This is a genomic window from Symbiopectobacterium sp., assembly GCF_047692315.1.
Taxonomy (GTDB): Bacteria; Pseudomonadota; Gammaproteobacteria; order Enterobacterales; family Enterobacteriaceae; genus Symbiopectobacterium.
The window spans coordinates 113,803-171,473 of the sequence record NZ_JBLLJS010000028.1; the positions used below are offsets into that span (position 1 = coordinate 113,803).

Sequence of the window (57,671 nt, forward strand, 5' to 3'; positions counted from 1 at the left end):
GGAAAAACCAGCGCCTGTTTCTGACTATAACCAAGCAATACTATGGGGGGAAGCATCTTTAATGGCTTCATGGTGTGAAGAAAAAGCGAAAGAGTCAGACGACACCTGCCGTTAACGCTGAACAATCTGGGAGATAATTTCATTATTGATCTGTCGCCATTGATCTGTCGCCACTGCCCATCTTCATCAAGAGAACTGAGCAGGCCGGTATCTTTATCCAACGCCGGTTTGTTTTTTTGTCAGCAACATCTGCCCTTCTTTCGTGGCAATGACATAGTTGTTGCTACACCCGCTAAGAAACAAGGCAAGAAGGCACAGTGTGATGGCTTTGTGTCGAATCATCATCAGGTAATCCACTCGAATAATAAAAAAACGGGTGATGGTCCTCTTTAGAACCTAATCTCTATCAAAAAAGATGAATATACAAGATGAGTCTAGCAAAGCGTAAAAGAGAAGAATGTAGGAATAATGGAAATAATCAGTGATTCACCAAAGGGTACAGCGGGCAGCCTGCGCTACCCGCCGAGGGAGTTACTCTGTGCTTGTCGCTTTTTTGCTGCGCATCAGATTCAGCGCTTCAACCGACATTGAGAAGAACATGGCGAAATAGATATAGTCTTTAGGAACGTGGACATCGACACTTTCCAGAATCAACGTAAAGCCCACCAGAATCAGGAAAGAGAGTGCCAGCATTTTCACCGACGGATGGCGATCGACAAATTCACCGATAGCGCGGGCTGAAAACATCATCACACCTACGGCAATCACTACGGCGGCCATCATGATAAACAGATGGTCGGAAAGGCCGACGGCGGTGATGGCGGAGTCGAGGCTGAAGATGATGTCCAACAGCATAATCTGCGCAATAGCCCCGAAAAAAGAATGCACTTGGCTGGCATGCGCTTCAGAGCCGCCCTCAATGGTCTCGTGAACCTCACGACTGGATTTCCAGATCAGGAACAATCCGCCGAAAAACAGGATCAGATCGCGGACGGAAATTTCATTATCCATCAGCGTAAACAGCGGGTTGGTAAGGCGAATAACCCAGGCGATCGAGGTGAGCAGGCCAAGGCGCATCAGCATGGCGCCCAGAAGCCCGATACGGCGCGCTTTATTTTGCTGTGCTTTGGGTAACTTGGCGACAACCAGAGAAAGGAAGATGATGTTGTCGATACCTAGTACGATCTCCAAAATGGTCAATGTGCCGAGCGCCAACCATGCATTCGGATCAACAATCCAATTAAACATTATATCAATCACACCTAAATTAAATATAAACGTAGATTATACGCCTTGCTTTCGGTTTTCTGGCAAGAAAAAACAATACGCATTCTCTCTGGCGTTTAAAGATGGAAGTGACGGGCTAACAACGGGCCGGTAAAGGTTTTCTTCAAATAGAAACCGCGTGGCAAGGTCATGATGGGCTGGCCAAACTCGCCGATCGCTTGTGTCAGTGCCTTGCTGTTGGCCGCTTTCGGTCGTAATTGTAGTACCTCGCCGTGACGTGCGGTGATGCTCTCCACTTTGCCGAGCACAATCAGATCCATCAGTTCTTCCCAATCCCGACGCAGCAGCATCTCTTCTTCGGGAGAGGGGCTCCAGATAAGCGGTGTACCGATATGGCGTTCGCCGAGAGGGATCTCGCGCGATCCCTCCACCGGAATCCAAAGTACCCGCGCCAGTTTATGCCGCACATGGCTGCTTTCCCAGGTGACACCACTGTTGCCGGTCAGCGGAGCAACCGACACAAAGGTGGTTTCGAGCGGTCTGCCCCGTTCATCAATAGGAATGGTCTTTAGCTCCACGCCAATATCCGGAAAATCTTGTTCGGGTTTACTGCCCGCGCTGGCACCGAGAAAGCGCTCTAGCAGCACGCCGATCCACCCCTTGTCGCGTTTGAGGTTGGCGGGCAGTGGCAGGTTGGCCAGCGCAGCAAGCTCCGCCAGCGTATAACCCGCAAGCGCCTGAGCGCGCTCAAGCAGCGTATATTCATCGGCGGGCGGTGTCGAAATCGGGTTGGGCATATTCACCTATGAAAACAGATCGTCAGGTTGTCTAAAAAAATACAGCGTTCATCAGGTTTTTCAACAGGGTGCTACCGTGCAGAAAGAAAAACAATAATGGTATGATTCATAGCGTGTTTTTTTTATTTCTCCGGCCAATGCTTCACGTCGGTTTTATCGTTGTTCAGGGATAGACACCGAAAATAAACAGGATCTTACACCAGGTTATCCACAGATTTTTGGGATAACCGGGATAAGTCATCACTACTGGTTTGATTTACATCCTTGACGTCACGGTTTTTTGCGATTTTTGTTATTTTATTATGCGATTCCTACGTTGCTTCTGTGGATAAAACCATCGTGGAGCAATCTTTCACCAATCTGTCGGGCGTCTGTTTTCTCCGCAGTTTATTTGCAGTGAATATGTCGTGGGTTAAATCTGTATTTTTTTGAAAATAAAGGAATATTTTTCTATTTATCCGCAGCGGCTTTAACGAGAAAGAAAAGGTTTTCCGCATGCTTTCATTTGGTTCTGCACAGTGATACCCACAAAAATAGTGAATAAAAGCGCTATGGCTGCTGCATGCTGTTTATAACTATTCCCCTTTCTGTGGGTTAGCGGCAGGTTATTCGTGGAATCAATGCTGTTAAGCAGGAGTTTACCGGCTGACGGGAGTGTGAAACAATCAGGTCATCTTTGCATTGAAAGTTTTCGAGGTAGTCCGGTGATCGATGATGATGGCTACCGCCCTAACGTTGGTATTGTAATCTGCAATCGGCTTGGCGAAGTGCTATGGGCTCGCCGTTACGGCCAGCACTCCTGGCAGTTCCCGCAAGGGGGCATTAACCCGGGAGAAAGCCCTGAACAGGCAATGTATCGCGAACTGTTTGAAGAAGTGGGACTCAGGAAAAAGGATGTCCGTATTCTGGCTTCAACCCGTAGCTGGTTACGTTACAAATTACCAAAACGTTTAGTGCGTTGGGATACAAAACCGGTTTGTATCGGTCAAAAGCAGAAGTGGTTTCTGCTACAGTTAATGTGCAACGAATCTGATATCAATATGCAAAGCAGCGGCACGCCGGAGTTCGATGGTTGGCGCTGGGTGAGTTACTGGTATCCTGTGCGTCAGGTGGTGTCGTTTAAACGCGACGTTTACCGTCGGGTGATGAAGGAATTTATCAACCCGGTTATACAACTGCAAGAGAACGCCGCGGCCAGGGCGCCTTCGGCGCCTCGACGCAAAAGAGGATAAGTCGCGCTCATCATGCTCACGCGTTTGCGAGAAATCGTTGAGAAAGGCGGCGGCATCGCGCTTAAATGACGCGCTGGATCTGTTGGTCAATGAGACCTGCCAGGCGATGGATACGGAAGTTTGTTCTATCAATCTGGCCGCCGCATTTTATTCTGGTGGCCGATGAACTGACGGCGACGCTGTTAGCGGATGTACCGCAAGACCGGCTGGCGGGTGTGGTCGTGCACGACGGTGCCGCCAACTCTCATGCGGCGATCATGGTGCGAGCGATGGGAATCCCCACCCTGATGGGCGCGGATATTCAGCCCAAATTATTGCACCAGCGCACCCTGATCATTGATGGCTATCGGGGCGAACTGTTGGTGGATCCCGAGCCGACACTGTTGCAAGAATACCAGCGCCTGTTAAGCGAAGATAATGCGCTGACGCGTTTGGCCGAAGACGATATGGAACGGCCTGCGGTGCTGAAAAGCGGTGAGCGCATGCAGGTGACGCTCAATGCGGGGCTCAGCGCCGAACATGAGCAGCGTTTTATCAATCAGGTTGACGGTGTGGGGCTGTACCGTACCGAAGTACCTTTTATGCTCCAGAGCAGCTTTCCGTCTGAAGATGAACAGATGGCGCAGTATCAGGGCATGTTGCAGCTTTACCCCTCGCGTCCGGTCGTGTTACGCACGTTGGATATCGGGGCCGACAAACAGCTTCCCTATTTGCCGATCAGTGAAGAAAACCCGTGTTTGGGTTGGCGCGGTATCCGCGTTACGCTCGATCAGCCGGAGATCTTCTTGATCCAGGTGCGGGCGATGCTGCGCGCCAACGCTGAAACGGGCAACTTGCGCATTTTATTGCCGATGGTCAGCAGTCTGGAAGAGGTGGACGAAGCGTGTCGCCTTATCGCTCAGGCAGCCGCTGAGGTGCGTGAGCTGGTAGGGCATGTCTTGCCGGAACCGCGCATCGGCGTGATGATTGAAGTCCCGTCTATGTTGTTCTTGCTGCCGCACCTGGCTTCTCGTATCGATTTTGTCTCGGTGGGCACTAACGATCTTACCCAATATTTGCTGGCAGTGGATCGCAACAACCCGCATGTGGCATCGCTCTACGACAGCCTGCACCCTTCCATGTTGCAGGCGCTGGCAGGTATTGCACGCGAGTGCCAACGCCTTGATCTTGAAGTCTCCGTATGCGGTGAAATGGCGGCTAGGCCATGGGAGCACTGGTGTTGACTGGGCTGGGCTATCGCACCTTCAGCATGAATGGCCGTAGCGTGGCACGAGTGAAATACTTGCTGCGCCAGCTGGTGCTGGCTGATGTGCAAGAGCTTACTCAGCGCCTTTTAGTGGCGCGTAGCGCCAGCGAAGTGCGCCAGTGGATTGCACTTTTCCTCGAAGAGCGTGGCCTGGGCGGGCTGGCACGCGGTGGGTGCTGATAAAATGTGTCAAAGATAACATCTTGTTTACATAACTTTTCCTGACCTTGCACGCTACGGAGCGGTTGCTCTGTGCTATCATGCGCAACCGCAGCCCGCACTTAAGGCTTTAATGCCGTGATTGCGCTGGCACACAAGATTTCCCCTTTCTCGACTTCCCGTTCGGCGGGATAAACAACGTCGTGAGATAAAACAACAAACAAGCATGTGGTGATCGATGACAACGAGTTACTTGGCGTTTCCTCAGTTTGATCCAGTGATTTTCTCCCTTGGACCCGTGTCACTCCATTGGTATGGACTGATGTACCTGGTGGGCTTTGTCTTTGCCATGTGGTTGGCGGTGCGCCGGGCGAATAAACCGGGCAGCGGCTGGACCAAAGAAGAAGTGGAAAACCTGCTGTATCTGGGGTTCCTGGGGGTGTTCGTGGGTGGACGTCTGGGATATGTTCTGTTCTACGCCTTCCCGTCGTTCATCAGCAATCCGCTCTATCTGTTTAAAGTGTGGGATGGCGGCATGTCGTTCCACGGTGGCTTGGTTGGGGTGATTTGCGTCATGCTGTGGTTTGCGCGTCGCACCAAGCGCCATTTCTTCCAGGTGGCCGATTTTATCGCGCCGCTGATTCCTTTTGGCCTGGGCGCTGGGCGTTTAGGGAACTTTATCAACGGCGAGCTGTGGGGACGCGTTACTACCGATACCCCGTGGGCGATGCTGTTTCCCGGTGCGCGCAGCGAAGATTTGATGCTGGCGGTGACAAACCCGCAGTGGCAGACGATTTTTAACCAATACGGCATGTTGCCGCGCCATCCGTCGCAGCTTTATCAGATGGCGCTGGAAGGTATCGCGCTGTTTATCCTGTTAAATTTATTTATTCGCAAACCACGCCCGATGGGCAGCGTTTCCGGCCTGTTTTTGATTGGCTACGGCGTGTTCCGCATTATCACGGAATTTTTCCGTCAGCCTGATGCCCAGCTTGGCCTGTTTGGCAATTTCATCAGTATGGGGCAGGTTCTGTCGCTGCCGATGGTGTTTGCCGGTATCCTGATGATGGTCTGGGCCTATCGCCGTCAGGCGCAAAAACAGTAAATGCTTGCCGTGAGCCGCTTCCTTGCTGAAATCAGCGGGAAGTTGCACGGTAATTTTTTTAATCGTGTAGTGAGGGTGACATGAAACAGTATCTGGAATTGATGCAGAAAGTGCTTGATGAGGGAACGCCGAAAGGAGACAGAACCGGCACCGGAACCTTATCGATTTTCGGCCACCAGATGCGTTTCAATCTGCAAGAAGGCTTTCCGCTGGTTACCACCAAGCGCTGCCATTTGCGCTCGATCATTCACGAACTGCTGTGGTTCCTCAAGGGCGATACTAACGTCGGCTATCTGCACGACAACAAAGTCAGCATTTGGGATGAATGGGCTGATGAAAACGGCGATCTTGGGCCCGTGTACGGCAAACAGTGGCGTGCCTGGGGTGCGGCGGATGGTCGCCAGATTGACCAACTGCAAACCGTGCTGCAACAGTTAAAGCAGGACCCTAATTCACGCCGTATCATTGTTTCGGCGTGGAACGTGGGGGAGCTGGATCGTATGGCGCTGGCGCCGTGCCATGCGTTCTTCCAGTTCTACGTGGCAGATGGCAAGCTTTCCTGCCAGCTTTACCAGCGCTCGTGTGATGTGTTCCTGGGGTTGCCGTTCAACATTGCCAGTTATGCACTGTTGGTGCATATGATGGCGCAGCAGTGCGACCTTGAAGTCAGCGATTTTGTCTGGACGGGGGGTGACACTCATCTGTACAACAATCACATGGAACAGACGCATCTGCAACTGAGCCGCGAGCCGAAAGCACTGCCGAAATTGATCATTAAACGCCGTCCGGCATCGCTGTTTGACTACCAGTTTGATGATTTCGACATTGAAGGTTACGATCCACATCCGGCTATCAAGGCTCCGGTGGCGATTTAATCCGCGATTCTGTGCTTATGCTATCAAGGCTGCTTCGGCAGCCTTTTTTACACTCTTTTTCCACACGAAAATTTCCTCAACCCGCGCTGCATCTGCGTTGTAACGCTGATGCGCCGAGCCCGTTTGGCTGCGAGCAGACAGGCATTTCCGCTTTTTTCTTGCCAGGACACTGCCCGAATCTGGCTACACCGCCGTCATGGATAAAAGCGCCTCTGTTTATGCAGGTTTTAGCCTGCCGGAATTGCTCATCGCACTGACGCTCATTGCCTTGTTATCCGCAGGAGGAATACAGGGTTGGACCGCCTATCAACAGGCTGTGCGCCCTTGAACATCAAACACAGTTAGTGATGCTCTTTCTACAACGCGTACAGGCTAATGCCTATTGGTATAACGACACGCGGACGGTGAACGTCATTCAAGCGGGGGAGGTATGGTGCCTGCGCGAAGGGGCGGGGGCTTCGTTGAACTGTCATGAGGGTACTGGCGGGCGTCTATTGCCCTCGGCCCATGATGTACATATTGCTGCGATGACGCGCCCGGCAATCACCTTTCATGGGTTGCGCAACACGGCTTAGGCAGGGAATCTGGTGTTAGAGAACGGTGCTGGTCGCCTGCGAATCGTGATATCGATCTGGGGGAGGATACGGTTATGCAGCGATACGCAGCCGGTCTTGGGCATTCCGCGGTGTTAAGCCGTAGAGTCGGTGGGTTTAGCCTGACGGAGGTGCTGTTGGCTATGCTGATTGGCTGCGTGCTGGTTATTGCATCCATGCAGCTTTACCCTACGCTGCACAGGCATAGCCAGAATACACTACGCCATTTCTGGCTTGAGCAGCGTTTCCATCAGGCGTTGTTTGCGCTGGAGAAAGATTTGCGCCGTTCGGGGTTTTGCGCCAGTAGCTGTTACGGCAATGTCGTAACGTTAGGGCAATTCCCCGGAGAAGCTGCCAACAGTTGTGCCATTGTCGCCTATGATTTTAACCGACGCGGAGGGGCCCCGCAGAGCCGGGAAACGTTCGGGTATCAGTTGCGCGCTGGGGCATGGGAAACGCAAGTCAGCATTGCCGATTGTTCGGGGGGCGGATGGGAGCGGCGGCTTGATCCTCAGGAAGTGACCGTAACGCGTTTCGAAGTGATCGCATGGCGCAATGCTGCCGGGCCGACGCTCTATGAGGTGCATCTGGCGGGACACTGGTTTCGTCGCCCTGATATTGTGCGCCATACGGTGCGCTGGATTGCGGGGCATAACGTATGAAACGCTGGCGTCAGCAGGGCAACGGCGCGCTCGTGATGGTGATGCTGCTGGCCGCAGTGGGGTTGCTGTTAATGACGGGCATGCAACGGCAGTTGGACAGTGCGCTGTATCTTACCCACGATGAACGCCGTTATTGGCAAACGCTGGTGCTGGCCGAATCGTCGCTACAATGGGGCATCGGACAGGTGTGGCTTATGGGTAACCGTTCCGACGAACAGTGTCTCAGCTATGCATCAGAAGGGTTGCGAGTATGTTTGCGGCAAGTGCCTGGTGAGCACTATAAGTTACTGCGAGGTGAGGGGCATCTTCCCCGCTCACCGTCGGTGATGGTGCTTTATCAACGCGTCGTGCCAATTGAGCCTGAAGGCGAGACCAGCCGGTTGAAGCCAATCGCAGGGGGGCTGGCTGGATTTTTGCCCCGAAAGACAGGAGGCAATTTGTGGTGGTTAGCCTGCGGATATCTTGTTGGCCGTGTCGTCAAAGACAACGGCAACGAGGGTTTGGTTTGGTGGAAACCGCCATCGCCGCTCTGCTTTTTGCCATATCGGTGTTAGGATTGCTGCAATATCATCAGCGGTTGCAGCAGGCCTTTGTACATCAATGGCAGCAACGACAGGCGTGGCATCTGGCATATCAGCAGCTTGCCATTTATGCTGGCGGTCAAGGTGGTGGGGCATCAGCGCTGCTTGAGCGCAATCTTTCGCCAGGATGGCACTTACATTTGACCGAGCAGCGCCAGTCGGCATCGTATTGGCGCGTTTCCTCAACGGTGACAACGCCGCAGCACTATCAGGCTCGCTTGCACCGTTGGTTTTGTTTTACCAGTGCGAACCGGCAGGCCGTGCGCGAAGACAATTTACGGTAGTCTGGTTGTGCGGGCACCGAAACGGGAATCATCATGTTCAGGGTTTATCACTCAAACCAGTTAGATATTTTGAAAACGCTGATGGTGACGCTGATATCGCGCCAACCATTACAGGATCCGTTTCAGCCCGAAACCATCCTGGTGCAAAGCCCTGGCATGGCGCAATGGTTACAGATCGAACTCGCAACGCACTTTGGTATTGCGGCCAACCTTAATTTTCCGTTGCCGGGTGTCTTCTTATGGGAGATGTGTCGGCGCGTGTTGCCTGATATCCCGTCGGAAAACACCTTCAGTAAAGAGGCGATGACCTGGAAGTTGATGCACATTCTGCCTCAGCAGCAGGATAACCCGGCGTTTTTGCCGTTGAGCCACTACTTGCAGGATGACGCCGATAAACGCAAACGGCATCAGTTAGCAGGACGAGTAGCAGATCTGTTCGATCAATACCTGATTTATCGACCTGAATGGATAAAACAGTGGCAAGCGGGCGCGCTGGTGGAAGGGCTGGGTGAGGCGCAGATCTGGCAGGCTGAGCTGTGGCGTGCGCTTTTGCAATACAGCGCGCAACTGGAACAGAAAGAGTGGCACCACGCTCGCCTCTATCAGCGTTTTATTGAGACGCTGGAGCAGGCCAATACCTGCCCGGAAGGGTTGCCGTCGCGCGTGTTTATCTGTGGTATTTCAGCGCTGCCGCCGGTTTATTTGCATGCGTTACGCGCATTGGCAAAGCATATTGATGTGCATCTGCTGTTCACGAATCTGTGCCGAGATTACTGGAGCGATATTCAGGATCGCCATTTTCTGGCGAAGCTGAAAAGTCGTCAGCGTCGTTTGCACAATGCCAGTCACGGCTCGGAGCATCAATTCCGTCCGCTCTTTCGCGATCCCACCAATGTGGATGCGCTATTCAACGACGAGGGCGAACAGCGCATTGTGAATCCGCTACTGGCAAGTTGGGGAAAACTGGGGCGCGACCATCTCTATCAGTTGGCGCAGATCGACGAGGTGGATGATATAGAAGCCTTTGTCGAGCTTGATGGAACAACGCTGTTACAGCAAGTGCAGCGCGATATTCTGGCGCTTGACGACGGCAGCGTCATTGCCAACAGCGCACAAGCGCAGGCTAGCAGTGAACGTAAGCGTCTGCTTACCCCTAATGATGCATCTCTCACCTTTCACGCCTGTCACAGCCCGCAGCGTGAAGTCGAAGTGCTGCACGACCAACTGTTGGCGATGATGGCGGAAGATGAAACGCTCACGCCGCGTGATGTTATCGTCATGATGGCGGACATTGATAGTTATACCCCCTTTATTCAGGCGGTGTTTGGTAATGCGCCGACATCGCGCTATTTGCCTTTTGCCATCTCCGATCAGCGTGCACGTCATGCTCACCCGGTGCTCCCTGCTTTTCTCAGCTTGCTGGCGTTGCCGCACAGTCGTTTTACCGCTGAGCAGGTGCTTTCGTTGCTTGAAGTGCCCGCGCTTTCCGCCCGTTTTGGTATTGATGAAGAAGGGCTGCGCCGTTTACGGCTATGGGTGATGGAATCCGGCGTGCGCTGGGGGCTCGATGATGATAACGTGCGCGACCTTGATTTGCCCGTCACCGGCCAGCACACCTGGCGTTTTGGCTTGACGCGCATGCTGCTGGGCTACGCGATGAACAGCAACACCGGAGCCTGGCAGGGCGTCTTGCCCTACGATGAATCGAGCGGGTTGATTGCCCAACTGGTGGGGCAACTGGCGGAGTTGTTGGCGCAGTTAAGCCAATGGCGTCAGCGTTTGCGAGTAGCTCGCACGCCAGCACAATGGCTGCCGCTGTGTCGGCAACTGTTGGACGATCTCTTTGTTGCGGATAGCGACAGCGACGCTGCGCTATCCCTGATAGAGCAGCAGTGGCAGGCGATGCTGGGGGCGGCAGTTGCCAACGCGTTTGACGAAGCGATCCCGGTGGCGTTGTTGCGCGATGATTTGGCACAGCGCTTGAACCGGGAAAAACTGAGTCAGCGTTTTCTCGCCGGAGCCATCAACTTCTGTACGCTGATGCCTATGCGATCCATTCCCTTCAAAGTGGTCTGTCTGCTGGGGATGAACGACGGTGTTTACCCGCGAACGTTGCCGCGGCTGGGGTTTGACCTGATGGCGCAAAAGGTGCAGCGCGGTGACCGCAGCCGCCGTGATGATGACCGCTATTTGTTTCTGGAGGCGCTAATCTCAGCGCAACAGCGGCTTTATATCAGTTACATTGGCCGTGCCATTCAGGATAACACGCAGCGTTACCCCTCCGTGTTGGTGAGCGAGTTGATGGAGTATTTGACTCAAAGCTATTATTTGCCAGGGGATGATGCGCAGGATCTGGATACCAGCGCTGCGCGCGTCTGTGCGCATCTGTGTCGCGAACATACGCGTATGCCGTTTGACAAGGATAACTTCCTTGAGCACGCTCAGCCATGCAGCTTTGCCAGCGAATGGCTGGCTGCCGCCGGGCGCACCGGGCTGCCGCAGCCGCCGTTTGATACGCCGCTGGACCCTGTCACTTATCACGATATTACGCTGGATGCGTTGAAACGTTTTTATCGTCACCCTGTCAAAACCTTCTTTCAGGCGCGTCTGGGCGTGAACTTTGTCGTGCAGAACGACGAACTGCTCGATGAAGAACCGTTCGCTCTGGATAACCTCAGCCGTTATCAGTTGAATGCACAACTGCTCAATACCCTGATTGCGCAAAGGGATGCAGATGAACTGCTACACCGCGCCCGCGCTGCGGGTGAACTTCCCTATGGCGCTTTTGGCGAGTTGTATTGGCAAAAGCAGCGTCAGGAGATGCAGGCACTGGCCGATAGCGTCAGCGCGGAGCGTGATGCCGCCGGGATGACTAGCCTGGAACTGGACATGACGTTGGGCGATGTTCGCCTCAGCGGCTGGGTGACGCAGGTGCAGCGTGATGGGCTGTTGCGCTGGCGACCGGCCCGATTGGGCATGAAAGATGGCGTTGCCCTGTGGTTGGATCACCTGGCGTATTGTCTGGCGGGAGGATCGGGAGAAAGCCGCATGTATGGCCGTGAAGAAACGGTCTGGCGCTTTGCTGCGGTTTCGGTTGAGGAAGCACAACGCCAGATGTGGCATATGATTGAAGGGTATCAACAAGGAATGAATGCCCCGCTATTATTACTGCATCAGAGCGGCGGGGCCTGGCTACAAGCGTGCTACGATGCATCAAGCGGCACGCTGAACGATGCACCCGATGTGGTGCAGAAAGCGTTGAACAAGCTGCAACAAAGCTGGGCTGGCAACGTGATGTCACCCGGCGAAGGCGAGGATTTCTATTTGCAGCGTATCGTGTCGGAACTGGATGAAGCCCGCATTGAGGCGATTGTTACAGCGGCAAAAACCTGGCTGTTGCCGATCCTGCGCGCCAATCAGGCATAAGCGAACGGATGTGATGGCAGTGAATCAAGAACGACGAGATTGACGTGAGAGAAAGGACGGTAATGAAGAGAGAATGGCGTAAACAATTTGCCTGTTGTGTCGGCATAATGCTGTTGCTGCTGAGCGGTTTGTCCTCAGCGTGGGCGCAAACCGCAGGGTGGCACCCTTTAGAGCAGGTTATTCGCAAGGGAGAAAACGATCCGCGTAATTATCAGGCGATCACTTTGGATAACGGCATGACGGTATTGCTGGTGTCCGATCCTCAGGCGACCCGTTCGTTGGCATCGCTGGCGCTGCCTATCGGTTCACTCGACGATCCCAACAGCCAATTGGGGCTGGCCCACTATCTGGAACACATGGTACTGATGGGCTCCAAACGCTATCCGCAGGCGGATGCGTTGGCCGAATTCCTGAAAAAACACGGTGGTAGCCACAATGCAAGTACCGCTCCGTATCGTACTGCCTATTATCTGGAAGTCGAAAATGCGGCGTTACAGCCCGCGCTCGATCGTCTGGCGGATGCCATCGCCAAGCCGTTGCTCGATCCGATCAATGCGGATCGCGAACGCAATGCGGTCAATGCTGAACTGACCATGGCGCGCTCGCGCGACGGACACCGTATGGTGCAGGTGGGTGCGGAAACGCTAAACCTGGCGCACCCGGCATCGCGTTTTTCCGGCGGGAATCTGGAAACACTTAAGGACAAGCCCGGCAGCAAGTTGCATAACGAACTGTTGGCGTTCTATCAGCGTTACTACTCGGCTAACCTGATGAAAGGGGTGATCTACAGCAACCAGCCCTTGCCGGAATTGGCGAAAATGGCGGTAGAGACCTTCGGACGGATTGCCAATCGTCAGGCCAAAGTGCCTGCCATTACGGTGCCGTCAGTGACGGACGATCGGCGCGGCATCATGATTCATTATGTGCCGGCGCAGCCGCGCAAGCAATTGCGTATTGAGTTTCGCGGCGATGTCATGGAACAGACCGATCCTACCAGTCAGGCATTCCGCAGCCAAACAAACACCTATATCAGCTATTTGATTGGCAACTGCAGCCAAAACACCTTGTCAGACTGGCTGCAAAAGCAAGGGTTGATTGAATCACTGGGAGCCGGATCGGATCCTATTCTCGATCGTAACGGTGGGCTGTTTGCCATCTCTGCCACCCTGACCGACAAAGGGCTTGAGCAGTATGACGTTGTGATTGCTGCTATCTTCCACTATCTGCAACTGTTGCAACAGGAAGGGATCCAGCAGCGCTATTTTGATGAAATTTCCCGTGTGATGGCGCTCGATTTCCGCTATCAGTCTGTTAAACGCGACATGGGCTATATCGAATGGCTGGTGGATACCATGCTGCGCGTGCCGGTCGAACATACGCTGGATACCGCGTACCTGGCCGATCGCTTTGATCCAGATGCAATTAAGCAGCGTTTGGCCAGCATGACGCCAGAACGTGCGCGTATCTGGCTGATCAGCCCTGATGCACCCCATAACAAACAGGCTTATTTTGTCAATGCGCCGTATCAGGTGGATAAAATAGCCCCGATGCAGTTTACGCGCTGGCAAGCGCTTGGCGAGAAGATGGCGCTCACGTTGCCGACGCCAAACCCGTATATTCCGACAGATTTTTCTCTGATCAAACGCGGTGAAGCACAGAACTACCCGAAAATGATGCAGCAGCAGCCGGGGTTGCGTGTGCTCTACATGCCGAGCCGCTATTTTGCCGATGCACCGAAAGCTAACGTTACGGTACTACTGCGTAATCCGGTGGCGCAGGATACAGCACGTCATCAAGTGATGTTCCTGCTCAATGACTATCTGGCTGGTTTAGCGCTGGATGAGTTGAGTTATCAAGCCTCTGTTGGCGGTATTAGCTTCTCCACCCGAGGGAATGATGGGCTAACCATAAACGCCAATGGTTATACGCAACACTTGCCTAAACTCATGCTGGCGCTGGTTGAGGGGTATGCAACCTATACGGCAACGCCAGCACAGCTGGAGCAGGCAAAGTCCTGGTATATTCAGCAGTTGGAGTCAGCTGAAAATGCCAAAGCCTATGAACAAGCACTGGAACCGATTCAGGCGCTCTCCTCTCTACCCTATACTGAGCGGGAAGAGCGACGCGCTCTGCTTAAAGATATTACGCTGGACGATGTTATGGCCTTCCGTGATGCGCTGTTGCGTGATGCCGCACCGGAAATGCTGGCAGTAGGCAACCTTACCGAAAGTCAGGTAACGAAACTGGCGCAGGATATCAAAGCGCGTCTGGCCTGTTCGGGGCAAACCTGGTGGCGTAGCCCGAATGTCGAGGTGGCATGTACTCAGCTCGCCAACCTGCAACGTGCGGGGAGCAGCTCCGATTCTGCGCTGGCAGCGGTGTATATTCCGACCGGTTACGGTGAAGTGCAGGGCATGGCGTACAGCTCTTTGCTCAACCAGATCATTCAGCCCTGGTTTTACAACCAATTGAGAACCGAAGAGCAGTTAGGCTATGCGGTGTTCTCCTTCCCGACCATTGTTGGCCGCCAATTTGGTATCGGGTTCTTGCTGCAAAGCAACAGCCAACAGCCCGCTTACCTGTACCAGCGTTATCTGGATTTCTTCCAGAAAGCCAAGTCGCGTCTGCGTGCCATCAAAGCCGATGAGTTTGAGCAATACAAGCAGGCGTTGATTACCGAACTGAGCCAGCGCCCACAAACGCTGAGCGAAGAGGTTGGCCGGTTGCGTAACGATCTCGATCGCGAAAACTTTGCCTTCAACACCCGTGAAAAACTGATTGAGGCGCTTAAACCGCTGACGGTAGATCAACTGGCGCGCTTCTTTGAACAAGCGTTGGCGCCGCAAGGGCTGACCGTGATTTCGCAAATTTCGGGCAGCCACCACGGTAAAGCCGATTACGCGGCGCCGAAAGACTGGACGCTTTACCCCAATGCATCAACGCTGCAACAGACGCTGCCGGTGAAACAGCGCGCAGTCGAAAAACCGCGTAGCGGCGTGCTGTCAGCCGAAAAAGTCTCTGCGGTTGACAAGGCCTCTGTGGTAGGGAAGGTCGCTCCATGAGTCAGGATACGCCGCGTACCCTTGATGTACTTACGCTTCCCCTGTTTGGGGAGCGGTTGATAGAGGCCTCAGCCGGTACGGGAAAAACCTATACGCTGGCGGGGCTCTATCTGCGCCTGTTATTAGGGCTGGGAGGCGAGGCGGCGTATCCTAAACCACTGTTGGTGGAAGAGATCCTGGTGGTAACCTTTACGGAGGCGGCCACTGAAGAGCTACGCAAGCGAATTCGTTCCAATATTCATGCATTGCGCCTGGCTTGTCTGTGTGGCGAAAGTGAAAATGATCTTTTTACTGCACTGTTGGCGCAACTGCCGGATAAACAGTTGGCGGCACAGACATTGCTCGATGCTGAGCGACAAATGGATGAAGCAGCCATCTACACCATCCACGGTTTTTGTCAGCGCATGCTGGGCAGTCATGCCTTTGAATCGGGGGCGTTGTTCGATCAGGAACTGATCGAGGACGAACAGCTTCTCACCCGGCAAGCCTGCGCTGATTTTTGGCGGCGTTACTGTTATCCATTACCGTTCGATGTGGTGAGCGTCATTGGCCAACTCTGGAATGGGCCGGATGCGCTACAACGCGAGCTTGCTCCCTATTTACAGGGCGAAGCGCCACAACTGCATAATCCCCCTGCACCGGACGAGACGCTGTTACAGCGCCATCAGCAGATCCTGGCGCGTATTGATGATATCAAGCAGCAGTGGCGGCAGGTGGCAGCGCAGGTGGAGAAGTGCATTCTCGAATCGGATGTGGACAAGCGCAGCTACAGCAGCCGTTTTTTACCCGGCTGGGTTGAAAGCGTAAGCCTCTGGGCCGAAGCGGAAACCACTGACTATGCCTTGCCAAAAGCGCTGGAGCGGTTTGCACAATCCAGGTTAAACGAGAAAACCAAAAAGGGTGCACCGCCGGTGCTCCCGGTGTTTTCTGCCATTGAAACGCTGCTTTCAGCATCGCTGTCGCTGCGCGATATTGTTATCAATCGGGCGTTGCATGACATTCGCGCGACGGTGCGCAGCGAGAAAGTGCGCCGTGCCGCATTGGGATTTGACGATCTGCTGAGCCGTCTGGATGAGGCGCTGCGTCAGCCGCTAGGTGAGCAACTGGCGGCTGCAATACGTCAGCGTCATCCGGTGGCGATGATCGATGAATTTCAGGATACCGATCCACAACAGTACCGTATTTTCCGCGCCATCTACGGTGAGCAATCTGACAGCGGCATGTTGCTGATCGGTGACCCTAAACAGGCTATCTACGCTTTTCGCGGCGCGGATATTTTCACTTATATGCAGGCGCGTGCCGATGTCAAGGCGCACTACACGCTGGAAACCAACTGGCGCTCTTCCCATGACATGGTGAGCGGTGTCAATTGCCTGTTTCAGTGCGTCGAAAATCCGTTTATTTTTTCGGCGATTCCCTTTTTGCCGGTCAAGCCTGCGCCCGGCAAAAAGGGGCTGCGTTTCGAGATGGAAGGCGTGTTGCAGCCCGCACTACAATTTTGTCTGTCGGGAACGGCGGTGCTGGGGGCGGGGGAGTACCAACAACTGATGGCGCAGCAGTGCGCCATTCAAATTCGCGACTGGTTGCAAGCGGGTCAACGTCATGCCGCCTGGCTGGATAATGGCCGTACGCGCCGTCCGGTGCAGGCATCTGATGTTTGTATACTCGTGCGCAGCCGCCATGAAGCGGCGCTGGTGCGTGATGCGCTGCGCCGTCTTGCCATTCCTTCTGTCTATCTTTCCAATCGTGACAGTGTTTTCACCACGCCTGAAGCGCGTGAGGTGCTGTGGCTGTTGCAGGCAGTGTTGGCTCCCGAGCAGGAACGCACGTTACGCAGCGCATTGGCGACTTCATTGCTGGGGTTTAGCGCGCAACAGATTGATGCGTTAAACCAGAGTGAGGCAGAGTGGGATGCACAAGTTGATACCTTTGCCGAGTTTCGCCAGCTGTGGCAGCTGCGTGGGGTGTTGCCGATGCTGCGATCGCTCATGTCGCATTACCGTTTGGCGGAAAATCTGCTGGCTAGCCGCGAAGGCGAACGTCGGTTGACCGATTTTTTGCATCTGGGTGAGCTATTGCAGCACGCTGCGGCTACGCTTGAAAGCGAGCATGCGCTGGTACGCTGGCTGTCACAGCAGATTTTGCAGCCCAACCCGCAGGCGGAAAATCAGCAGTTGCGCTTAGAGAGCGATCGCCATCTGGTACAAATTGTCACTATCCATAAATCCAAAGGGCTGGAATATCCGCTGGTCTGGTTGCCGTTTATTTGCCATTTTCGCCCTCAGCCTGAGGGGGTCTACCATGACAGGCACACCTTTCAGGCGTTGCTCGACGTCAACAACGGGGAAGAAAGCCAACAACTGGCAGAAGAAGAGCGATTGGCGGAAGATCTACGGCTGCTGTACGTGGCGCTGACGCGTTCGATTTACCACTGTAGCGTCGGAGTGGCTCCTTTACAGCGAACCCGGCGCAAAAGTGAAACGACTGGCATGCATCTCAACGCGCTCGGCTATTTACTGCAACGTGGCAAGGAGGCGGGTGCCGATACGCTGGTCGCTGCACTGCATGCGCTAGAAAATGAAGGTGTTGCGGTGCATGAAGTGCGGGAGTGGGATGGTATTCCCTGGCAGGAAGCGGCGGGCAAGCCTGCTGTGCTGCGTGCCAGTGAGTGTGAGCGCCTGCTTACCGATAACTGGCGGGTGACCAGCTATTCAGGTTTACAGCAGCATGGCTCTCAACAACATCCTCTACAACTGGGTGCGGCAATGGCGCAAGAGCTGTTTCCACGACTGGACGTTGATGCCGCTTTGGACCCGCGCACCCCTGTATCTGAAGAGTGTGAGCAAGCGCTCACCCCCCACACTTTCCCCAAAGGCGCAGGGCCGGGAACTTTTCTGCATAGCCTGTTTGAAACATTGGATTTTACCCAACCTGTCAGCGTTGACTGGCTGGAAGAGAGGTTGGCAGAGCACGGCATGGCAAGTGAGTGGGCACCTACATTACAGGCGTGGTTCACAGCCCTGCTGCATGCACCGCTGAATGTGGATATGCCCGTGTCTGGTGCGCCGCTCACGTTGGCAAGCGTGCCCGAGCAACAGCGCATGGAGGAACTGGCGTTTTATCTGCCGATTGACGCCCCGCTACAGGCGCCAGCGCTGGATAACCTGGCGAAGCGCTACGATCCTCTGTCAGCAAACTGCCCGCCGCTCTCATTTCAACAGGTTCAGGGAATGCTGAAAGGCTTTATCGATCTGGTGTTTTGCTGGCAGGGGAGTTATTACCTACTGGATTATAAGTCTAACTGGCTGGGAGAAACGGCCAGTGCCTACACGCAGCCTGCCATGCAAGCGGCAATGATGGCGCACCGCTATGATTTGCAGTATCAGCTTTATACGCTGGCTCTGCATCGCTATCTACGCCATCGGGTGCCGGATTATGACTACGATCGCCACATTGGTGGCGCTATCTACCTGTTTTTGCGCGGTGTCGATCCCGCACTTCCAACGAATGGTATTTTTACCCAGAGCCTGCCGCGGGATTTTGTTGAGCACCTCGATCGCTTGTTCAGCGGTAAAGTGGCACTGTCAGGAGAACGCCTATGATGGCCTTGCTGGCGACAGCGCTGGAGCGCCAACTGCTGCGCCCGCTGGATGTACAGTTTGCGCGTATGCTGGCCGATGGGCAGCCGCCGCCGGCGCAGCTGGCGGCGGCGTTAGTGAGTGCGGCGGCGGGAGCGGGCCACGTCTGTTTGCCATTGGCGGAATTGCAACCTGATGCCCTGTTTGATGGGCGCGACCCGGCACTGGCGCATGCGCTGTGGGAGCGCGCAGGGCTGCCGGATATGGCGGCGTGGCAGCAAATCCTGCTGGCTTCGCCCGCCGTAAGCGATGGTCGTGAGGCTACGCCCCTGGTGTTGCAGCACCAACGGCTTTATTTGCAACGCAATTGGCTGAGCGAAGTTCAGGTGGCGGCCTTTTTTACCGAGAGTAATACCGTTGATACTTCTTATCCGCCGCTCGCAGTGCGTAATGTGTTGGACCGCCTGTTTTCTCCACCAGAAGCCGACGTTGATTGGCAAAAAGTGGCTGCTGCGGTAGCGCTGACACGTCGGGTTTCGGTGATTTCTGGCGGGCCGGGTACGGGCAAAACCACAACGGTAGCCAAACTGCTGGCAGCCATGCTGTTGCTGCACCAGGGGAATAAACCCCTGCGTATTCAACTGGCAGCCCCGAATGGGAAAGCCGCTGCGCGACTCACGGAATCGCTGCGTAGCGCGTTAAGCAAACTGCCGTTGGAAGATACACAGCAGCATCCTTTACCGCGAGAAGCAACCACGTTGCACCGTCTGCTGGGGGCGGTTCCTGACAGCCAACGGCTACGTTATCACCAAGACAACCCGCTCCATCTTGATGTGCTGGTGGTGGATGAAGCCTCTATGGTGGATCTGCCGATGATGGCGAACTTGGTGTTGGCACTGCCTGCCGCAGCGCGGGTGATTTTCCTTGGCGATCGCGATCAATTAGCTTCCGTTGAGGCGGGTGCCGTATTGGGAGATATCTGTCGTTTTGCCGCGCAGGGATACAGCGTGCAACGGGCTGAGGCGCTGTATCAACTGACGGGCTATCGCTTGGCGGCGTCATCTGAGGCCAGTTCTGCGGTGGCGGACAGTTTGTGCCTGTTACAAAAGAGCTATCGTTTCGATCAGTACTCAGGGATTGGCATACTGGCGCGGGCTGTGAACGGTGGTGATGAACGTCAGGTGCGGCGCGTGCTACAGGACGAACATGAAGATCTGCACAGCCTGCCGCTGATGCAGGAAGAGGATTACCAGCAGATGTTGGCGCATTGTGTGGCGGGATATAGTGATTATCTGCATGCGGTAGCGCAGGGGCAGGATGCGGCACAGGTGTTGGCGGCGTTTCAACGTTTTCGATTGCTGTGCGCGTTGCGTGACGGGCCGTTTGGCGTCGCCGGTTTGAATGTGCGTATTGAGCAGGCGCTGCAACAGGCAGGGCTGATTCGTCGCAGCCGTAATCCGGCTAATCCTTGGTATTCCGGGCGTCCGGTGATGATCGCACGTAATGATACGCTGCTTGGCGTGTTTAATGGCGATATCGGGATTGCCATGCCAAATGAGGCGGGTGAACTGCGCGTTTACTTCCAACTGCCTGATGGCCAGATGAAGCCGGTCAGCCCGAGCCGCTTGCCGCCTCATGAAACTGCCTACGCCATGACCGTGCACAAATCTCAAGGGTCGGAGTTCAATCATACCGCACTGGTGTTGCCGAACGGATTTTTGCCGGTGCTGACGCGCGAATTAGTGTACACCGCTGTCACGCGCGCGCGTAATCAACTGTCGCTCTACGCGGAGATGAGCATCTTATGTCGCGCGGTGAAAACGCCAACGCGTCGCTACAGCGGGCTGGAAACACGCATCCTTTCCGGTGCCTGAAACGCTAGAATCCAACTCAACCGGCGTTGGCGGGCTGTGAAGCATCAGCTTTCCCTGCTTTGTTATGCGAAAAGTAGCGGAATAGCGTGTTTTGGTGCTGCCTGCGATCAGGTTATCCGCTTCGCTAAACGCAAAACGTAGCGATGCATTGCTGGCCCAAGGCGCAAGTTGGGTTAAGCGGTAGGTGAAATAGACGGCGCTCATTCCCTGTGCGATAGACTCAATATTAATGATTTGGTCAAGCTCCACGCGTCCAAAACAGAGATCGCCAGCGGTGCGCCATGCCTGTTCTGCCTCGGGCGTTAACTAATAGACAATGTTATCTCCCTGGCGTGTCTCCAGAGCCAACCCCGCATCCACCAGCGCCCGCATACGGCCGCTGATCCAGGGAGCATCTTGTGCATGGCTATACACGGGCCATTGCCTTACCCCGAGGCAACGCGGTGGTTCAGCGGCAAAATAGTCATGCAGAGCGCGCTGATAGTCGCGGCTTGTCGGCTGTGCCCAGACAGCGGTCGAAAACGACGCTACCCACGCTAACAAAAGCGATAACGCAAATCTAAGGTGCATACAGTGTCCTTACCAGGCGAAAACCGATATCCGACATCATAAAGCCCGGCGTATGTGCATCACACCCGATGCACAGGTTGCCTTGTGTCATATAGCTCCCACCGCAGAACAGGTAGAGTGTTTTCCCGCCTTCTACTTCAACAGCATCGTTGAGCCACTGAGAGACGTTTCCACTCATGTCATACAGCCCGAGAGCATTAGGGTGTTTTGATGCGACTGGGTAGGTACCGAACGTGGTGGCATCCTGAGAGGCGAAATGTGCGACGGCATCGGGTGTGTCACTGCCCGCATAATAAAAGCCGTAGCTTTTGTTCGCCAAGCCTGGAGCACCGCCTCTGGCCGCCACTTCCCATTCATTTCATTGCGCGATGGCAAACGATAGCCTGAGGCGTGAGGATCGGTGTGTATTACTTGTTCTGCATCAGGCTCCGGTTGCTGTTTAAGCGGCTGGCCATCGGCAGCCAGATAATAAGGCGTTAATCCCTGTCGTGCGCTCAGCGCATTGGCGAACACAATGGCATCCCACCAGGAGATATTGGTCACGGGGTGTTTGCCGCCGTCTTGCTCTGGGGGCAGGCAATCTTCGAAACGTGCGCCATTGCATCCGCCTTCAATCAGATATCCTTGGTCTGCTGCCCATGCCAGAAGATCGTGATAAAAGCGATAGGTGACAGTGGTGGTCATGATGTTATAAGCGGCGAGCGAGGTGTTGGCGTGGTCGGCATAAGGCTGTTGGCCAAAAACCGGACCGACGTAATAGCGGCCTGTTTTGATGGTGGTTTCGTCAATGTGCAACGGCGCGGCCTGAGCGGTCTGAAACATCAGTCCGATACTGAGCAGCATAAAGAGCGCTTTGATCATGGTCGTCCTGTACCAGTATTGCTGTCCTGTATGGCCGCGGTATTGGCCGGGGCAGCGACGTGCATAACGCGAGCATTCTACGCGCTGAGGCGCAATAAGTCTCGGCGCGATTGGCAGAGGGGGGATCTGGTGGAAACGCCGGCATACGGGGTGCATACCGGCGTGATGCGAGAGGGCTAAAGATCGATAACCAGAATCTTCGAACGGCGCTGGTAGTTATACAGCTCCTGCTTGCGTTTGGGCAGCATCTCCACTTCAGCAGGCTGGAAGCCGCGTTCCTGGAACCAGTGAATGCTGTGCGTGGTAAGGACAAACAGTTTTTTCAGCCCTTGCTGGCGTGCTTGTGTGGCAATGCGTTGCAGCAGCATGTCGCCGCGTGATGAGCTGCGATAGTCGGGATGCACGGCTACGCAGGCCATTTCTCCGATGCTCTCTTCGGGGAACGGATAAAGCGCAGCACAGGCGATGGTCAGGTTATCGCGTACCACGACGGTAAACTTATCGATCTCCATTTCCAACTGCTCGCGCGAACGACGCACCAGGATCCCTTGTTGCTCCAGCGGCCGAATCAGCTCAAGAATCCCGCCAATATCGTTGATGGTGGCGCGGCGTACTTGCTCCGCGCTCTCCATGACGATCTGCGTACCGATACCATCGCGCGAGAACAGTTCTTGCACCAGCGCACCGTCCTCCTGATAACTGATAAGGTGGCTGCGGCGCACGCCGCTGCGGCACGCCTGCACGGCTCCGCGTAGGAAGCGCACGGTGCCAGAATGGTAATCGCCATCCGCTTCACGCTCTTCAATGCGGAGCTGTGCATCGTCTGGAAACAGTTCAGAAATGATGGTGCCTTCAGCGGTGGTTACCCCCTGAGACGAGCAGAACCCGATCATTTTCTCGGCTTTTAGTTTGATGGCCAACTGTGTCGCCACTTCCTCCGAGGTGAGGTTGAAACTCTCCCCCGTGACGGAAACGGCTACCGGGCCGAGTAGCACAATGGCTCCGCTGTCCAACTGGCGATGTATCGCGGCTTCATCAATGCGGCGGATGCGACCGCTGTGGCAGTAATCAACGCCGTCATCGACCCCTAACGGCTGGGCGATGATAAAGTTGCCGCTCACTACGTTGATGTGCGCGCCCTGAAGCGGTGTGTTATTCAAACTCATGGAAAGGCGTGCAGTGATATCCAGTTGCAGCATGCCAGCGGCCTGTTTCACCAGATCCAGCGTATTGCTGTCCGTAACGCGCGTATGCTTATGATAACGCGGCTCAAAATGGTGTGTGGTCAGGCTGGCGTCAATCTGCGGGCGGGCACCATAGACCACCACGATCTTGATACCGAGACTGTGCAGCAGGCCAATATCGTTGACGATGTTGACGAAGTTCTCATGTTCAATCGCTTCACCGCCCAGCATGATGACAAACGTTTTGCCGCGATGCGCGTTGATATAAGGAACCGCATGGCGGAAGCCCTGGACCAGTTCTGTACTGCGTTCCTTCACTGCGAGCCCTCTTTGAATGAATTTTTATTCGTAATTTGTGTATTTTTATTCTAATTGAACGAAAAGGCAAGGAGTAAGTCTCACAATTCGGTAATGGTCAGTGTTATTGGGATCTTTCCTGATGGCGAGCCAATTCTCTGTGTGGCTTGCCGGTTTGTTGTCTCTGCCCATTTATACTCCGACACGATGATTTTTACATGACAGGGGCGGGAAGATTCGTTAAAGTTTTCACATTGTTAACACTGACTTCATCTTTTTCGCGTGATATCGCGGTAGATTGCCTGTTTGTCTGTGTTTTTTCTGCCTGATATTACCGTTTGAGCACTTTCGCCAGTGCCTGCTTGCGACAGCATCATAATGACTACAGTACAACGAATTGGAGTGGCATGTCTTATTCGAATCACAATCAGACTCGCCGCCGCCTGCTGCAAGGCGCGGTGGCAACCTGGTTATTGAGCGTCAGCGGCGCCGGATGGGCCGCCGCCGCCCAGGTGATCGCCGTTCGCGTTTGGCCTTCTTCAGCCTATACGCGTGTGACGCTGGAGTCTAACCGCACGTTAAAATACAAACAATTCACGCTGACCAATCCCGACAGACTGGTGGTTGATATTGAAGATATCCAGCTTAACAGCGTGTTGAAAACGGTGTCGCAGCAGTTTCAGTCTGACGATCCGTTGATTAAAGAAGCCCGTATCGGACAGTTTGATCCCAAGACGGTGCGCCTGGTATTGGAGCTGAAGCAAGCTGCCAATCCTAAAGTGTTCACCCTCGATCCTATCGCAGAGTTTAAACACCGCCTGGTGTTGGACCTCTATCCTGCGGCTGGGCGCTATGACAACGCGGACGATCCGCTGCTGGCGCTGCTGGAGGACTACAACAAAGGCGATCTGGAGAGTAAATTGCCGCCGGAAGCGCCGTTGGCGGGTAAGGCAGGGCGCGATCGTCCGCTGGTTATCATGCTCGATCCTGGACACGGCGGTGAAGATCCCGGTGCAATTGGTAAAAACCGCACGCGCGAGAAAGATATTGTGTTGCAGATCGCGCGACGGCTACGCAGCCTGATTGAACGCGAGCCGAATATGAAGGCGTATATGACGCGCAATGAGGATGTGTTTATTCCTCTGCGTGTGCGAGTGGCAAAAGCACGTAAGCAACGTGCCGATCTGTTTGTCTCGATCCATGCAGATGCCTTCACCAGCCGTGCGGCTCGCGGCTCTTCGATGTTTGCGCTGTCCAAGAAAGGCGCAACCAGCACCGCTGCGCGCTTTTTGGCGGAAACGCAAAACGAATCCGATCTGATTGGCGGTGTGAGCATGAGCGGCGATCGTTACCTCGACCATACGCTGTTTGATTTGGTACAGACCGCCACCATCAGCGATAGTCTGAAATTTGGCGGCGAAATTCTTAAGCGACTTGGTAAAGTGAACAAGCTGCATAAGAACAAGGTCGATCAGGCGGGGTTTGCGGTGTTAAAAGCGCCCGATATTCCGTCAATTCTGGTTGAGACTGCGTTTATCAGCAATCTGGAGGAGGAGCGTAAATTGCGCACCAGCCATTTTCAGCAGCAGATTGCAGAATCTATTCTGGCGGGGATCAAGGCGTACTTTGCGAGCGTGGGCAACCGCAAGTGACGAGCTTGCGGTATTCAATAGACAAAAACAAAAAAAACATCCGTCAGGGTGTTTATTGTTGGTAAGCTTCTTAATTAAAGAAGTTGGTTGCGGGGGCCGGATTTGAACCGACGACCTTCGGGTTATGAGCCCGACGAGCTACCAGGTTTGCTCCACCCCGCGTCCGTGGATGCGCACTATACACTCCATTGCCGGGTATGCAACCCCTATTTGAAAAAAAGTGGACTTTACCGGCACGTCTGCCGGTTTTATCTGCGCTTTGGTTGCTTTTTGTTCGTTTTCACCCGGTTATGGCACTTGGCGCGTTTTCTTATAGATGTGCGTTTGTTATTGTGCAGTCACTGATTTGTCATGCTGTGATGAGAGTGAAAGAGAAAATGAGAGGATGTTGGGGTAAATATGTGCTGACTGGGGTGGTGATCGCCATTCTGGCCGGGTGTCAGTCCAGGCCGACCGACCGTGGGCAGCAGTATAAAGATGGGCGACTTGAGCAGCCGCTTGCGCTCGTTAATGAACCTAACGCTACCGGTAAGCCGGTCAATGCGGGCGACTTCGTTAACCAGGTGACGGAGATTAAGAACGCCTCCCCCGCACTTTACGCCCGCAATCAGGACATCAGGCTATCCAAAACTGGATGCAGGCAGGTGCAGACACGCGCAATCTGAGCCAGTTTGGCCTCAATGCCTGGCAAATGGAGGGGGGTGGACAATTTTGGTAACGTGCAGTTTACCGGTTACTACACGCCAGTGGTGCAAGCACGTTACACCCGCCAGGGCGAATTTCGTCACCCGCTCTACGGTATGCCAGTACCCAACAAGAAAAGCCGTCGCTTACCCGACCGTGCGGGCATTTATGCCGGTGCGCTGGGCGAACGTAATGTCCTTGCCTGGACCAACTCGCTAATGGATAACTTTTTAATGGAAGTGCAGGGCAGTGGCTATGTGGATTTTGGCGATGGCCGACCGCTGACCTTTTTTGCCTACGGTGGCAAGAACGGGCACGCCTATTGCAGTATTGGCAAGGTGTTGATCGACAGAGGCGAAGTGCCCAAGGAAGAGATGTCGATGCAGGCCATCCACCACTGGGGAGAGACGCACTCGGAGTACGATGTGCGTGAACTGCTGGAGCAGAATCCTTCCTTCGTTTTCTTTAAGCCGATGTCATCACGCCGGTGAAAGGAGCAAGCGCCGTGCCGTTGATTGCCAAAGCGTCTGTTGCTTCGGATCGTTCACTGATTCCACCGGGCACTGCATTACTGGCTGAGGTTCCTCTGCTCAACAACGAAGGTAAATTCACGGGCCGCTATGAGATGCGCATGATGATCGCGCTGGACGTGGGTGGGGCTATCAAGGGCCAGCATTTTGACATCTATCAGGGGATCGGCCACGAGGCAGGTCATGCCGCCGGATATTACAACCATTATGGTCGCTGGGTGCTGAAAAATAATGCCGTATCTCCCTTCACGTCAACGCCTTTATTAATGCAAAGCGACGCGCGTTAACCCCTTTTTTATCTATGCCGGGAAAAGACGAACTTCTCGGCATTTTTATTGAGCAAAGGTTTATTTTATTATTACTGCTTATGCCATATCCTGGATAAGGTAATAAATATAACTTTGTTTGTAAAAATGAACTTATTGTTACACTCCTTTTGCGCATCAATTTGATACGCCGTCATTTATCGCGGCAGGGGCTCCCTGCGTCTGCGAAGTTGTTGACGTCACCATAATATCAGTAAAGCAATATGATTCTCGGGGAAATACAATGAAATTAAAATTAGTAACGTTGGCAATCACTTCGTTGGTGACACTTAATACACTTGCGGCTACCATCGACTATCGCCACGAGTTTAAAGATTCATCAAACGGCGAACACAAAGATCGCTTGCTGTTTTCTCATCGCTTTGAACAAGGGTTTGGTCTGTCAGTAGAAGCACGCTGGGGACAACACACGAATGATAAAACGCCAAATAAACCGTTTAACGAAAGTGTCAGTAACGGCACGGAAGCGATCGCTAGCTATCTGTATAACTTCAATAAAACCTTCTCGTTAGAGCCGGGCTTTTCGCTGGATTCTACTTCTAACTATAATAATTACCGCCCGTATCTGCGCGGCAAGGCGAATATTACCAACGATCTTTCTGTTTCGCTGCGCTACCGCCCTTATTACAAGCGTAATAGCAACAATATTGGAACGCCGAATAAAACATCGGAAAATGGTTATAACCTGACATCCGTTGTTGCGTATAATTTCCTTAAAGACTACACAATTGAATACGAGTTGGATTATCAAAAAGCTAACGCAGCAAGAATAACACTGTCAGATAACGAAAGTTACTCTTTTAGCCATGATGTAAAATTGAGCTATAAATGGGATAAAAACTGGCATCCCTTTGTTGCAGTAGGGAATGTTCCTGAATCGGGTACCACGGATAATCGTCAAACGCGTTATCGCATCGGGGTTCAATACAATTTCTGATAATATCGCCGGTGACGAAAAAGAAGCCGCCTGAATTTTCAGGCGGCTTCTTTATGAATATTTAAACCATCAATCTTTAAAGCCGTATTTTTTGCTCAGGCCCAGGTTCGTTGACGATACGAATACCATTTTGTAGCGCATCGCCTTGCAGATCGCGCAGCGGTCGACGCAGGCTGCCCGCCAGCAAGCGGATGGCTTTCATCAGCGATTTCACCGCCACCGGGTTAATGGCGGAGTAAGTGTAGTGTAACAGCGGCAGCAGATGCTGGTAAGCGCTACGGAAGCGCGCAGCGTCGTCGCCGTTTTTCCACGGGCGCGAGATTTCCGCCAGTTCAGCCGGCGCAATGTTGCCGGTCATGTTGGCCGTGCCGTGTCCACCGAGTGACATGGTTGGAACCACCAGGCCCAGATTAGGTGAGTCGTAGCACATAACCGAAACATCCGGGTTGCCTGCCAGTACTTGCGCCACCTGCCCCACGCGGGTAGTGGATTCTTTATACACCACGTAGTTCGGATGCTTGAAGATGCGCAGCAGTGACGTCCAGTGCAGATCGGATTTTACGCGCGGCGGGTTATTGTATATCCCGAGCGGCAGGTCAGTTGCATCCGCTACTTCAAGGAAATAGCTTTCAATATCGCTTTCGGGTGCACAGATATAGGCCGGTGCGGCGATGATAGCGCCATCTGCGCCATTGTCTTGCGCATAGCGGACGTAATCGATAGTGGTGTCGGTGTTGTTGCCAGTGCAACCAAAGAAAATCTTCATGTTGCCCTGACGGAACTGCGCCGTCCGGTGAATAATCGCCTTACGTTCTTCTGGCGATAGCATTGAGACTTCACCGGTGGAGCCCATGATCAGTACGGCGGAGGCGCCATTTTCAGCCTGGAACTGCAACAGGGTCTCAAATGCGCCGAAATCGACGCTGCCATCCTCATTGAACGGGGTAATCAGCGCCACAAAGGAGCCTTCAATTTTTTGTTTACTCATGATTTTCAGCCTGCATTATTTCCTGACGGTGTGAATAACGGCATGGACGACGCGTGTGGCGGCGTTTTCATGCGGGGAATGTGAGAGATATCGCTGTGTGAGGGGGCGCAAAAACCTGTGCTGACGAAGGTGAGCAGATGGGCCAGCACCTGTTCGTCGTCGCGGTTATCGCACAGCCCCTGTGACAGTAAAGCCAGCCTGCCAGAACGTGGATCGGCATCGGTTAGCACATGCATGGCGGCACTGCGCGCAAATTCATAACGCCAAATCACGTCGGCACGCGTCAGATGTGGTAACGTGCGCGAGAGTGCATCAACAAACCGGTGCGCGACGTGATCGAACTGGGCGGAAAGTAACGACGTCACGCTGTGCTCCGGCGGCGTCCAGCAGGTGCGCGCGCGCCTCGCTTAGCGGGCCCAGCACGGCATTCAGCACGGCGTGCAGCAGACCATCAATAGTTCACCGAGGCCAGATTCACCTGCGTGGCCTGAGTAATTTCACGGGTAGTGGTCAGTTCAGAGCCTTTATGGGCAAAGCGTGCAATCGCCTCTTGCAGGATGCGCTGACGGATCTCCGGTTGCTTCTCTCTTGTCGCTGTGGTCATGGCAGTATCCTTGATTCAGGCGCTTTTCAGCTCCTGATATACCAGCGTGGCCCAGTACTGGACGCCGACAGGAATCAGGTCATCGTTAAAGTCATAGTGTGGGGTGCAGAGGTATCGCCGTTACCGACCATCATGAATGCGCCAGGGCGCTGTTCCAGCATATAGGCGAAATCTTCCGCCCCCAGTAGCGGTGTCATGTTCGGGTTCACGCTGGCGATGGTTTGCGCAGCGCGAATCGCACGTTGGGTGGCATCGGCATTGTTCACCAGCACCGGATATTGATAGTCATAAGTGACCTCCGCTCGCGCGCCGTAGCCTTGTGCACAATGCTGCGCCAGTGTCTCCAGGCGAGAAGCCAGCAGTTCGCGAATCGAGGGTGAATAGCTACGCCCCGTGCCTTTGACACGCACGCTGTCGGGGATGACGTTAGGCGCGTTAGCATCACCCGCTTGAATGTGGCCAATACTCAATATGGCGGACTCCATCGCCGGTACGTTACGGCTGACGATAGTTTGCAGCGCACTGATAAACTGCGCCGCGGGGAGCGTGGGGTCGATAGACAGGCGCGCACCGGATCCTCCGTGGCCGCCAGTGCCGCGAAACACCACCTGCCAGGTATCGCTGGCGCACAGCATCGGCCCGGCTCGCAGCGCAAACGTGCCGAGCGGTACGCCCGGGGTTTGTTGTGTAAACCGTAAAGGGCATCACAGGGGAAGCGTTCCAACAATCCGTCGTTGAGCATGGCAGGGGCGCCGCCCAACCCTTCTTCAGCCGGTTGAAAAATAAAGTGTACGGTTCCCGCGAAATCGGGATGCAGCGACAGGTAACGCGCTGCACCCAGTAGCATCGCCACATGGCCATCGTGGCCGCAGGCGTGCATCTTCCCTGGGTGCGCAGACGCGTAAGGCAGCCCGGTTTGCTCATGGATATAGAGTGCGTCCATATCCGCGCGTAAACCGAGGCTTCCACCGCCGGGATAGCGCCCTTTTAGCGCGGCAACGACGCCCGTGCCGCCGATATCGGTGGCTACTTCAATGCCTCACTCGGTCAGGGTGCTCGCTATCAAGCGGGCCGTTTGCCATTCTTCAAAACCGATTTCCGGGTGCTGATGAATCTGTCGGCGCAGTGTTGTCAGTGTCGGTACCAGCGCGTTTAATGTGGCCTGATCGACGCGCGGTGTCTCTGCTAGCGATTCGGGTGACGTCATGGCGATTCCTTAAAAAGTGCCGGGATAGCTGCCGCCATCAATCAATAGGTTTTGTCCGGTGGTAAAACCGGCTTGTTGCGAGCAGAGAAAGGCACAAGTGGCGCCAAATTCTTCAGGCCGACCATAGCGCTGGTCCGGGTTCGCCGCTGCTCGCTCCTGATGTATGGCCGAAAAATCACGTCCGGTCTGTTCGCTCAGCGATTGGATATGGTGCCACTGGCCTTCGGTGTCGAAGATGCCGGGCAGAATATTGTTGATGGTCACGTTGCGATGTACCTGCGTGCGCGCCAGTCCGGCAACAAAACCGGTCAGTCCGGAACGGGCGCTGTTGGATAAACCCAATTCCAACTGCGGGATCTTGATGCTACGCGACGTGATATTGATGATGCGTCCAAACCCCCGTTCTGCCATGCCGTCAACCGTGAGACGAATCATGGCGATAGGGCCGAGCATCATGCTGTCGAGGGCATTGAGGCCAATCCTGCCGTTGCCATTTGCGAAAATCCCCCGGTGTTGGGCCGCTGGCGTTATTGATCAGAATATCGGGCGCAGGGCAGGCATCAACAGCCCGGCTTCCATGGTGATATCTGCCACAACGGCGTTCGGGCGTACGCCGGTTTCCAGCAAAATGCGCTCTTGTGCTTTGTGCAGTGCTTGTGCGGTGCGTGAAAGTAGCGTGACCTCAACCCCTTCCTGAGCCAGTTGCAGTGCGGCCCAGCCCTCGACTGGCTCCCCATACCAACGCTTTTTTTCCTTGGATGCCCAAATTCATGCAGTTTGTCTCTCAGTAAGGTGAACGGTTGGAATAGCGCGCGCGGGCATATCTTGCGTATTACGCGGTGTCGCGCCCGGCACCGCATCGATGAGTTTCCGGGTATAGGGGTGCTGTGGTTGATGCCAGATACGATAACTGTCGCCCTGTTCAACGCAGTTGCCGTTGTGCATCACCATCACGTTATCGGCGATATAACGCACCACGGCCAAATCGTGAGAGATAAACAACAGCGCCAGTCCCATGTCGTTTTTCAGCTCCACCAGCAGGTTAAGAATTTGTGCTTGAATGGAAACGTCCAGCGCAGAGACCGGCTCATCACAAATGACCAGCGACGGTTTGATCACCAGTGCGCGGGCAATCCCGATGCGCTGGCCGCCGGAAAATTCGTGCGGATAACGCTCCAGACTGCGTTGCGGCAGCCCGACTTTATCGAGAATTTCACGTACTGCACGCTGACGTTCGGCGCGCGAACCAATGCCGTGCACCACCAGTGGGGTTTCCAGAATATGCTGAATGCTGTGGCGCGGGTTAAGCGACGCGTAAGGATCCTGAAATATCATCTGCACACGCTGACGCAATGACGCAATGACGCAATGACGCAAGGCGTGACTCTTTGTGGTGGGTGATCTCCTCACCGTCAAAAATAATGCTGCCCTGCGAGGTGGGCAGAAGGGCAGGATGGTTTTTGACAAGGTTGATTTTCCGCAGCCGGATTCACCGATCAGCCCCAGGGTTTCTCCCGGATGGATATCTAATGAAACTCCATTCACCGCACTCACTTTCCCTTGTACGGTCTGGTATTCGGTGTGGACGTCACGCAGCGATAGCAGCGGCTGTTGATCCGTTTGGCGTGGGGTGTGAACCAATGGCGGCGGCGTGACCAGTGTGAAAGCGGAACCTTGCGCGTCCTGCTGGTGATGAATTTCCGGCAGGCGTGAATCCCGGTAATGCATATCCTGATCCATATGCAGCGAGGTGCCCAGCAGCCCGCGCGTGTAAGGATGTTGCGGTGCGCTAAACAGTTGCGCAGTAGGGGCTTCTTCTACTTTTTGTCCGGCATACATTACCGCAACGCGATCGGCCCACTGTGACATCAAACCAAGATCGTGTGTGATCAGCAGCAGCCCCATCGACAATTCGAGTCTCAGTCTGTCCAATAACGCCAGAATTTGTGCCTGAATGGTGACGTCCAGCGCCGTTGTCGGTTCATCGGCAATCAGCAAGCGTGGCTGGCAGGCAACCGCCATGGCGATCATCACACGCTGGCGCTGCCCGCCGGAGAGGTTATGCGGGTAGTCATCTACACGCCGCGCCGGTTCGGGGATCCTCACCAGATCCAGCAATTCAATGGCACGTTTACGCGCAGCGGCTGGCGTTAATTGCTGGTGTACATGCAGCGTTTCCGCGATTTGCTGACCGATGCTCAACACCGGGTTCAACGATGTCATTGGCTCCTGAAAGATCATGGAAAGCTGATTGCCGCGTCGCTGACGCATTTGTGCATCGGGCAAGGTCAGCAGGTTTTGTCCATCAAACAAAATTTCTCCCTGCAAACGCGTGCTGTCAGGCAGCAGACGCATCAGAGACAGGGCGGTGGCAGATTTCCCGCAACCGGATTCTCCTACCAGCGCCAGAGTCTCACCGGCATTCAGGGTCAGGTTTAAACCACGCACAGCTTCATGTCCGGGGAAAGTCACGCGCAGATCGTTGAGGGTTAATAGCGAAGTCATGCTGCTCTCCTGCGCAAACGGGGGGTTCAACGCGTCGTTAAGCGCATCACCCACCAAATTGAGCGACAATACCGTCAGTACCAGTGCGCCGCCGGGCAAAGCAGTTAAAAACTAGGCGGTGCGCAGCGATTCGCGCCCGGCACCGATCATGCTGCCCCAACTGACCCGGTTAGGATCGCCAAAACCGAGAAATGCCAGCGCGGACTCAATCAGAATGGACGACGCGACCATCACCGAGGTGGTTACGATGATGGACGGCAGGGCGTTCGGCAGCATTTCCTGAAAGATGATGCGCAGTGAACGAAACTCAGCGCGTACCAGACGAGCAATGGTTGGCCAGGAGGCAATGCCAATAGCGCTGGAAATCAGCCCAATGGAGGGATTACCGATCGTTACCAGCACCACCACCAGCAAAAAGGTGGGGAACGTTTGAAACAGTTCGGTGATATGCACCAAAACGTCGTCGATTGTGCCGCCAAAATAGCCTGCCAGCGCACCAACCACCGTGCCGATGGCAAGATTGAACTGTACAGTGACACCATCGCCCGTTACGGCTATGAGGATTTCGCCCCTCATCCAGAATGGCGTCCGCCGGTAGAGTGGCTTGGGGCCGAAACAGCGCAGCACTGGCCACTGCATTTTATTTCTATTCAGCCGTCCGATCGTTTGCACAGCCAACTGGCAGCGACGCCTCAGGTTGCAGCGAACAAAACCGCAGGAAAAGAGACGCTATACATGCATCCGCAGGATGCTGACGCACATAGGCAGCAGGTCGAAGTCTTTTAATGCGCGTGGTCGTATTTATGCCGGGGTGCGCGTGACCGAAGGGGTTGCCCCCGGCGTGGTGATCATGTCTACCGGTGCCTGGTTCGAGCCGGGATTTGGTCAGAAAAACTGGCACGCAGTAGAGCAATCCGGCAACACCAACCGGCAGATTCATGCGCTGCGCGAACATACCGGGCAGGCGAAAACGGAGGTGATGGCTGAACGTATCCGTGCCATCAACCCTGAATGCCAGGTAACCTGCGTGGATGATTTCGTCACGGTGGATAACGTGGCGGAGTATCTCAATCACGGCTTTAGCTATGTAATTGATGCGATTGACAGTGTGCGTCCGAAAGCGGCGCTGCTGGCGTACTGCCGCCGTTATAAAATTCCGGTGGTGACCACGGGCGGGGCGGGCGGGCAAATCGATCCTACGCGTATCAGCGTGGTGGATCTTGCCAAAACCATTCAGGATCCGCTGGCGGCCAAGCTGCGTGAGCGCCTTAAACACGATTTCAACGTAGTCAAGAACAGCAAAGGCCGTCTAGGCATCGACTGCGTGTTTTCCGATGAGCCGTTGGTGTACCCGCAGGCAGATGGCTCGGTGTGCGCATCGTGCAGCACGGCGGAGGGAGTAAAACGCATGGATTGTGCCTCCGGTTTCGGGGCTGCGACCATGGTAACCGCGACCTTTGGCTTTGTCGCGGTATCCCACGCGTTAAAGAAAATGATGGCGAAGGCGGCGCGCGAGGCGCAGAACTCGGCGGGTTAGGCTGCGCTACTGCGCTTGTGTCACGATCGTCTGAATGCGCTGCGCCAGCGCGGACAGCCCGCTGGCGCGTGAGGCGCTGAGTTGCGCGCGCAGGCCGAGCTGGTCAAACAAGGCCAACGGATCTTGCCCTGCCAAATCGGCGGCCTGTTTGCCTTCTACCGCCATGAGCAGAACGGCCAGCAAACCGCGCGCGATACGCCCGTCGCTGTCGCCGTAAAAGTGCAATCGGCCATCCTGCTGTTTCTCATAACCTAACCAGACGCGGTTTTCACAACCGGACAGCGCGATGCTGTCATTTTTCAACGCTTCCGGCAGCGCAGGAAGCTGTTTGGCCAGCAGGATCAATTGCCGATAGCGCTCCTCCCAGGAGCGGCAGGCATCGAAGGCGTGCTGTAATGTTTCTGCCGTGATGGCACTGCCAAAAGGGTGAGTGGTGCGTTCCGTCATGGTGTGAGTCTGTCCCGTTTTCTGTCAATCAATCCAGCAGTAAATCCAACGCATTGCCAACCGCAGTCACCAGCGCGGTGACATCATGCTCGCTATTATAAGGCGCGAAAGAGGTGCGTACTGCGCCGTCAAGGACAAGCGCAGCCAGTAAGGGCTGGGCACAGTGATGCCCTGCACGCACCGCAATCTGTTGTCCCGCTAGAAGCGTGGCCAGATCGTTTGAATGCACGTCTGTCAGGGTAAATGACAGGATGGTCGCGTTAGGGCTACGCAGTGAGCGAAAACCGGGAAAACGCGCCAGCTGCTGTTCAGCCAACTGGGCCAACCCCTGGCTATATCGCTCCGCAGCGGCCCAGTCATAGCCTTGCATCCATTTCAGTGCAGCCCCTAAACCCAGCACTTCGGCGATAGCGGGCGTGCCCGCTTCAAATCGTTGAGGAATAGCCTGCGGTGTAAATCCATCAAAGGAGACGGCACTCATCATTTTACCCCCGCCGTGCCAGGGCGGCATGGATTCCAGCAGGTCGGCCTTACCGTACAACACGCCAATGCCGGTAGGGCCAAAAAGTTTGTGGCCGGAGAAGGCATAAAAATCGATATCCAACGCCTGGACATCTGGCGCACTGTGCACAATGCCTTGCGCGCCGTCGATCATCACCACGGCACCGACCTGATGAGCCAACGCGATGGCTCTTGCCAGATCGGGTTGGCCCCCAGTGACATTAGACATCTGGCCCAGTGCCAATAGTCGCGTACGTGGGGTAATCAGGCTGGACAATACCTCCAGATTGGGCAGCGCATCCGCGCCAATGGGCAGTTTAACGACGCGCGCGCCGGTTTGCTGCGCCACCATCAGCCAGGGGATCAGGTTGGCATGGTGCTCCGCTTCGCTGACGATGATTTCATCACCCGGTAGCGAGCGCGGACGGGCGTAGCTTTGCGCCACCAGATTAATGGCCTCTGTCGTTCCCCGTGCCCATACGACGCAACGTGGATCTTCTGCGTTGATCAGAGCGGCTACCGTGCTGCGAACCTGCTCGAACCGGGCTGTCACCTGTTGCGCGCTGGCATGTTGGCTACGGTGTACATTGCCGGTCTCGGCGGTGTAATACTGCGAGATGGTATCGATGACCGGCTGGGGTTTGAGCGCTGTCGCCGCGCTATCCAGAGATAAACGCCGGATTGCGTGAGTGCAGGGAAATCATTGCGAAAGGTCGCGGGATTGAATGCTGTCATGGTGTTCCTCTTCTGGCAGACGATCCTGTCGCATTTTTCACAGAGAGACAAGTCTTAGGACGATCCTTAAACGCATATTGAAATGCTTTTGCTAGGCTTAACACTGTTGATAAACGGAACTATCGTTCGGTAGTAGCGAAATAAGTAACTTAAAAATTTACTTGGAGTAAACTATGAAGAATAAAATAGCAATTATTGCCATTGCGATGGCCTCTCTCTCTTTGACTGCCTGTTCGAGTAATTATGTGCTGCATACCAACGACGGGCACACCATTGTCGCTGAAGGGAAACCGAAAGTGGATGAGGACACCGGGATGATAAGCTACGTCGATGCCTACGGCCACGAGCAGCAGATCAACCGCGATAACCTGAGGGAAATGGTGGAAGCCAAGTAGTTTTCCTCTGGTGTAACCTGTGTCTCGATTCCCGCACTGATATTTCGCCGCTTACCAAATGGGTAGGTGTAGCCTGAAATGTCAGTGCGGGAATTTTTATTGCTGTTGTGTCGAGATTTGCCTGATGGGCTGCGCTTTCAGGCAAAAAAAAACACCGCTAAAAAGCGGTGCCACATAAAAATCACTATGGACAGACAGGGTAAATGTACAGGAAGTGAAAGGTAGCCTTGGCTACCATGTCTGAAAAGCAGACAATAAATAGCAAACACAACATCACAACCACAAGCCAAAAGCACCTCAGGAAACGCCTGCTGCACTTTTCGTTCCGGCTCAAGGAAGTGGCGCTAATATAGGTATTTGCTGGTGCATCCTCAACGGACAAATTATAATGTCTCGGATAAAAAAACTAATGGCTGAGTCGATGCGGCCTTCGTGCGTCTCACAGGAAAAAAGAAGAACATTACCCTATGTCAAAGCGACTCCCTCCGCTCAATGCGCTGCGCGTATTTGATTCCGCCGCCCGCCATCTCAGCTTCACCAAGGCGGCAGGGGAGCTGTTCGTTACGCAGGCAGCGGTCAGTCATCAAATCAAGTCATTAGAGGATTTTTTGGGGCTTAAGCTGTTTCGTCGGAGTAATCGCTCTTTGCTGCTGACAGAAGAGGGAAAAAGCTACTGTCTTGATATAAAAGAGATCTTCTCTTCGCTCAATGAAGCACTGCGTAAGTTGCAGTCACGCAGTGCCAAAGGCGCATTGACGGTCAGCCTGTTGCCGAGTTTTGCTATCCATTGGCTGGTGCCACGGTTATCGAGTTTCAATGCGGAGTTTCCAGGGATCGACGTGCGGATTCAGGCTGTGGATCGTCAGGAAAATCGTTTGTCCGACGATGTGGACGTGGCGATTTTTTACGGACGCGGCAACTGGCATGGACTGCGCGTTGAAAAGCTCTATGCCGAGTACCTGCTGCCGGTCTGCTCGCCGATATTGCTAACGGGTAAACATCCGCTCAAAACGCCGCAGGATCTGGTAGGGCACACCTTATTGCACGATGCGTCGCGACGTGACTGGTTGGCCTATACCCGGCAACTGGGCGTGCAGATTAACGTGCAGCAGGGGCCAATATTCAGTCACAGTGCGATGGTGTTGCAGGCGGCGATCCACGGGCAGGGTGTCGCATTGGCGAACAACGTGATGGCACAGACGGAGATTGGAGCGGGCCGATTGGTATGCCCGTTTAACGACGTATTGGTCAGTAAAAATGCTTTTTATCTGGTTTGTCATGACAGTCAGGCTGAACTGGGTAAAATAGCCGCCTTTCGCCATTGGATTTTGGCGCGTGCGGCAAGTGAGCAAGAGAAGTTTCGCTTCCGCTATGACAATGCTGCGCGTTGACGTGCGGCAATCGGGTAGTCTTTGTTTCGATTTATTGTGGAAAATACGATGAACAGTCGTTTTATGCTGATTTTTTCCGCGATCAGCGGGTTTGTGTTTGTGGCGCTGGGGGCTTTTGGCGCACACGTGCTCAGCAAATCGCTGGGCGCTGCCGAAATGGCCTGGCTAAAAACCGGGCTTGAATATCAGGCGTTTCATACGCTGGCGATTTTGGCGCTGTCGGTATTGATGCGTCAGCGCCGTAATCTGTGGTTTTATTGGAGCAGCATTGCGCTGGCGCTTGGCACCGTGCTATTTAGCGGCAGTCTTTATTGTCTGGCGCTGTCGCACCTGCGGTCCTGGGCGTTTGTCACGCCGGTTGGCGGTCTCTTCTTCCTGACCGGATGGGTATTGATGTTGATTGGCGCGCTGCGCCAGACAAGAAAGGCGAAAAGTAATGAATAAGGTAATTTTATATTGCCGCCCCGGTTTCGAAAAAGAGTGTGCGGCAGAGATTACGGAAAAAGCCACCGCCCACGAAGTTTTTGGTTTCGCCCGGGTTAAAGAGAATTGTGGCTATGTGATGTTTGAATGTTATCAGCATGAAGATGCGGATCGTTTGATCAAGACATTGCCGTTTGATGAACTGATTTTTGCCCGGCAATGGTTTGTCTGTGGCGAATTGCTGCGTGATTTGCCTCCGGAAGATCGCATTACGCCAATCGTGGGCATGCTATCCGGTGCGATCGAACGGGCTGGTGAACTGCGTGTTGAAGTGCCAGACACCAATGAAAGCAAAGAGTTGCTGAAATTCTGCCGCAAGTTTACCGTGCCTTTGCGCGCAGCCCTGCGGGAAAAGGGCATTCTTCTGCCGTATGAAAAGGCATCCCGCCCGGTTATCCATGTGCTGTTTATTGCTCCAGGGCATTGCTATGTGGGCTACGCCTACAGCAATAATCAGTCGCCGTTTTACATGGGTATTCCACGCCTTAAATTCCCGTCCGATGCGCCGAGCCGCTCTACCCTAAAATTGGAAGAGGCGTTTCACGTCTTTATTCCGGCAGATGAATGGGATGAGCGTTTGGCAAGCGGCATGTATGCGGTGGATTTGGGCGCGTGCCCCGGAGGTTGGACTTATCAATTGGTGAAGCGCAGCATGATGGTTCATGCCGTGGATAACGGCACCATGGCGCAGAGCCTGATGGATACCGGGCAGGTGACGCACCATGCCGTCGATGGTTTCCGTTTTGAACCACCGCATAACAACATCACTTGGTTAATATGCGATATGGTGGAGAAACCTGCGCGGGTTGCCAACCTGATGGCCAACTGGCTGGTGAAGGGCTGGTGCCGTGAAGTGATCTTCAACCTCAAGCTACCGATGAAAAAGCGCTATGAGGAAGTGACGCAAAATCTGGCGTTGCTGAGCGAGCGCTTGAGTGAGAATGGCATCAACTACGAACTCCGTGCTCGCCAACTGTATCACGATCGCGAAGAAGTGACGGTACACGCGCGGCGTATTTGGGGCGCGGTGCCGGGGCGACGCGACGAGCGCTAATCGCACTGCAATTTATACCTTAGCCAACATAAACGCGTCGCTCTGACAGAGCGGCGCGTTTATTTCACCGTAGCCAGACGTAACTGCTGTAAATTCCCCTCCAGTACCAAATCCGTACGTAGCGTAGCTACCTGACGGCTCACAAAGGCCATCTTACGCTGTGATTCCAGTTTGCGTCGCCATTTTTCCGGTACGGTATCCAACTGCTGGTAAAGCTGCTCCAGCGTTCCGGCTTGAGTCAGCAACTGGCTTGCGCTTTTCGGGCCAATACCGGTCACTCCGGGGATTTTGCTGTTGCTGATGCCTGCCAGTCCCCAAAAATCGGGCAATTGCTGTGGCGATACGCCAAACTCCTGCGCGATGAAGGGCACATCCAGCCAGCGCTTTTGAAAATAATCGCGAATCTGAATCGTTGGTGCCAGCAACTGGCAGTAGCCTTTGTCGGTCGAGACAATGGTGGCTTGATGACCGGCATGGGCGATTTTTGTGGCGAGCGTCGCCGCCAGATCGTCCGCTTCATTACCGGGCGTATGCCAGCAGGGGATGCCCATCGCCTCTATGGCTTGGCGGATTTGCGGCAATTCAAGCGCCAGGTTTTCTGGCATGGGCGGGCGGCCCGCTTTGTAGTCGGGCAGCAACTGGTGTCGCCAACTGTCGGCGCGCTGTTCGTCATCAAACACCGCTACGGCGTGTGTCGGCTGGCTATGCTGTAGCAGTTGAGAAACCGCATGCTGGCAGGTTGTTACGCAGGGTGAACCCTGCACCGCATGGATACGACGAATCAGATTTAACGCATCGATGATCAGCAAATGTACAGGCATCAGGCAGTCCCGGCGTGAAGCGTAGTGAAGGTGGCGGGAAACTCCGGTTCTCCCGCCAAGATGACATCAGGTGCATATCTCATAGCAAGGGATGTAGGCGCTGCCAGGCAGCTTCATCCTTTGCTGAGCGACGAATCCTTGCAGCAGTTTATCCATGCTTTGCATCAGTTGTGCATCGCCGTGGATCTTGTACAGACCATGCTCCTCGATCGCCTGAATCCCAATTTCTTTAACGTTGCCCGCCACGATGCCGGAAAACGCTTTGCGTAGCGCAGACGCCAGTGCTTCAGGCGCTTGATTGGGATGCAGATTGAGGTTTGCCATGTTCTCGTGTGTGGGTTCAAACGGCACTTGCAGGTCGGGTGCGATACGTAATGACCAGTTGAAGCTGTATGCATCACCGGTATGGCGACGATGTTCTTTCACCTGCGGCATCGCTTTTTTCATCTGCCGCGCCACTTCTGCCGCATCATTGATGATGATGGAGTAGTAACGGCGCGCCTGACGGCCCAGGGTCGTGATGATAAATTCATCGAGCACATGGAAATAGTCGGCGCTCTCCTCCGGCCCGGTCAGGATAATGGGCAGCACCTGCTCGCTGTTTTCCGGGTTCATCATGATACTCAGCAGATAGAGAAACTCTTCTGCCGTACCGACGCCGCCGGGGAAAATAATGATACCGTGCCCAATGCGCACAAAGGCTTCCAGGCGTTTTTCGATATCGGGCATGATGATAAGTTCGTTCACCAGCGGGTTTGGCGGCTCGGCGGCGATGATGGAAGGCTCTGTCATCCCAATAAAGCGGCCATCTTTATAGCGCTGCTGCGCGTGGTGGCCAACCGCAGCACCTTTCATCGGTGCTTCCATCGCGCCGGGGCCGCAGCCGGTGCAGATGTTCAGTTCACGCAATCCCAGTTGGCTGCCCACTTTTCGGCCATAAAGATATTCGGTTTCATTGATGGAGTGGCCGCCCCAGCACACCACCATGTTGGGCTCTTCACCAACATGCAGGGCACGCGCATTGCGTAGGATGGAAAACACCAGGTTGGTAATGTGGGCGCTGTTTTCCAGATTCAGGTTCTGGTAGCGACCTGCCGAGGTAATTTGTCCGTTAACAAACAGAATGTCGCGCAGCACGGCGAACAGGTTGGCCTGTAACGAACGGATAATATCTCCATCGACAAAGGCTTCTTCCGGTGGGTTGACCAATTCCAGTTTCACACCGCGCTCACGGCGCAACACGTTGATGTCAAAATCTTCGTAGCGGGATAACAGCTCTTTGCTGTTATCGGTTTGTCTGCCGGAATTCAATACGGCAAGCGAACAGTTGCGGAATAAACGGTAAAGATCGCTGCTGGCCGTGTTTTTCAACATGTCCACTTCCAACTGCGATAACAAATCCATAGACCCTAACGGGCTGATATGTGTAATCAATTTTACTCCTTGAGAACGCAGTGTATGACAACAAAATTTCCAGGCTACCCCTTGTCGCCGCTGCGGAGGCAAGATGCATAACACTGATTTTAGGTGTTACTCCACCTTAACCTGATGGCATCACTTTTTCCAATAATGGCGTTGCAGGATGGCGATATTGTATCGCATCCCGCACTATTGCCGGGGTAACCGACCTGTATTTGCAATAAAGTCGGTGTTGCTGCGCCAGGGGTTGATGTCCAGTCCACCGCGGCGGGTGTAGCGTGCATAAACGGTCAGGGTTTCTGGCTGGCAGAGGAGCATCAGGTCGTTGAAAATGCGCTCTACACACTGCTCATGGAACTCATTGTGGTGGCGAAAGGAGACGATGTAGCGCAGCAGGGCTTCTCTGTCGATGCGTTTGCCCCGATAGTGAATTTGTACTGACCCCCAATCTGGCTGATGAGTGATCAAGCAGTTGGATTCCAGCACGTGACTCACCAACGTTTCGTTAACAACGGGGCTCTGCTTATGGCAAGCTGTGGCGAGATAGTCAGCATTGAAAGAATAATCTGCGATGTGGATATCCTGCCCGTCAATGCACTCCCCTTGGAATTGGCCCAGCGTCTGTCCATTAAAGGCGTCCAGCGAGAACAGCGCCACGGTAACGTTGCCCTGTGCACAGGTATAGCCAGATCGCGTGTTAACATCTCTTGTACGCGTTGCCAGTTTTCAAATACCGTCTGATTGAAACTGTTCAGATAAAGTTTGAAACTTTTGGATTCGATAAGGTTAGGGCTATCGGCCTGTAAATGCATTTCGCCTACAGCAACCTGTGGCACCCCGTTAGGGGCAAGCCAGGAGAGCTCGTATAATGTCCAGATATCCTCACCGTGAAATGGCAAGCGTGCTGCATCAATGCCCAGCGGGTCGCGGTTTAAGCTGCGCGGAACGGCTTGTAATAGGCTCGCATCGTAGCGATCGTGGTAAGATATGGGTTTTCCCAACGGTAACGCACTGAGCGCATCCTGTTTGTCATAGGTGGACATAACATGCCTTTGCGAAGTAAAAACGATATTCAGTAGTGTAACCGACTCGCCCAGTGAAGAGAAAAAGTATGGATGATAATGTGCAGCAAGCGCTTCAGGCGTTTACGCAACGCTACATGGCTGCGTGGCAGCAAGCCTATGACCATCTATCTGCCAGTGAAGCGTTGTATGGCATTGCTTCACCCTGTGTGGTGAGAAATGACGGCGAACGCGTGTTTTGGGCGCCACAGCCTGTGGCTGAGGGCGGAGCGCTTGACGGTGTGTCACGTGCGCTGGATATTGCGCTTCATCCTGATGCTGATGCTTTTTTTACCACGCAGTATGCGGGTGATATGGAGGCGCGCTTTGCCGATATTGACTGCCTGCTGTTGCAATCGTGGAGCGAAGATGATTTTGTTCGTATGCAGGAATATCTGATCGGGCATTTGTTGACGCAAAAACGGCTTAAACTACCGCCAACGCTGTTTTTAGCGACGACTGAATCAGAAATGACATTGATTTCGTTATCTAATGTGAGTGGTGAAGTGTGGCTTGAAACCTTTGGCACACGTGAACATCGGGTGCTGACTCCCTCTCTGTCCATGTTCCTGCAACAGCTGCAACCGAGAGTAAAATGATTTTTTCCTGCGCTATCTGGCGGATATGCGTGTAAGAGATATCTTACATTTGTTGTGAGATATCACTGTATTTTTCTTGCTTAGCGAACAGAGTATATTATTTTTCTTTTGATAATTAATGGATTAAATTTTTCTTTGCATTAATCGCCCCAGCGTAAATCTAAGAAAAAATCTGATCAGGGTCTTGCTGTTCGTCGCCATTTAATACATCTTAGTAACCGGTTACAGGATGTATCACTTTATCGCTAAATGTGGTGAAGAGGGATAACGGCTTCAGGATGAAACCAAGGACACCTCCAGGAAGGAGATTGAGAGCCGTTACGGAGTAGCGGCGGGGCAGGAGCCTGAAGGGATATCTTCACGGAAGATGCAGGAAGAACGGTCAGGACGAAAGTTGGACGCTTGCACGGAGAGCCGGTTAGGATAACCATCAAGGAAAAGTTTTCACGGATGAGCAGGGACGCAGTGGTGTAGCGGGAAAGCTATAAAACGAACCGGGGGCACTGAATATCAGTGCCCTCAACTTTTTATGGTATATGGCCCCGTTTTTAGCACATTCCCCAGACCCTGTTTTCTGACTCGTTTCCATTGCCGCCCCGAGCCTGTTGGGCTCCTCTTGCTTCAAATGATATGCTTTGCCGTCCACACAGCCAGGTGAGAGGAAAGCATGACGCACCAAGACCAGATTCGACACGCCTTATGGGAAATTGAACGCACGTTACGAGACAGTGTGTTTTGGCAATCCACCCCGCCTGAAGCCAGTGCGTTTACCAGCACAGAACCTTTCTGTATTGATACCATGAGCGCTGAGCAATGGTTGCAATGGGTATTGTTGCCACGGCTGCATGCAATGCTGGATGGCGGCGTTTCTTTACCCCAGGCGCTCGCGATCACCCCCTATTTTGAAGAAGCGCTGACGGGTGACATCAACGACATTGCGCCGCTGTTAGCGAAACTGCGTGCGTTGGATGCGCTGTTTGTACCTGCCGATGCGCAGGGAGATCTGGATGCTTGAAATTCTGTATCAGGATGAGCATCTGATCGCCATCAATAAACCGGCAGGGTGGCTGGTTCATCGCAGTTGGCTGGATCGCAAAGAAAAAGTGGTGATCATGCAGACGCTACGCGATCAGATTGGCCAGCATGTTTTCACGGTCCATCGTTTGGACCGTCCAACGTCGGGCGTGCTACTGCTGGGGCTTTCCAGCGACGTTGCGCGCCAACTTTCGCAACAGTTCGAGCAGCACCAGATTCAGAAAACCTACCATGCAGTGGCTCGCGGTTACCTTTCAGGCAGCGATACCATTGACTATGCGTTGACCGAAGAGTTGGACAAAGTGGCTGACAAGCGGGCGCAGCGTGATAAAGAACCGCAGACAGCCATTACCCATTACCGTTCACTGGCGCAGGTAGCGCAGCCGGTGGCGATAGGGCGTTATCCTACTGTCCGATACAGTCTTGGTAGAGTTAATGCTGCAGACGGGCGCAAACATCAGTTGCGCCGTCATATGACGCATTTGCGGCACCCGATTTTGGGCGATTCAAAACACGGTGATTTGCGTCAGAGAATCGCGCGATGGTAGCGCATTTTGGCTGTGGTCGACTGATGCTCCATGCCAGTCAGCTGGCACTGTGCCATCCTGTAACGGGGGAGCCCCGGTGTTACGTGCCGGATTGGATATGGCCTGGATGCGCGTGATGGCGCAATTTGGCTGGCAAGGCAGTCTCCCTGATGTTGAAAGGGTTGAGTTTCCGTCTGACTCGGGGCAGGATAACGGCCTTTCTAGTACTGCCTGAATAATGCGCGGTGCCCTTATGCCTTGAAGGCGCAGCGATACATTACACGTGGAGTCATCGTCATGGCGCAAATTGGTATTTTTGTTGGCACGGTTTATGGAAACGCATTGCTGGTTGCAGAAGAAGCGGAGAATCTGCTGAACGAGCGCGGCCATCAGGTCAAAGTGTTCGAAGATGCCGACCTGTCATCCTGGCTGGAGTACCGCGAGCAGTATGTTTTGGTGGTGACGTCAACCACCGGGCAAGGGGATTTGCCGGATTCCATTGCACCTTTATTTGTTGCATTACGTGAAAAGGGTGGCCATCAGCCAGCACTGCGTTATGGCCTAATCGCTTTGGGCGACAGTAGCTATCCCCATTTTTGCGGGGCAGGTCAGCAGTTTGACGCCTTGTTGCAAGAGATGGGTGCCGAGCGGGTCAGAGATGTGTTACAGATCGACGCGACAGAATACCCTGAACCGGAAGTGCTTTCCTGCCCGTGGGTAGAGCAATGGGCTGGTAGAGGCGAGTTGATATTATCGCATGGGCTATACATATGCTACGCATCTGCATATACTTGGGATATGTGCTTGAGAGCATAACGGCTAAGCGGCCAGAGAGGTATCACCGTGCGTATTGTTTCTGTCTTCAAAAATGGCAATAACCGAGCCATCCGATTGCCACGCGATATGGATTTTGAAGGGGTCAACGAACTGGAGATCTTGCGAGAAGGCGATACGCTCATTCTACGCCCGGTCAAACCCAATTGGGGTTCCTTTCTGCAAGAAGCAAAAGCGGATGCAGATTTCCTGACAGAACGTGAAAACGTTGTCTGCGATGAGGGCCGCTTTCAGCTATGAGTAACCTGTACATGCTGGATACCAATATCTGCTCTTTCATCATGCGGGAGCATCCTGAAGGGGTTATTCGTCGTTTGGAACAGGCCGTCTTGCGCCGCCACCGTATTGTGGTGTCGGCGATCACCTATGCTGAAATGCGTTTTGGTACTGTTGGTAAAAAAGCGTCTCCACGTCATTCATCCTTGGTTGAGGCGTTTCGTCTACGTCTTGATGCCGTATTGCCATGGGACAAAGCTGCCGTTGATGCCACCACCGAGATCAAGGCGGTGATGGCGGCGGCAGGGACACCTATCGGGCCGAATGACACCACGATTGCCGGGCATGCCGTGGCGGCAGGCGCAATCCTGGTTACGAATAACGTGCGGGAATTTGAGCGTGTTCCCGCGTTGATCCTGGAAGATTGGGTGCACTGATATCACTGAGTGACATCGCGACAGGACGTTTGAAAAACAAAACCCTACGCCAGAACGTAGGGTTTTTCAGCAGCCATAGAAAGGCGTGGAAAAGCCAAAGTATTAACGCCCTTTGGTCAGCTTCTCCAAATCGGCTTCAATCTCATTGATTTTATTCGCAACAACGCTTTCCAGATGACGCAGGTCGTCAAGGATCTTGCGTTTCAGATCCACTTCCACCTGATCGCGTTGGCAAATCTGGTCGAGCTCATCGATCACATAGCGCAGGTTGGGGCTGATTTCGTTGATCTCTTTAAAGCCTTGTCCACTGCTATCCGCGACGATGGTTTTACGTTGACGCGGATATTTAAATTTTACGCTTTTGGCGAAAAACTCCCCTTTATCCTTACGAAAATAGATTTTTAGGATGTCGTTACTGGCCTCCTGGCGCAGGCTATAGCGATCAATTTCATCGGGATGGGAGATACCCAGGCTTTTTAGATTGTCATACATGGCGCCACCTTTTGGGGAGTTGTAAAGAAAAGGCGGGGAAAACCCGCCTTATCCAGTTTAGTCGATGGTGCGAAGCAGCTCATTGATACCCACTTTACCGCGGGTTTTCGCATCCACTTTTTTCACGATCACAGCGCAGTACAGGCTGTAGCTGCCATCTTTCGACGGCAGGTTGCCGGATACGACGACAGAGCCCGCTGGTACGCGCCCGTAATGCACTTCACCGGTTTCGCGATCGTAGATTTTAGTGCTTTGGCCGATAAACACGCCCATGGAGATAACGGAACCCTCTTCCACGATCACGCCTTCAACCACTTCAGAACGGGCACCGATAAAGCAGTTGTCTTCTATAATGGTCGGGTTCGCCTGCAACGGCTCCAGTACGCCACCGATGCCGACACCGCCGGACAGGTGTACGTTTTTTCCGATCTGTGCGCAGGAGCCTACGGTTGCCCAAGTATCTACCATGGTGCCTTCGTCTACGTAAGCGCCGATGTTGACATAAGACGGCATCAGCACCGTGTTACGGGCGATAAATGCCCCCTGACGCACGCTGGCAGGCGGTACAACGCGGAAACCTTCTCGCTGGAAGCGTGCTTCATCGTAACCGGCGAATTTCATCGGCACTTTATCGTAGTAGCGAGTTTCCGTGCCTTCCATCAACTGGTTGTCATTGATACGGAAAGAGAGCAGCACCGCTTTTTTCAACCATTGGTGCGTCACCCACTCGCCATTGATTTTTTCCGCCACGCGCGGTGCGCCGCTGTCCAATAAGCCAATCACCTGATTAACGGCTTCACGGGTTACGCTGTCCACGGAGGTCGGCGTAATGTCGGCACGGCGTTCAAAAGCGGTTTCGATAACGTTTTGTAATTGATGCATCCTGTTTCTCTTTCTGTGCTGTCAGTCAATAATTAATTCAGGGTTACTTTATCGTTTGGGTCGAGGGCTTCTGTCAACCGTTGTTGCAAGATAAGGCGTAATTCCGGAGATAATGCGCGTCTGTTTTTGTCTGCAAGGATAAAAAGGTCTTCTACCCGCTCGCCAATTGTGGAAATTCGCGCGCCATGCAACGACACGTTGAGATCGGCGAACACTTACCTAAACGCGCCAGCAGGCCCCGGTTGGTCGAGCGCACTCAGTTCCATGTAGCTGCGTCTGTCCGTATGCGTCGGCAGGAAAGTGATTTCCGTCGGGACGCTGAAATGGCGCAATTTGGATGAAGCACAGCGCGGGCGAGGATGTTGGTAATCTCGCTGCGTGAGCGCCTGAACCAGCGCCTGGCGAATAAACTCGTGGCGATCTGGCGCGACGGGGCTGCCGTCGGGTTCCAATACGATAAAGGTGTCCATTGCCATGCCATCGCGGCTGGTGAAAATCTGCGCATCATGCACGCCCAGATTGCGGCGGGCGAGCTCTCCCGCCACGGCGGCGAACAGGTAAGGCCGGTCTGGGCTCCGGATGAAAATTTCTGTTCCGCCGCGGCTGGCCTGATGGCTGATAAGCACCAATGGCTGATGCAAATCGTGCTCAACCAGATGGCGGGCATGCCAGGCAAGCTGATTCGGAGAGTGACGCAAAAAGTAATCAGCACGGCAGCGGCTCCAGATAGGGTGCAGCGCTTCTTCATCGATATTGTCCATGCGCAGCAACGCCAAGGCCTGAAGGCGATGATGGCGCACGCGGTCGCGCAGATCCGGCGCGTTTTGCATGCCGCGGCGCAATTGTTTCTCCGTGGCGAAATAGAGTTCACGCAGCAGGCTCTGTTTCCAACTGTTCCACAAGGTTCCGTTAGTGGCACAGATATTGGCAACAGTGAGACTGACCAGATAGTGCAGGCGGGTTTCGCTTTTCACTTCGGCGGCAAACTGCTGGATCACTGCGGGATCCTGGATATCGCGGCGTTGTGCCGTCACCGACATCAACAGGTGGCAGCGCACCAGCCAGGAAACCAGTTGCGCTTCGCGCGAATTGAGCTGGTGCAGAGCGGCAAACTCAAGCACATCTTGCGCCCCCAACTCCGAATGGTCGCCGTCGCGCCCTTTGGCGATGTCATGAAACAGGGCGGCAAGCAGCAGGAGTTCCGGCTGTGGCAGGCGTGGATACAGCTCCACGCACAGCGGATGCTGCGCCCGTGTCTCTTCTTCATCAAAGCTTTCCAGTTTAAGCAGCACGCGCAGAGTGTGCTCATCCACGGTATAGGCGTGAAACAGGTCGAACCGCATTTGCCCGACGATGTTGCTCCAAAGCGGCGTGTAGGCTTCCAAAACGCTGTGGCGATGCATGGGGAGCAGCGCGCGATTCAAGGCGTGTGGATGGCGTAGGATGGCCATAAAAAGGTGTCGCGCTTCAGGAATGGTACACAGCGGTTGGGCCAGATGGAGGCGCGCATGACGCAAGTGGCGCAGCGTGGTGGAGTAGATGCCCATAATCTCTTCGTTGCGCACCATGGTGCCAAACATGCGCAGAATGGCTTCCGGTTTGTGCATGAACAGCGTTTCATCACGCGGGTCGATCAGGCTGCCGCGCAGTTGAAATTCGTCATCGATAGCACGTGGTTTCTCACTGGCATCCAGCGCCAGAATCGCCTCATCAAACAGTTGCAGCAGCATATGGTTGAGTTCGCTGACGCGGCGTGTCATGCGATAGAAATCTTTCATCATGTGCTCAACCGGCGCGTTACCTTCGCCACCATAATTCAGCAACTGCGCCACGTTGAGTTGCCGGTCAAACAGCAAGCGGTTGTCATAGCGCGGCAGGATCAGGTGCAAGGCAAAACGAATACGCTACAGGAAGCTCTGACACTCGTTCAGTTCAGTGCGTTCCGCTGCAGTGAGAAAACCAAAGCCCACCATTTCGTTAAGCGAGGTTGCGCCAAAATGACGCCGGGCAACCGAGATATCAGCTTTGCCTTCTTGCAGGCACTCATCCAGTGTGCGCACGCTGTGGCCGACTTCCAGCTTGAGATCCCACAACAAAGTGATAAACGCGCCTACTTGCTGCGATGTGCTGGCGCTGAGCGGCTGCCCGCTCAGCGCCAGCACATCGATGTCTGATAGCGGGTGCAATTCGCCGCGCCCATATCCGCCAATAGCCACCAGTGCCGTTTGTGCGGCAGATTCAAAGCCGTAAAACTGCCACAGGCGTTGCAGCAGATGGTCGATAAAAAAGGTTCTGGCGGTAATCAGCGTTTCGGCAGCAACCCCCGCGCGGAACTTGGTGCTTAACCACGTCTGGAAACGCTCCATAGATTGTTTGAGCGTTGAGCAATCCAAGTCGTTGTCGCTGTAGGTCAGGGGAGAGGCGGGGGTCTGTATGTCAGCAATGGCCACGTCGGCGGAGTGAGAAGCGTTGTTGTCGTTCATAAAATCACAGCCCTTAAAGCGTTGCCTGGCGAACGCCATAAAAGAGACGCCAGCCCTGTTAACGGTATCTCTGGCCGCCGCCGGAAGATAACCTGCTGGGGCTGGCGCGCCATTATGACAGGTGTGAAATGATGTTGGGGATCGTGTCGTCTTTCCTCAGCGTCATAATTTCGCAACCGTTTTCGGTTACCACAATAGTATGCTCGTATTGCGCCGACAAGCTGCGATCTTTGGTTTTTACCGTCCAGCCGTCTTTCATGGTACGGATGCGATAATCGCCGGCGTTAAGCATTGGCTCAATGGTAAATGCCATGTCCGGTTGCAGCACGACACCGCCGTCATCGGCATCGTAATGCAGCACCTGAGGTTCTTCGTGGAAACCACGACCAATGCCGTGGCCGCAATATTCACGCACCACGGAGAAATCATTGCTTTCTGCAAACGTTTGGATGGCTTTACCCAAAGAGCGCAGGCGGATGCCAGGCTTGACCATTCTCAACGCCAGATAAAGGCTTTCTTGCGTAATGCGGCACAGACGTTCGCCCAAAATGGTGGGCTTGCCCGCGATAAACATCTTGGAGGTGTCACCGTGGAAGCCATCCTTGATGACCGTGACGTCGATGTTGACGATATCACCGTCTTTCAGCAGACGCTCTTCGCTGGGAATACCGTGGCACACCACTTCATTGATGGAGATGCACACGGATTTCGGGAAGCCATGGTAACCGAGGCTGGCGGAAATGGCCTGCTGCTTGTTGGTAATGTGGTCGTGGCAGATGCGATCCAGCTCGCCGGTGCTGACGCCGGGAACCACATAAGGTTCGATGATTTCCAGCACTTCCGCAGCCAGGCGGCCGGCGACGCGCATTTTCTCGATGTCTTCAGGGGTTTTTATTGATATAGCCATGCAAAATTGTCCGCAGGTGTCGAAGCAGTCGACAAATTGAAGGTTACTCACTAACCACTTATGTTATCAGCCCTGACGGGTGGTGCCAAATCCCCCCATTTGCGTTCGACGGCGGTAAATCAGGAGAATATTGGGTAAAGGGTGCAACAAAAGTTGGTGTCTGTGGGGACCTTATGGTATAAAGCGCGCCGGTGATCTGACTGGCTCTGACTAACAGGTTCAGAGGAATTCACTAAACTCATATGTGTAAATAACACACACATGTCGACACGTTCGCCGGGGTGCTCGAAGGTCAATGTCTGTATGACGTGGCTTAAGGGTCGGTGTAATGGGACATGTGGAGGCATAACCCCATACTTAATTTATAGAGGTAATCATGGCAACTGTTTCCATGCGCGACATGCTCAAGGCTGGCGTACACTTCGGTCACCAGACCCGTTACTGGAACCCGAAAATGAAACCTTTCATTTTTGGTGCGCGTAACAAAGTTCACATCATCAACCTTGAGAAAACCGTAACGATGTTCAACGACGCCCTGGCTGAGCTGAGCAAAATTGCTTCTCGCAAAGGCAAGATCCTGTTCGTTGGTACCAAACGCGCTGCAAGCGAAGCGGTAAAAGACGCTGCACAAGGCTGCGACCAGTTCTTCGTGAACCATCGCTGGCTGGGAGGTATGCTGACTAACTGGAAAACCGTTCGTCAGTCCATCAAACGTTTGAAAGATCTGGAAACCCAATCTCAAGACGGTACCTTCGACAAGCTGACCAAGAAAGAAGCTCTGATGCGTACTCGTGAACTGGACAAGCTGGAAAACAGCCTGGGCGGTATCAAAGATATGGGCGGCCTGCCAGATGCTCTGTTCGTGGTTGACGCTGACCATGAACACATCGCCATCAAAGAAGCAAACAACCTGGTTATCCCGGTATTTGCTGTGGTTGATACCAACTCCGATCCGGATGGCGTTGACTTCATTATCCCTGGCAACGATGACGCCATCCGTGCAGTAACCCTGTACCTGAGCGCTGTTGCTACCGCTGTCCGTGAAGGCCGTTCTCAGGATCTGGCTGAACAAGCGGAAGAAGGCTTGGTAGAAGCTGAATAATAAGGCAGGCTCCGTCGAGCCCTTATTAACCAGGTATTGACATATGTTGGTTAGGGGGCCTTTATGGCCCCCTTTTACTTATCTCCCACGAGATAACCGAGGAAAAGATAATGGCTGAAATTACCGCTGCCCTGGTAAAAGAACTGCGCGAGCGTACTGGCGCTGGCATGATGGAATGCAAGAAAGCGCTGGTTGAAGCTAACGGTGATATCGAGCTTGCTATCGATAACATGCGTAAGTCTGGCCAGGCTAAAGCTGCGAAAAAAGCAGGCCGTGTTGCTGCTGAAGGTGTGATTCTGACCAAGATTGCGGCTGACGGCAAATATGGAGTCATCGTTGAACTGAACTGCGAAACTGACTTCGTTGCCAAAGATGCTGGTTTCAAAGCCTTCGGTGAAGAAGTTGCGACCGCTGCGTTGAACGAACGCATTGCTGACGTTGAAGTTCTGAAAGCGAAGTTCGAAGAGCAGCGTACTGCGCTGGTCGCGAAAATTTGTGAAAACATCAATATTCGTCGTATCTCTATTCAGGAAGGCGACACGCTGGGTGCTTACCTGCACGGCGCGCGTATCGGTGTACTGGTTGCTGCCAAAGGCGCTGACGAAGAGCTGATCAAGCACATTGCCATGCACATTGCTGCCAGCAAACCTGAATATGTGAAAGCAGAAGACGTTCCGGCTGATGTGGTTGCGCGTGAGCACCAGATCCAGTTGGATATCGCCATGCAATCTGGCAAACCGCGTGAAATCGCAGAAAAAATGGTCGAAGGCCGTATGCGTAAATTCACCGGTGAAATCTCTCTGACCGGTCAACACTTCGTGATGGATCCCAACAAAACCGTTGGCGATCTGCTGAAAGAGCACAAAGCTGATGTGATCAGCTTCATCCGTTTTGAAGTGGGTGAAGGCATTGAGAAAGCGGAAGTTGACTTCGCTGCTGAAGTCGCCGCGATGAGCAAGCAGTCCTAAGATGTAAAAAAGGAGCCGCCAGTTGGCGGTTCCTTTTTATACCCGTCATACTTCATGTGCAACGGCGTTGGCTGCGTCACTCGGCGCATGTCGCTGAGTAAGCTTACGCATATTGCCCGTCGGTAATTCGCATGATGTAGGGTATTATCCAGCCAAAATTTTCAACACGTTTTACTGCTGCTGCGCATTTATGCGTCGGCTTAATGTCGCACGCGACATGAGGCACTGAGGCGTGACAGTAATCACATTCCCATTACGACGATAGCCCGTTAGGACAACAACACCATGGCAACCAACGCAAAACCCGTATATCAACGTATCCTGCTTAAGCTGAGTGGCGAAGCATTACAAGGAGCCGAAGGTTTTGGTATTGATGCGAGCATTCTGGATCGCATGGCTCAGGAAATTAAAGAACTTGTTGAGCTGGGCATTCAGGTCGGCGTCGTTATCGGTGGTGGCAACCTGTTCCGCGGTGCCGGTCTGGCACAGGCCGGTATGAATCGCGTGGTGGGCGATCACATGGGGATGTTGGCCACCGTCATGAATGGCCTGGCGATGCGTGATGCGCTGCACCGTGCCTATGTCAACGCGCGTTTGATGTCGGCTATTCCGCTCAACGGTGTGTGCGATAATTACAGTTGGGCCGAAGCGATCAGCCTGCTGCGTAATAATCGCGTGGTGATTTTCTCTGCCGGTACCGGTAACCCGTTCTTTACTACCGATTCTGCTGCGTGTCTGCGCGGCATTGAGATTAAAGCTGATGTGGTGCTGAAAGCCACCAAAGTGGATGGTGTTTTTTCTGCCGATCCGGTTAAAGATCCCAACGCGACGCTCCATGAAACGTTAACCTATCACGACGTTCTCGAACGTGAACTGAAAGTGATGGATTTGGCTGCCTTTACCCTGGCTCGCGATCACAATTTGCCGATCCGCGTATTCAACATGAATAAACCCGGCGCATTGCGCCGCGTGGTCATGGGTGAAAAAGAAGGTACCTTGATCACTAAGTAATAACGGGTGTACTGAAAAATAAGGTACTATCCTGATCTTGGTGGTACCGCCTGATCTTAGTGGTACAGATAGATAACGCGCTGCGTCGGCACGCCGGCGCAGGCATTAATGATTTACCGGGTTTGCTGTATGCATCCCTGTTTGCTTTTTCCATGCGCCTATTTGCCATGGGAAAACGCAGGGAAATAACCTGTCTGGCAACCAGTATTCAAGGGCTCGCAACGTGATTAATGACATCAGAAAAGATGCTGATACACGCATGGAAAAATGTGTAAAAGCGTTCAAGAACCAAATTAGCAGAGTACGTACTGGCCGCACTTCACCGAGCCTGCTGGATGGCATCCAGGTCGAATATTACGGTTCTGCCACGCCGCTGCGCCAGGTGGCAAACATTGTGGTTGAAGACACCCGTACTCTGGCGATCACCGTGTTTGACCGCACTTTGGGGCCGGCCGTTGAAAAAGCGATCATGGCATCCGATCTGGGGTTGAACCCGTCCTCTGCGGGTTCAGTAATCCGCGTTCCACTGCCGCCGTTGACCGAAGAGCGCCGTAAAGACTTGACCAAAGTGGTGCGTGGTGAAGCAGAACAAGGTCGTGTATCCGTGCGTAACGTGCGCCGTGATGCGAATGACAAGCTGAAAGCGCTGTTGAAAGATAAGGCGATCAGCGAGGACGAAGAACGCCGCGCGCAGGACGAAGTACAAAAACTGACTGATGCCTATATCAAGAAAGTTGATGTCGCGTTGGCAGAAAAAGAAAATGAGCTGATGGAGTTTTAATCGGCTTCCAAAATAAAAGCGCCAGCCAGAATAACTCCTGGCGGCGCTTTATTTTTTTAGAGCAATTTCATGAAGCAACTGACGATCCTCGGTTCAACCGGTTCTATTGGCGTTAGTACGCTGGCCGTCGTGAAGGCCAATCCGGATAAATTCGCCGTTACCACTCTGGCGGCTGGGCGTAACGTTGATGTGATGCTGGCGCAATGCCTGCAATTCCAACCTGCCTATGCCTCCATGTCCGATCCTGATGCAGCGACGTTATTACGCGAACGGCTGATGGCCGCAGGCTGCCGCACTGAGGTGCTGGCCGGTGAGCAGGCTGCGTGTGAGCTGGCAGCGCTGGATGGTGTTGATCAGGTGATGGCTGCGATCGTGGGGGCTGCGGGGCTACTGCCAACGCTTGCCGCTATCAAGGCCGGAAAACAGGTGCTGCTGGCAAACAAAGAGTCTCTGGTAACCTGTGGCCGATTGTTTATGAACGCTGTAGCACAATACGGTGCGCAATTGCTGCCGATAGACAGTGAACACAACGCAATTTTTCAGAGTTTACCTGAGCAAATTCAACGCCAATTGGGTTACGCTTCTTTGACGGAGCATGGGGTGGAACGTATTGTCCTGACCGGTTCGGGCGGCCCATTTCGTGAAACACCGCTTGCAGCATTGGCGGCGATGACGCCTTATCAGGCATGTGCCCATCCAAACTGGTCCATGGGCCGGAAGATATCTGTGGATTCTGCCACCATGATGAACAAAGGGCTGGAATATATAGAGGCTCGCTGGTTGTTTAACGCGTCAGCGGCACAGATGGAAGTGATTATCCATCCACAGTCTGTTATTCACTCCATGGTGCGCTATCGCGATGGTAGCGTCTTGGCACAACTTGGCACACCGGATATGCGCACGCCGATTGCTCATGCGATGGCCTATCCGCAGCGGGTTGTTTCGGATGTAGCACCGCTGGATTTTATGCGTCTTGGCCCACTCACTTTCAGAGAGCCGGACATGACGCGTTATCCCTGTTTGCAGTTAGCGATAGATGCCTGTAATCAGGGACAGGCGGCAACCACCGCACTGAATGGTGTCAATGAAATAGCCGTTGATGCCTTCTTGCACGGTGAGATCCGCTTTACCGATATTGCGTCATTGAACCAGTGCGTGATGGCACAGCTTTCCTGCGCTGAGCCAGAGTCAGTCGAAGATGTCCTGGCCATTGACCGTTGGGCGCGTGAGAAAGGCATGCAGGCGTTAACCTATTACCACTGACAAAGTGCATTTCCCGATCCCTATGGCGACGGCACAATTTGTTCATGGGGGATCAAGGTGATATAGTCTGCGCCATTCGCGTCGAGAGTCAGTGCGAAGATACTGGCGAAGGACGTAGAGCTGTGCTCGTTCACGGCTTTTTTGTGCTAACGGGTCTGATGTTAGGGATGGATTGTTTTCTTACTTGAGGAAATTAAGTTCGCGTTATGCCGTCGGATAATCAACAAACACCCATTACGCCACCCGAAATCGGGCCCAGGCATGTCGCAATCATCATGGATGGCAATGGCCGTTGGGCGAAAAACCGTGGCAAGCTGCGTGTTTTCGGCCATCAAGCTGGCGTGAAGGCGGTACGGCGTGCGGTGAGTTTTGCTGTAAGCCATCGGCTGGATGCCCTGACCCTGTACGCCTTTAGCAGCGAAAACTGGAACCGACCGGCGCAAGAAGTGAAAGCGCTGATGGAGCTATTTGTTCGTGCTTTGGATAGTGAAGTCAAAAGTTTGCATAAACATGGTGTTCGCTTGCGTATCATTGGGGATATCAGCCGTTTTAGCCCGCGTTTACAAGAACGTATCCGCCGCTCTGAAGAACTGACAAAAAATAATCCAGGGCTAATACTGAATATTGCCGCGAATTATGGCGGGCGTTGGGATATTATTCAGGGCGTCAGACAATTAGCTGAGCAGGTGCAGGAAGGCACGCTCCGCCCGGACACTATTGACGAAGACACATTGTCCCATACCCTTTGCTTGAGCGATCAGACGCCGGTTGATTTGGTCATCAGGACGGGGGGAGAACACCGCATCAGTAATTTTTTGTTGTGGCGGATTGCCTACGCTGAGCTTTACTTTACCGATGTCCTTTGGCCTGATTTCGATGAACACAATTTTGAAGGTGCGATGAATGCATTTGCTCAACGCGAACGGCGCTTCGGGGGAACCGCACCTTCCGATGCTGAAGCATCATAGGGGGAAGGTGTGCTGAAGTATCGACTGATTACTGCCTTGATTTTGATTCCGCTGGTGATTGCTGCATTATTTATGCTGCCGCCGGGGGGCTTTGCCCTTGTGACGCTCGGCGTTTGCATGCTGGCCGCATGGGAGTGGGGGCAATTCGCCGGGCTCGGCTCCTCTGCCCAGCGTTTGTCGCTTGCCTTTATTTGTGGTGCGCTGCAGGCCTTGATGGCGCTGTCGTTGTCTAACTATCACTATTCTGTTCATCTGTTGCCTATCCGTGTTTCTCTG

General features: G+C 53.8%; 48 protein-coding genes, 1 tRNA gene and 12 pseudogenes (2 of these 61 only partly in view). 35 read left to right on the top strand and 26 right to left on the bottom strand.

What is annotated here, in order from left to right; all coding sequences use genetic code 11:
* From ACMZI0_RS17305 to mutH, 4 genes are all read right to left on the bottom strand, one after another.
* Window positions 1-221, bottom strand: partial view of a hypothetical protein gene (locus ACMZI0_RS17305; protein ID WP_415673875.1) — the 5' portion only. The gene continues 10 nt to the left of window position 1, outside the view; the window shows 221 of its 231 coding nt (coding positions 1-221); it begins with the start codon at window positions 219-221; its stop codon lies off the left edge, out of view.
* Complete coding sequence (locus ACMZI0_RS17310; RefSeq protein WP_415673876.1) at window positions 214-345, bottom strand: hypothetical protein; 132 nt, start codon at window positions 343-345, stop codon at window positions 214-216. Before ACMZI0_RS17310 ends, ACMZI0_RS17305 begins: the two co-directional genes overlap by 8 nt.
* 186 nt (window positions 346-531) lie before the next feature.
* Window positions 532-1,248: a TerC family protein gene (locus ACMZI0_RS17315; RefSeq protein ID WP_415673877.1), complete on the bottom strand. Its 717-nt coding sequence runs from the start codon at window positions 1,246-1,248 to the stop codon at window positions 532-534.
* Between the two features lie 95 nt (window positions 1,249-1,343).
* On the bottom strand, window positions 1,344-2,024 hold the full coding sequence (gene mutH / locus ACMZI0_RS17320; protein ID WP_415673878.1) for a DNA mismatch repair endonuclease MutH: 681 nt from the start codon (window positions 2,022-2,024) through the stop codon (window positions 1,344-1,346).
* Window positions 2,025-2,728: 704 nt separating this feature from the next.
* On the opposite strand from mutH, the gene rppH reads away from it, so the two are divergent.
* The 13 genes and pseudogenes from rppH to recD all read left to right on the top strand — a co-directional run bounded on the left by rppH (window position 2,729) and on the right by recD (window position 20,701).
* Complete coding sequence (gene rppH / locus ACMZI0_RS17325; RefSeq protein WP_415673879.1) at window positions 2,729-3,256, top strand: RNA pyrophosphohydrolase; 528 nt, start codon at window positions 2,729-2,731, stop codon at window positions 3,254-3,256.
* A 128-nt stretch (window positions 3,257-3,384) separates the two neighbouring features.
* Window positions 3,385-4,682 (top strand): annotated as a pseudogene (gene ptsP / locus ACMZI0_RS17330) (phosphoenolpyruvate--protein phosphotransferase); the annotation flags it as partial.
* Between the two features lie 217 nt (window positions 4,683-4,899).
* Window positions 4,900-5,766, top strand: a complete 867-nt coding sequence (gene lgt, locus ACMZI0_RS17335; protein ID WP_415673880.1) for a prolipoprotein diacylglyceryl transferase — start codon at window positions 4,900-4,902, stop codon at window positions 5,764-5,766.
* A gap of 80 nt (window positions 5,767-5,846) precedes the next feature.
* Window positions 5,847-6,641 (top strand): thymidylate synthase, encoded by a 795-nt coding sequence (thyA, locus tag ACMZI0_RS17340; RefSeq protein ID WP_415673881.1) that lies wholly within the window; start codon window positions 5,847-5,849, stop codon window positions 6,639-6,641.
* A 196-nt stretch (window positions 6,642-6,837) separates the two neighbouring features.
* The gene (locus ACMZI0_RS17345; protein ID WP_415673882.1) at window positions 6,838-6,969 is read left to right on the top strand and encodes a prepilin-type N-terminal cleavage/methylation domain-containing protein; all 132 of its coding nucleotides are present in this window, start codon (window positions 6,838-6,840) and stop codon (window positions 6,967-6,969) included.
* A 19-nt stretch (window positions 6,970-6,988) separates the two neighbouring features.
* Complete coding sequence (locus tag ACMZI0_RS17350) at window positions 6,989-7,216, top strand: hypothetical protein (protein ID WP_415673883.1); 228 nt, start codon at window positions 6,989-6,991, stop codon at window positions 7,214-7,216.
* Window positions 7,217-7,290: 74 nt separating this feature from the next.
* Window positions 7,291-7,896 carry a prepilin peptidase-dependent protein gene (locus ACMZI0_RS17355; RefSeq protein ID WP_415673884.1) on the top strand — a complete coding sequence of 202 codons (606 nt, stop codon included), beginning with the start codon at window positions 7,291-7,293 and terminating at the stop codon, window positions 7,894-7,896.
* The gene (locus ACMZI0_RS17360) at window positions 7,893-8,450 is read left to right on the top strand and encodes a YgdB family protein (protein WP_415673885.1); all 558 of its coding nucleotides are present in this window, start codon (window positions 7,893-7,895) and stop codon (window positions 8,448-8,450) included. Before ACMZI0_RS17355 ends, ACMZI0_RS17360 begins: the two co-directional genes overlap by 4 nt.
* On the top strand, window positions 8,405-8,761 hold the full coding sequence (locus tag ACMZI0_RS17365; RefSeq protein WP_415673886.1) for a prepilin-type N-terminal cleavage/methylation domain-containing protein: 357 nt from the start codon (window positions 8,405-8,407) through the stop codon (window positions 8,759-8,761). Before ACMZI0_RS17360 ends, ACMZI0_RS17365 begins: the two co-directional genes overlap by 46 nt.
* A 33-nt stretch (window positions 8,762-8,794) precedes the next feature.
* Complete coding sequence (gene recC, locus ACMZI0_RS17370) at window positions 8,795-12,187, top strand: exodeoxyribonuclease V subunit gamma (RefSeq protein ID WP_415673887.1); 3,393 nt, start codon at window positions 8,795-8,797, stop codon at window positions 12,185-12,187.
* Between the two features lie 62 nt (window positions 12,188-12,249).
* Entirely contained in the window at window positions 12,250-15,249 is a 3,000-nt protein-coding gene (ptrA, locus tag ACMZI0_RS17375; protein ID WP_415673888.1) for a pitrilysin, read from the top strand.
* Complete coding sequence (gene recB / locus ACMZI0_RS17380; protein ID WP_415673889.1) at window positions 15,246-18,851, top strand: exodeoxyribonuclease V subunit beta; 3,606 nt, start codon at window positions 15,246-15,248, stop codon at window positions 18,849-18,851. The genes ptrA and recB overlap by 4 nt, the downstream gene beginning before the upstream one ends.
* Window positions 18,848-20,701 (top strand): exodeoxyribonuclease V subunit alpha, encoded by a 1,854-nt coding sequence (recD, locus tag ACMZI0_RS17385; RefSeq protein WP_415673890.1) that lies wholly within the window; start codon window positions 18,848-18,850, stop codon window positions 20,699-20,701. Before recB ends, recD begins: the two co-directional genes overlap by 4 nt.
* On the opposite strand, the gene ACMZI0_RS17390 is transcribed toward recD, so the two are convergent.
* From ACMZI0_RS17390 to argA, 5 genes and pseudogenes are all read right to left on the bottom strand, one after another.
* A complete protein-coding gene (locus ACMZI0_RS17390) occupies window positions 20,630-20,950 on the bottom strand; it encodes a hypothetical protein (protein WP_415673891.1) in 321 nt (106 codons plus the stop codon). The two genes, recD and ACMZI0_RS17390, sit on opposite strands and share 72 nt — an antisense overlap.
* A 57-nt stretch (window positions 20,951-21,007) precedes the next feature.
* The gene (locus ACMZI0_RS17395; protein WP_415673892.1) at window positions 21,008-21,271 is read right to left on the bottom strand and encodes a hypothetical protein; all 264 of its coding nucleotides are present in this window, start codon (window positions 21,269-21,271) and stop codon (window positions 21,008-21,010) included.
* On the bottom strand, window positions 21,261-21,617 hold the full coding sequence (locus ACMZI0_RS17400) for a formylglycine-generating enzyme family protein (protein WP_415673893.1): 357 nt from the start codon (window positions 21,615-21,617) through the stop codon (window positions 21,261-21,263). The genes ACMZI0_RS17395 and ACMZI0_RS17400 overlap by 11 nt, the downstream gene beginning before the upstream one ends.
* Before the next feature lie 65 nt (window positions 21,618-21,682).
* Window positions 21,683-22,288, bottom strand: a pseudogene (locus ACMZI0_RS17405) (SUMF1/EgtB/PvdO family nonheme iron enzyme); the annotation flags it as partial.
* 20 nt (window positions 22,289-22,308) lie between these two features.
* Complete coding sequence (gene argA, locus ACMZI0_RS17410) at window positions 22,309-23,634, bottom strand: amino-acid N-acetyltransferase (RefSeq protein WP_415673894.1); 1,326 nt, start codon at window positions 23,632-23,634, stop codon at window positions 22,309-22,311.
* Between the two features lie 386 nt (window positions 23,635-24,020).
* Between argA and amiC the strand changes: the two genes are divergently transcribed.
* Entirely contained in the window at window positions 24,021-25,265 is a 1,245-nt protein-coding gene (amiC, locus tag ACMZI0_RS17415) for an N-acetylmuramoyl-L-alanine amidase AmiC (RefSeq protein WP_415673895.1), read from the top strand.
* 84 nt (window positions 25,266-25,349) lie between these two features.
* On the opposite strand, the gene ACMZI0_RS17420 is transcribed toward amiC, so the two are convergent.
* A tRNA-Met gene (locus ACMZI0_RS17420) sits at window positions 25,350-25,427 on the bottom strand.
* 215 nt (window positions 25,428-25,642) lie between these two features.
* Between ACMZI0_RS17420 and mltA the strand changes: the two are divergent.
* Window positions 25,643-26,766 (top strand): annotated as a pseudogene (mltA, locus tag ACMZI0_RS17425) (murein transglycosylase A).
* 262 nt (window positions 26,767-27,028) lie between these two features.
* Entirely contained in the window at window positions 27,029-27,742 is a 714-nt protein-coding gene (locus ACMZI0_RS17430; protein ID WP_415673896.1) for an oligogalacturonate-specific porin KdgM family protein, read from the top strand.
* 76 nt (window positions 27,743-27,818) lie between these two features.
* Here ACMZI0_RS17430 and ACMZI0_RS17435 read toward each other — a convergent pair whose 3' ends face one another.
* The 7 genes and pseudogenes from ACMZI0_RS17435 to ACMZI0_RS17465 all read right to left on the bottom strand — a co-directional run.
* Window positions 27,819-28,730: a 4-hydroxy-tetrahydrodipicolinate synthase family protein gene (locus tag ACMZI0_RS17435; RefSeq protein ID WP_415673897.1), complete on the bottom strand. Its 912-nt coding sequence runs from the start codon at window positions 28,728-28,730 to the stop codon at window positions 27,819-27,821.
* A gap of 5 nt (window positions 28,731-28,735) precedes the next feature.
* Entirely contained in the window at window positions 28,736-29,095 is a 360-nt protein-coding gene (locus ACMZI0_RS17440; RefSeq protein ID WP_415673898.1) for a hypothetical protein, read from the bottom strand.
* A gap of 86 nt (window positions 29,096-29,181) precedes the next feature.
* A complete protein-coding gene (locus ACMZI0_RS17445; RefSeq protein ID WP_415673899.1) occupies window positions 29,182-29,334 on the bottom strand; it encodes a hypothetical protein in 153 nt (50 codons plus the stop codon).
* 15 nt (window positions 29,335-29,349) lie between these two features.
* Window positions 29,350-30,541: pseudogene (locus ACMZI0_RS17450) on the bottom strand (M20 aminoacylase family protein).
* Window positions 30,542-30,550: 9 nt separating this feature from the next.
* On the bottom strand, window positions 30,551-30,997 hold the full coding sequence (locus tag ACMZI0_RS17455; RefSeq protein ID WP_415673900.1) for an SDR family oxidoreductase: 447 nt from the start codon (window positions 30,995-30,997) through the stop codon (window positions 30,551-30,553).
* 312 nt (window positions 30,998-31,309) lie between these two features.
* Window positions 31,310-33,046 carry an ABC transporter ATP-binding protein gene (locus ACMZI0_RS17460; protein ID WP_415673986.1) on the bottom strand — a complete coding sequence of 579 codons (1,737 nt, stop codon included), beginning with the start codon at window positions 33,044-33,046 and terminating at the stop codon, window positions 31,310-31,312.
* 21 nt (window positions 33,047-33,067) lie between these two features.
* Window positions 33,068-33,577: pseudogene (locus tag ACMZI0_RS17465) on the bottom strand (ABC transporter permease); the annotation flags it as partial.
* On the opposite strand from ACMZI0_RS17465, the pseudogene ACMZI0_RS17470 reads away from it, so the two are divergent.
* Together ACMZI0_RS17470 and tcdA are read left to right on the top strand one after the other, a co-directional pair.
* Window positions 33,560-33,974 (top strand): annotated as a pseudogene (locus ACMZI0_RS17470) (molybdopterin dinucleotide binding domain-containing protein); the annotation flags it as partial. The pseudogenes ACMZI0_RS17465 and ACMZI0_RS17470 sit on opposite strands and share 18 nt — an antisense overlap.
* Window positions 33,966-34,583: pseudogene (gene tcdA / locus ACMZI0_RS17475) on the top strand (tRNA cyclic N6-threonylcarbamoyladenosine(37) synthase TcdA); the annotation flags it as partial. The pseudogenes ACMZI0_RS17470 and tcdA, both read left to right, overlap by 9 nt.
* 6 nt (window positions 34,584-34,589) lie before the next feature.
* Here tcdA and csdE read toward each other — a convergent pair.
* On the bottom strand, window positions 34,590-35,030 hold the full coding sequence (gene csdE / locus ACMZI0_RS17480) for a cysteine desulfurase sulfur acceptor subunit CsdE (protein ID WP_415673901.1): 441 nt from the start codon (window positions 35,028-35,030) through the stop codon (window positions 34,590-34,592).
* A gap of 28 nt (window positions 35,031-35,058) precedes the next feature.
* Window positions 35,059-36,266, bottom strand: a pseudogene (gene csdA, locus ACMZI0_RS17485) (cysteine desulfurase CsdA).
* 173 nt (window positions 36,267-36,439) lie between these two features.
* Here csdA and ACMZI0_RS17490 point away from each other — a divergent pair.
* The 4 genes from ACMZI0_RS17490 to rlmM all read left to right on the top strand — a co-directional run bounded on the left by ACMZI0_RS17490 (window position 36,440) and on the right by rlmM (window position 39,589).
* Complete coding sequence (locus ACMZI0_RS17490) at window positions 36,440-36,661, top strand: YgdI/YgdR family lipoprotein (protein WP_415673902.1); 222 nt, start codon at window positions 36,440-36,442, stop codon at window positions 36,659-36,661.
* 467 nt (window positions 36,662-37,128) lie between these two features.
* A complete protein-coding gene (locus tag ACMZI0_RS17495; protein WP_415673903.1) occupies window positions 37,129-38,052 on the top strand; it encodes a transcriptional regulator GcvA in 924 nt (307 codons plus the stop codon).
* Window positions 38,053-38,100: 48 nt separating this feature from the next.
* On the top strand, window positions 38,101-38,496 hold the full coding sequence (locus ACMZI0_RS17500) for a DUF423 domain-containing protein (protein ID WP_415673904.1): 396 nt from the start codon (window positions 38,101-38,103) through the stop codon (window positions 38,494-38,496).
* Window positions 38,489-39,589 carry a 23S rRNA (cytidine(2498)-2'-O)-methyltransferase RlmM gene (gene rlmM, locus ACMZI0_RS17505; protein WP_415673905.1) on the top strand — a complete coding sequence of 367 codons (1,101 nt, stop codon included), beginning with the start codon at window positions 38,489-38,491 and terminating at the stop codon, window positions 39,587-39,589. The genes ACMZI0_RS17500 and rlmM overlap by 8 nt, the downstream gene beginning before the upstream one ends.
* A 59-nt stretch (window positions 39,590-39,648) precedes the next feature.
* On the opposite strand, the gene xni is transcribed toward rlmM, so the two are convergent.
* The 3 genes and pseudogenes from xni to queF form a co-directional block, all read right to left on the bottom strand.
* Window positions 39,649-40,410, bottom strand: a complete 762-nt coding sequence (gene xni / locus ACMZI0_RS17510; RefSeq protein WP_415673906.1) for a flap endonuclease Xni — start codon at window positions 40,408-40,410, stop codon at window positions 39,649-39,651.
* Between the two features lie 66 nt (window positions 40,411-40,476).
* A complete protein-coding gene (gene ppnN / locus ACMZI0_RS17515) occupies window positions 40,477-41,844 on the bottom strand; it encodes a nucleotide 5'-monophosphate nucleosidase PpnN (RefSeq protein ID WP_415673907.1) in 1,368 nt (455 codons plus the stop codon).
* Window positions 41,845-42,018: 174 nt separating this feature from the next.
* Window positions 42,019-42,872: pseudogene (gene queF / locus ACMZI0_RS17520) on the bottom strand (NADPH-dependent 7-cyano-7-deazaguanine reductase QueF).
* Window positions 42,873-42,940: 68 nt separating this feature from the next.
* Here queF and syd point away from each other — a divergent pair.
* The 6 genes and pseudogenes from syd to ACMZI0_RS17550 all read left to right on the top strand — a co-directional run bounded on the left by syd (window position 42,941) and on the right by ACMZI0_RS17550 (window position 46,538).
* Window positions 42,941-43,489, top strand: a complete 549-nt coding sequence (gene syd, locus ACMZI0_RS17525) for a SecY-interacting protein (protein WP_415673908.1) — start codon at window positions 42,941-42,943, stop codon at window positions 43,487-43,489.
* A 667-nt stretch (window positions 43,490-44,156) separates the two neighbouring features.
* Entirely contained in the window at window positions 44,157-44,504 is a 348-nt protein-coding gene (locus ACMZI0_RS17530; RefSeq protein ID WP_415673909.1) for a YqcC family protein, read from the top strand.
* Window positions 44,497-45,286, top strand: a pseudogene (truC, locus tag ACMZI0_RS17535) (tRNA pseudouridine(65) synthase TruC). Before ACMZI0_RS17530 ends, truC begins: the two are co-directional and overlap by 8 nt.
* 62 nt (window positions 45,287-45,348) lie before the next feature.
* Window positions 45,349-45,783, top strand: a pseudogene (locus ACMZI0_RS17540) (flavodoxin); the annotation flags it as partial.
* A 111-nt stretch (window positions 45,784-45,894) separates the two neighbouring features.
* Window positions 45,895-46,125, top strand: coding sequence for a type II toxin-antitoxin system VapB family antitoxin (gene vapB / locus ACMZI0_RS17545; RefSeq protein WP_415673910.1), 231 nt, complete (start codon window positions 45,895-45,897; stop codon window positions 46,123-46,125).
* Window positions 46,122-46,538, top strand: a complete 417-nt coding sequence (locus ACMZI0_RS17550; protein WP_415673911.1) for a type II toxin-antitoxin system VapC family toxin — start codon at window positions 46,122-46,124, stop codon at window positions 46,536-46,538. Before vapB ends, ACMZI0_RS17550 begins: the two co-directional genes overlap by 4 nt.
* A gap of 102 nt (window positions 46,539-46,640) precedes the next feature.
* On the opposite strand, the gene ACMZI0_RS17555 is transcribed toward ACMZI0_RS17550, so the two are convergent.
* The 4 genes and pseudogenes from ACMZI0_RS17555 to map form a co-directional block, all read right to left on the bottom strand.
* The gene (locus ACMZI0_RS17555; protein WP_415673912.1) at window positions 46,641-47,030 is read right to left on the bottom strand and encodes a DUF3461 family protein; all 390 of its coding nucleotides are present in this window, start codon (window positions 47,028-47,030) and stop codon (window positions 46,641-46,643) included.
* A 57-nt stretch (window positions 47,031-47,087) separates the two neighbouring features.
* Entirely contained in the window at window positions 47,088-47,912 is an 825-nt protein-coding gene (gene dapD / locus ACMZI0_RS17560) for a 2,3,4,5-tetrahydropyridine-2,6-dicarboxylate N-succinyltransferase (protein ID WP_415673913.1), read from the bottom strand.
* Between the two features lie 32 nt (window positions 47,913-47,944).
* Window positions 47,945-50,395: pseudogene (gene glnD / locus ACMZI0_RS17565) on the bottom strand ([protein-PII] uridylyltransferase).
* Between the two features lie 112 nt (window positions 50,396-50,507).
* The gene (gene map / locus ACMZI0_RS17570; RefSeq protein ID WP_415673914.1) at window positions 50,508-51,302 is read right to left on the bottom strand and encodes a type I methionyl aminopeptidase; all 795 of its coding nucleotides are present in this window, start codon (window positions 51,300-51,302) and stop codon (window positions 50,508-50,510) included.
* A 376-nt stretch (window positions 51,303-51,678) separates the two neighbouring features.
* Between map and rpsB the strand changes: the two genes are divergently transcribed.
* The 7 genes from rpsB to cdsA form a co-directional block, all read left to right on the top strand.
* Window positions 51,679-52,404, top strand: coding sequence for a 30S ribosomal protein S2 (rpsB, locus tag ACMZI0_RS17575; RefSeq protein ID WP_415673915.1), 726 nt, complete (start codon window positions 51,679-51,681; stop codon window positions 52,402-52,404).
* 110 nt (window positions 52,405-52,514) lie between these two features.
* Window positions 52,515-53,372 carry a translation elongation factor Ts gene (tsf, locus tag ACMZI0_RS17580; RefSeq protein WP_415673916.1) on the top strand — a complete coding sequence of 286 codons (858 nt, stop codon included), beginning with the start codon at window positions 52,515-52,517 and terminating at the stop codon, window positions 53,370-53,372.
* A 285-nt stretch (window positions 53,373-53,657) separates the two neighbouring features.
* Window positions 53,658-54,383, top strand: a complete 726-nt coding sequence (gene pyrH / locus ACMZI0_RS17585; RefSeq protein WP_415673917.1) for a UMP kinase — start codon at window positions 53,658-53,660, stop codon at window positions 54,381-54,383.
* Between the two features lie 223 nt (window positions 54,384-54,606).
* Complete coding sequence (frr, locus tag ACMZI0_RS17590) at window positions 54,607-55,164, top strand: ribosome recycling factor (protein WP_415673918.1); 558 nt, start codon at window positions 54,607-54,609, stop codon at window positions 55,162-55,164.
* A gap of 69 nt (window positions 55,165-55,233) precedes the next feature.
* Window positions 55,234-56,427 (top strand): 1-deoxy-D-xylulose-5-phosphate reductoisomerase, encoded by a 1,194-nt coding sequence (gene ispC / locus ACMZI0_RS17595; protein WP_415673919.1) that lies wholly within the window; start codon window positions 55,234-55,236, stop codon window positions 56,425-56,427.
* Window positions 56,428-56,633: 206 nt separating this feature from the next.
* Window positions 56,634-57,395, top strand: coding sequence for a (2E,6E)-farnesyl-diphosphate-specific ditrans,polycis-undecaprenyl-diphosphate synthase (ispU, locus tag ACMZI0_RS17600; RefSeq protein WP_415673920.1), 762 nt, complete (start codon window positions 56,634-56,636; stop codon window positions 57,393-57,395).
* A gap of 9 nt (window positions 57,396-57,404) precedes the next feature.
* On the top strand, window positions 57,405-57,671 hold the start of the coding sequence (gene cdsA, locus ACMZI0_RS17605; RefSeq protein ID WP_415673921.1) for a phosphatidate cytidylyltransferase. It continues 591 nt past the right edge of the window; the window shows 267 of its 858 coding nt (coding positions 1-267); its start codon is at window positions 57,405-57,407; its stop codon lies beyond the right edge, outside the window.

Excerpts from the sequence above, each read along its gene's own strand:
- map (WP_415673914.1), bottom strand. The coding sequence starts at position 51,302 with ATGGCTATATCAATAAAAACCCCTGAAGACATCGAGAAAATGCGCGTC.
- ACMZI0_RS17395 (WP_415673892.1), bottom strand. The coding sequence starts at position 21,271 with ATGCACCTTAGATTTGCGTTATCGCTTTTGTTAGCGTGGGTAGCGTCG.
- amiC (WP_415673895.1), top strand. The coding sequence starts at position 24,021 with ATGTCTTATTCGAATCACAATCAGACTCGCCGCCGCCTGCTGCAAGGC.
- ACMZI0_RS17445 (WP_415673899.1), bottom strand. The coding sequence starts at position 29,334 with ATGACCACAGCGACAAGAGAGAAGCAACCGGAGATCCGTCAGCGCATC.
- ispU (WP_415673920.1), top strand. The coding sequence starts at position 56,634 with ATGCCGTCGGATAATCAACAAACACCCATTACGCCACCCGAAATCGGG.
- xni (WP_415673906.1), bottom strand. The coding sequence starts at position 40,410 with ATGCCTGTACATTTGCTGATCATCGATGCGTTAAATCTGATTCGTCGT.
- thyA (WP_415673881.1), top strand. The coding sequence starts at position 5,847 with ATGAAACAGTATCTGGAATTGATGCAGAAAGTGCTTGATGAGGGAACG.
- ACMZI0_RS17455 (WP_415673900.1), bottom strand. The coding sequence starts at position 30,997 with ATGATGCTCGGCCCTATCGCCATGATTCGTCTCACGGTTGACGGCATG.
- pyrH (WP_415673917.1), top strand. The coding sequence starts at position 53,658 with ATGGCAACCAACGCAAAACCCGTATATCAACGTATCCTGCTTAAGCTG.
- ptrA (WP_415673888.1), top strand. The coding sequence starts at position 12,250 with ATGAAGAGAGAATGGCGTAAACAATTTGCCTGTTGTGTCGGCATAATG.
- lgt (WP_415673880.1), top strand. The coding sequence starts at position 4,900 with ATGACAACGAGTTACTTGGCGTTTCCTCAGTTTGATCCAGTGATTTTC.
- ispC (WP_415673919.1), top strand. The coding sequence starts at position 55,234 with ATGAAGCAACTGACGATCCTCGGTTCAACCGGTTCTATTGGCGTTAGT.
- dapD (WP_415673913.1), bottom strand. The coding sequence starts at position 47,912 with ATGCATCAATTACAAAACGTTATCGAAACCGCTTTTGAACGCCGTGCC.
- ACMZI0_RS17495 (WP_415673903.1), top strand. The coding sequence starts at position 37,129 with ATGTCAAAGCGACTCCCTCCGCTCAATGCGCTGCGCGTATTTGATTCC.
- tsf (WP_415673916.1), top strand. The coding sequence starts at position 52,515 with ATGGCTGAAATTACCGCTGCCCTGGTAAAAGAACTGCGCGAGCGTACT.
- rpsB (WP_415673915.1), top strand. The coding sequence starts at position 51,679 with ATGGCAACTGTTTCCATGCGCGACATGCTCAAGGCTGGCGTACACTTC.
- mutH (WP_415673878.1), bottom strand. The coding sequence starts at position 2,024 with ATGCCCAACCCGATTTCGACACCGCCCGCCGATGAATATACGCTGCTT.
- ACMZI0_RS17310 (WP_415673876.1), bottom strand. The coding sequence starts at position 345 with ATGATGATTCGACACAAAGCCATCACACTGTGCCTTCTTGCCTTGTTT.
- recB (WP_415673889.1), top strand. The coding sequence starts at position 15,246 with ATGAGTCAGGATACGCCGCGTACCCTTGATGTACTTACGCTTCCCCTG.
- ACMZI0_RS17350 (WP_415673883.1), top strand. The coding sequence starts at position 6,989 with ATGCTCTTTCTACAACGCGTACAGGCTAATGCCTATTGGTATAACGAC.
- ACMZI0_RS17435 (WP_415673897.1), bottom strand. The coding sequence starts at position 28,730 with ATGAGTAAACAAAAAATTGAAGGCTCCTTTGTGGCGCTGATTACCCCG.
- ACMZI0_RS17530 (WP_415673909.1), top strand. The coding sequence starts at position 44,157 with ATGACGCACCAAGACCAGATTCGACACGCCTTATGGGAAATTGAACGC.
- ACMZI0_RS17490 (WP_415673902.1), top strand. The coding sequence starts at position 36,440 with ATGAAGAATAAAATAGCAATTATTGCCATTGCGATGGCCTCTCTCTCT.
- ACMZI0_RS17345 (WP_415673882.1), top strand. The coding sequence starts at position 6,838 with ATGGATAAAAGCGCCTCTGTTTATGCAGGTTTTAGCCTGCCGGAATTG.
- ACMZI0_RS17460 (WP_415673986.1), bottom strand. The coding sequence starts at position 33,046 with ATGACTTCGCTATTAACCCTCAACGATCTGCGCGTGACTTTCCCCGGA.
- ACMZI0_RS17550 (WP_415673911.1), top strand. The coding sequence starts at position 46,122 with ATGAGTAACCTGTACATGCTGGATACCAATATCTGCTCTTTCATCATG.
- ACMZI0_RS17355 (WP_415673884.1), top strand. The coding sequence starts at position 7,291 with ATGCAGCGATACGCAGCCGGTCTTGGGCATTCCGCGGTGTTAAGCCGT.
- ACMZI0_RS17430 (WP_415673896.1), top strand. The coding sequence starts at position 27,029 with ATGAAATTAAAATTAGTAACGTTGGCAATCACTTCGTTGGTGACACTT.
- csdE (WP_415673901.1), bottom strand. The coding sequence starts at position 35,030 with ATGACGGAACGCACCACTCACCCTTTTGGCAGTGCCATCACGGCAGAA.
- rlmM (WP_415673905.1), top strand. The coding sequence starts at position 38,489 with ATGAATAAGGTAATTTTATATTGCCGCCCCGGTTTCGAAAAAGAGTGT.
- syd (WP_415673908.1), top strand. The coding sequence starts at position 42,941 with ATGGATGATAATGTGCAGCAAGCGCTTCAGGCGTTTACGCAACGCTAC.
- ACMZI0_RS17555 (WP_415673912.1), bottom strand. The coding sequence starts at position 47,030 with ATGTATGACAATCTAAAAAGCCTGGGTATCTCCCATCCCGATGAAATT.
- ACMZI0_RS17315 (WP_415673877.1), bottom strand. The coding sequence starts at position 1,248 with ATGTTTAATTGGATTGTTGATCCGAATGCATGGTTGGCGCTCGGCACA.
- recD (WP_415673890.1), top strand. The coding sequence starts at position 18,848 with ATGATGGCCTTGCTGGCGACAGCGCTGGAGCGCCAACTGCTGCGCCCG.
- ACMZI0_RS17360 (WP_415673885.1), top strand. The coding sequence starts at position 7,893 with ATGAAACGCTGGCGTCAGCAGGGCAACGGCGCGCTCGTGATGGTGATG.
- ACMZI0_RS17500 (WP_415673904.1), top strand. The coding sequence starts at position 38,101 with ATGAACAGTCGTTTTATGCTGATTTTTTCCGCGATCAGCGGGTTTGTG.
- recC (WP_415673887.1), top strand. The coding sequence starts at position 8,795 with ATGTTCAGGGTTTATCACTCAAACCAGTTAGATATTTTGAAAACGCTG.